The organism is Polyangium fumosum (assembly GCF_005144585.1).
GTDB classification, from domain to species: Bacteria; Myxococcota_A; Polyangia; order Polyangiales; family Polyangiaceae; genus Polyangium; species Polyangium fumosum.
In genome coordinates, this window is sequence record NZ_SSMQ01000042.1 from 57672 (window position 1) to 110492 (window position 52821).

Here is a 52821-nt window from a genome sequence, read left to right on the forward strand (position 1 = left end):
GGAGGGTCGAGCCGCATGAGGACGCCGCGCTGGAGGCGGCCTTTGGCCTGCCCCTCGGTACGATCGCGCTGAACCGCGCGCGGGCAGGGGCGGTGCTCCTGCGCCTCGTCGATGCGGCCCGGCCGGACGAGGCGCGGCTCGGGATCGCGTGCTTCCATCCGAGCTACCCGGGGTCATTCCCGTTCCGCGTGGCCAGGCCGACGCTCGCGCGGCCGCTGCTCGAAGCCGTCCGAGCGCATGCGCCGCCGGAGCAAGACGTCACGCATGTCGTGGTGGAGGACGACGCCGAGACGAAACGGGCGCTCGTCGAGGCAGGCGCGTTGGTGCGGGTCGAGATCCTCAACATGGGAGGCCCGATCCCGGAACGCGTTTGACGGGACGGAAACGACTCCGTCCCTCAGTTCGTGGTTTTGCCGGCGAGCAGGTCCGCGGCCGTCTTGCGGATGCGCGGCTCCGGGTCGCTCGCGGAGAGCTTGCGCAGGATGGGCTCGGCGGCGGCGCGATCGAGCGAGGCCATCGAGAGGGCTGCGGCCTCGCGCACGAGGGCATACGGGTCCTCTTGCGCGATCGTGGTGAGGGTCTCGAACGCGACCCGGCCCGTCGCGCCCGCGCCGAGGCGGCCGAGCGCTTCGGCGGCGCGCACACGGAGCGGCCAGCTCGGCGCTTCACGGCCGAGGCGCGCGACGGCGGAAATGGTGGCCGGGTGTTTGACCCGGCCGAGCGCGGCGAGCGCCGCCCGTCGCACGCTCTCCTCGGGATCGGAGAGCGCGTCGATCACGGCGTCCTGCGCCTCCTTTTCGGGCCTCCGCGCGAGGAGCTCGACCGCGCGCGTGCGGACCTCGAGCGCCGGATGGCGGACGAGCGCGACGAACGCAGGCACGACGGCCGCGGCGATGCGCTCGATCGCGGCCGAGGTCGCGCGCGCCGATTCGGGGTCGAGTTTGTCGTCGGGGCCGAGGAGCGGCGCGAGGGACAGCTCTACGTCGTTCGCAAGGAGCGCGTCCGCGACGACGCGCGCGCGATCGGGCGAGGTCGAGGCTGCGGCCACGGCGGCTCGTTCGAGCGAGGGCGCGAGCGCGACGAGCGCGCGGGCGCGGGCTCCCGCGACGCGCGCCGCGTCCGGGCCGAGGCCTGCGAGGATCTCCTTCATGGAGAGCGGACCATCGGGCACGGGCAGCGCCTCGCCCGTGCGGGAGAAGTTTTTCGTGGCGAGGGCGGTCGCGGCCGCGACGGCGGTGCGGCGCATCGACTCGTCGGTCGCGAACAGGCTCGACGCGAGGGCGTTCTCGGCCGAGGCGCTCTGCGCGGCGTCACCCTTCGGCGCGAGGCGCGCGAGGGCGACGAGGGCCGCTTGCCGGAGGACCGGCTCGTTCGTGTCGGCGAGCGCGACGAGCATGTGGAGGTTGTCGCTCTGCGAGGTGCCGAGCTCCGCGAGCGCGTGCACGGCGGCGGCGCGCGCGGTGGCGCCGGCCTCGGGCGCGCGGGCGAGGGCCACGAGCGCGGTCGTGTATTTCTTGTCGTGCGTGAGCCCGAGGCCGAGGGCCGCGACGCCGCGCACCTCCGGCGAGGTCGAGCCGAGAAGTTTGACCAGCAAAGGTTCGGCCTTCTTGTCGCCCATGCGCGCCACGCCCCAGGCCGCGGCGACGGCGATGGAGTCGCTCGGCAGGAGGGCCGCGCCCGTGTCCTTCGGCGCGAGCATCTGCTCGTACCGCGGCAGGATCGACGGGTCGCGCAGGGCGCCGCAGGCGATCATGGCCCGCACGCGCAGGCTCTTGTCGGCCTGGCCCGTCGCGTAGTTGTAGAGGGCCGGGCCGGCGCTCTTGTTCTCGACGTACGCGAGGACCTCGATCGCGATCTTCTGCTGCGACTCCTTGTCGTCGGCGAGCGCGTCGAGCAGCGGCTTGATCGCACGCGCGCCGATCTTCCCGAGCTCCGCGCGGGCCGCCCGCGCTGCGGGCGACGTGCCGCCCTCGTGGCGCACCTTCTGCACGAGCGGCAGCGTCATCGCGCCGTAAAGCTCGACGAGCAGGCGCCGGTAGATGCCCTTCTGCGGGTTGCCGACGGCGACGGGCAAGAGCTCGCGTTCGAGCGATTCGAGCGAGTTCTTGCCGAGGTTGATCTGCATGCTCATGCGCGCCGCGCGCGAGACGAGCTCCTCGTCGGGCGAGGAGCGCACGACGCGGCGGAAGAGCCTGTCGGCCTCGTCGACCTGGCCACTCGACAGGAGCAGCTCGGCGAGGTCGAAGTAGACCGGGAAGAGCCTGTCGTTCCGCTGGATGGCTTGCCTGTACTCGGCGATCGCGTGCGGAAAATCCTGCCGCCGTCGGTACATGTCGCCGAGCTTCTGGTGGCCGTTCGCGTCCTCGGGCGAGAGCTCGACGGCGCGCGCCGCGTACTTGATGGAATCGTCGTCGCGGTAGAGCTCGGCCGCGTACTGGGCCATGCGCTGGTAGAACTCGCGCGCGCGCTTCGGGTTCACCTCGACGAGCTTTTCGAGGACGCCGATCGCGCCGAGCAGGTTCTGCTCCAGCACGAGGATCCGTTCGAGCGCGAGCAGGCTCTCCTCGTCGCCGGGCGCGAGCTCGGTGACCTTGCGCAACGTGGCCTCGGCGTCCGCGAGGCGATGCAGGCGGCGCTGCACCTCGGCGAGCAGCCGGCCGGCTTCGAGGTCGGGCGGGGTGCCGTTGAAGCGCGCGGTGAGCGGCGCGACGCGGCTCGGCAGCTCGTGCGCGAGCGACCACAGGCTCACGATGTGCGTGCGCGCCTCGCGTGCGAGGAGTTTGTCGTTCTGCGACCCGGCGAGCAGCTCCTCCCAGATCACGCGCGCCTCGGCGTACCGCTGCGCCGCGCTGCCGAGCGTCGCGGCCGTGCGCTCGATCGCGACGGCGAGGTTTTTCTTGTACCGGACGTTGGTCGGTTCGAGCTGGACGGCCTCGCGCAGCGCGTTCAGCGCTTCGAGCGGCATGTCGTGGTCGAGGTAGACCTCGCCGAGGAGGGAGTTCGCCCGCGCGCGGTTCGGCACGACCTGCTTGATGCGCGCCCACGTCTCCAGCGCCTTTTTTTTGTCGCCGGCCTGGTAGTAGCGATCGCCGAGGTCGACGATGTACGTGTGGTCGGCGCCGCCGGAGGCCGCGAGCTTCTGCAGGACCTTGAGGGCCTTGTCCTTCTCCTCGACGCGCTCGTAGAAGTCGGCGACGGCGGCGAGGATCTCGGGCTCGCTGCCGACGCGCGCCTCGAGCTCGGTCAGGAGCTTCAGCGCCTTCGGGCGATCGCCGCGCTGGATGAGCGTCTCGCAGAGCTCGAAGACGAAGTCCGGGTTGCCGGGCGCGGCCTTGATGAGCGCCTCGTATTCCTTGATCGCCGCGTCGAGCTCGCCCGCGGTCTGCAGGAGGTGCACGAGCTTCAGGCGTACGTCGATCGCGCGGCTGTCGATGCCGAGCACCTTGCGGTACGTGGCGATCGCCTTGTCGACGTCGCCGGTCTCTTCGTAGAGGCCGCCCAGCGTGGCGAGGCGCTGCGCGTCCTGCGCCTTTTCGGCTTCGAGGATCGGGATGAGCTCGGCGAGCTTGCCTTCGGCGCGGAAGGCGTCGGTCATGATGACCAGGATCTCGGCGCGCACGCCGGCCGCGCCGCCCGCGACCGTGAGCGCGCGCTTGAGCACGCTGAGCGCCTCCTCGGTCTTCTTCTGCCGCGCGAGGACCTGGCCGAGATCGCGGAGCGCCGGCGCGAGGGCGCGGTTGTCGCCGGCGGCCGCTTTCACGAGCTCGCGGAACTCGACCTCGGCGCGATCGTAGAGCGAGCGCGCGAGCAGCTCCCGGCCGAGCTCGGCCTTCACGAAGAGCGAGCCCTGCGCGGCCTTCACGAGCGCGTCGTGGTGCTTCTTCGCGGCCTCGAAGTCCTTCAGATCGAGGCAAAGCCCGAGGAGCGTGCGTGTCGTCTGCTCGAAGTCCGGGCCGGGCTTGAGCAGGGCGAGGGCTTTTTCGTAGCTCGCGCGGGAGGCGGACTTGTCGCCGCGCTCGGACTGGAGCTGCGCGAGGGCGAGGATGGCCTGCGGATCGTTCGGCTTCTCGGCGATCGCGGCCTCGTACGTCTTGACGGCGTCCTCAGGGCGGCCGTCGAGCTTGTAGATGCCGGCGAGCGCGACCTTCGCGGCCCAGGCGTCGGTGCCCGGCGTGGCGGCACGTTTTTCGAACTCCTCGACGAGCTTCTTGATGTTGCCGTCGCGCTCCCGATAGAGCTGCGAGAGCCGCTGGAGCGGGAACGGCGCGCTCGGCTGCGAGATGACGATCGCCGTGTACCGCGCGATGAGCGCGTCGCTCCCCGGGCCTTTGCCCGTCGCGTCGGCGTCGCCCTGCGGCTGCTTCGGCTGCTTCGGCTGCGCGGGCCGGCTCCCGCCGCCGGGCTGCGGGTTCGGCTTCGGGGGCTTCTTGCGGTTGCGCCCGGACGGGTCGAAGTCTGCGGCCTCGGCGCTGGGCGGCGCGAGGACGGTCGCGGCGAAGGGCAAGCCGAGGAGCAAGCAGCCGGCGAGGACGTGGGAGCGCACGAGCGCAGGGTATCACGCGGAGACGCGTCGAGCCTGCTCGCACCACGCGGCGCGGGCGGGCCCGTCCGCGCGCCCTGGGAAGCCCGGCATCACGGGACATTCTCCGCGGACGCACGTGGTCTCAGGGCTGCGTCGCGGCGGCAAATGCGGCGCGGTAGGCGGGCAGGAGGCGGCGCGCGCCCGCGGGGGTGAGGTGATGGTGGTCGCAGTAGAGGGAGCGGCCGTCGACGCCCGCGATCGGGAGGCCCTCCGTGGTGGAGAGCGCGCCGATGGAGTCGACGAGCGTCGCGCCGGCGGCGACGATCTCCGATTCGAAGGCTTGCATCGGGCTCGGCACGTGAAGCTCCGCCAGCGTGACCTCGCCGCTCGGCGGAGCGAGGCCGACGAGGGCGCGCCGCGCGAGCTCTTGCGGCACGTCGACCGCGTATTTCGGCACCTCGCGCTGGAACCAGACGCGCACGCCGAGCGCCCGGAGATCCTTGATGGTCAAAAGGAGGGCCTTCACGAGCGGGTCGTGGCTCGGCGGATCTTCGCGGAAGTACGAGCTCCAGTAGGCGACCAGGACGACGTCGGTGATGCCGGCGGTCGGGATCAACTCGAAGAGGGACTCGCTGTACGGCAAGGCCCGTTCGTTGAGGCCATACGTTTCACGCACGTAATATCCCCGCACGGGCGCGGTCGAGGCGTGGGTCGCGACGAGCCCTTTCCAGCCGACGTCGCGGCATGCCTCATCGATCGCAGACATGACGGCCATGGCGTGGCTGTCGCCCCAGACGAGGACCGTCGGGTCTTTGTCCTCGTCGCGGACGCCGATCGAAGGCAGGTTCCGCGCGCGCATTCGATCGAGGCCGACGATGTGCAGGTATTTCGGGTCGATCTTGGCGTCGAGCCATCCGAGCGCGGCCGGCGGGACCTGCGAAATCTCTCCATGCGCGGAAATGGAGGCGCCGCCGAGCAGGAGCGCGCCCATGGCGACGGCGGTCCCGACCCCGACCCAGGCGCGGCTCCGGCGCGGCCGAGGTTTGCGGAAGGGTTGCTCGACGAAACGCCACGAAAGCACGGCCAGCACGAACGCGCCGAGGACGACCGCGCTGCGAAAGAGCCACGCGTCGCCGCCCACTTTCCAGGAATGGGCGATCGCGAGCGGAGGCCAGTGCCAGAGGTAAAACGAATACGAGACGAGGCCGAGGAAGACGAACGGGCGTGAGGCGAGCGCGAGGCCGCTCCAGGTGGGCGGCGGTCCGGCCACGCTGCGCAGGTTTGCCAGGAGGAACAGGAGCGCCCCGAGGCACGGCGCGGCGGCGGCCACCCCGGGGAAGGGGGTTTCCCGGGTGAAGAGAAGGGAGCACGCGGCGATCAGCGTGAGGCCGCCGATCGAAAGGAGCTCACGCGCGTGGCCGAGGCGCGCGAGGGGTTTGGCAGGGACGAAGGCGAGGAGCGCGCCGGCGAGCAGTTCGAAGGCGCGCGCGGGGAGGAGGTAGAAGGCCGACGGTGGGTCGATCCGCGTGATGCGGATGCTCGCGGCCAGGCTCAGCGCGGCGGTGATCCCGAGGACGAGCGCGAGGCGCAGGTGCGAGCGCTTCACGAGGCGAAACGCGAGGAGGAGCAGGGGCGGGAACAGGAGGTAAAACTGCTCCTCGACGGCGAGCGACCACGTGTGGAGCAAGGGTTGCTCCTCGGCGCGCGCGGAGAAGTAGCCGAGGTTGTTCCGGTAAAACACGTTCGAGGCGAAGGCCGCGAGGTACATGGCCGAGCGGCCGACGCCTTCGAGCGCGTCCGGCGGGAGGAATGCAATCGACAGGAGGAGCGCGGCGGCGCTGGCCGGCACGAGCGCAGGCAGGATCCGCCGGGCGCGCCGCTCCCAGAAATCGGCGAGGCGGAACGTGTCGTTCCGGAGATCCCGGAGGATCAGCGACGTGATGAGGAAGCCGGAGATGACGAAAAAGACGTCGACGCCGACGTACCCGCCCGCGAGCCCGAGATCGGCGTGGAAGAGGACCACGCTGGTCACGGCGATCGCCCGGAGACCGTCGATCTCGGGCCGGTAGGTGGGAGATTGTTCGGGCTTCAAATCGAATCGCGCGTCACCGCGCGGAGCTCATTCGTATCCGGAGAGGCGCCAGTGCCCCTGCTCGAAGCGGAAGCGCATCGTCCGGCGCTCGCCCGAGCCGAGATCCATGCCGACGCGCACGAAGCCGCGATCGTCGTAATCACGCACGTCCTTCTCGACGACGCGCGAGCACGGGTCCCCGTTGACGCCCTTCTGACGCTTCAAGTCGACGTAAAGGTACGCGAACGTGAGCCCGCGCAGGTGCTCCATCACGTCGCCCTTTTTCACGGCGGACACGAGCTCGCCAAAGGCCTCCTCGTTGACCTTGGGTTTGCCCGGGGTGAGCTCGCCCGTGTCCTCGTTGCGTTGCGGAGGACCATTCTCGATGTAGCGGAGCTCCCAGGTAGGCACGCCGCGGTCGGCGACGAGGCGATCCGAGACCAGCGCGACGGTGGAGATCGGAGGCTCGCCGCCGATGCTGAGCTCGTCCATGAGCTCCTTGCACGAGGTCTGGATCTGCTTGATCGTCGCCTGGACGTCCGACTTCGCCGGCACCTTGAAGGCGCGCTCGAGCACGCCCTTCACCGTGGCGGCGGGGACCGCGCTGTAGAGGTTGTCGTTCGAGCGCATCGTCAGGGTGTTGATGCCAATGACCTCGAGCGAGTCTTTGCGGAAGAGGGGACCGCCGCTGTTGCCCGGATCGATCGCGGCCGTGTGCTGCAGGAACGAGGACTTGTGGCCGCGCACCGTGACCGAAAAATCGGCGTTCGAGATGGTGCCGCTCGTGAGGCGGTACGATTGCTGGTCGCCGACGCGCGGATACCCCGAGGCCTGGACCGACTCGTCGTTCTTCACGCCGACGTCGGCGAGCGTGGCCACCGCAATGGCGCTCGTCGCCAAGCTCTCGGGCACCTTCACCACGGCGACGTCATACTTGTCGTCGGTATAAAGGACCTCGCAATCGCTGAGCGAGGTGTGTTCGTCGAGGACGATCGTGACCTTGGGCGCGCTGTCCACGACGTGCCGGTTCGTGATGAGCACGAGGCCCTTGCCGTCCGGCGATTTGAGGAAAAACCCGCTGCCGGTCGAGGTCCAGCCCACGCCGGCGGTGCCCACGGCGTCCGGGAGGCGCGACTTCTTTACCGTGTCGACGAACGCGGTCTTCACGTCTTCGGGCAGCTCGGCCTTGACACGCACGGTGGCCTTGCGCTGCATCTCCGGGACGTTGACCTTGGCGGCGGGCGCGGCGGGCTCCTTCGTCTCCGGCAAAGGCGTCGAGCCGCCGCAGCCCATCAAGAAAAGAACCAATCCGAACGCGAGCCTGGGAGCCATCGGCACATTCCTCGTGGGGGTGGATGGAAATCGCAAAGCTCGATCAGACACGACTCCGAGGACGTTGGCAAGTCGTGCCAAGAATCAGCGGCGAAACGTGGACAATGCCGCGAGGAGCGCAAACCCGAGCGTGACGAGCGTGATGGCGAGCGCGACGCGGAGCGCCGGATGGCGCTCGCGCGCCGCCGCCACGATACGCCGTTGATCCTCGGGCGGAATGGGCGCGCCCGCCTCGTCGCTCGCTTCGAGCGAGACGGCCGCGGCGAGGTTCGTGTCGAGGTCCCGCTGCGACGCCCGCGTCCGCACGAGGATCAAGAGGACCTCCGCGAGCGCCGCGACCGCGACGAGGAAAACGGCCGCGCGCCGCGCCGAGGAGGCCCGCGCGTGTTCGCGTGCTTCGGCGGCGGCCGATCCGTCGAGGAGGAGTTCGAGGCGAGGCGCGGCGGCGGAGGGGGGTTGTGCCGCGAGGGGCCAGGCAATCGTGGCGACGCCGCGCTCGCCGGGGTCGCCGGAGACGATGACCTGCGCGGGTCCCTCCGGGGGCGTGACGTCGAGGCGGCCGCGGAAGAACCCGACGTCGTCGCGGGTGACGGGGACGACCGCGCCGAGGATGCGGCCTACGTCGGTGACGACGGAGGCGTAGACGCGATCGCGCGGGGCGGGCGAGACGAACGTGAGGCCGGCGTGGAGGTCGGGGTCGAGCCAGATGGCGCCCGGATGCACGGGCAAGAGGCCTTCCCAGCGGCCTTCGTGGCCATCGGGATCCCGGGCGGAGATCACGAGCTCGACGTGGTGCGCGAGCGGCGTGACGGTGAAGGACGCGGCCCCGCGCTCGTCGGTGTCGTTTTTCTCGGGCGTGATCGTCGTGCCGGACCCCGAAAACGAGAGCGTGATGCCCGCGAAGCTCGGGCGATAGGGCGAGGCGTGCTCGGGCAGGCCCACGGCGACGTCGAGCGTCTCCGGGAAAGGCGAGACGAGGTGGCCGCGGCGCGCGTGCACGAAGAAGCGGAAAGAACCGCTCGAAACGCCCGCGATGTCGCGCGCGGGGGCGGCCTTCGGAGGCGGAGGCCGGAGCGGCACGGTCCCCTCGGCGAGGACCGTTTTTCCCTGGAGGACCCGCACATCGAGCGGGCCCGTGAGCGGCGCGTTCGCCTCGATCGAGGCTTCGCCGACGCCGTCCGGGCCGAGTGAAACCGTCTCGGGCGCGAGGTTCGTCCCGGCGTCCGTGACCTCGACGGTCACGCCTTCGAGCGCGGCGACGTCGTCCACGCCGAACAATCGGCGCGCGCCTTCGAGGCGGAGGGCGAGGGTCCGGCCGCCGGCCACGGGCACGCCGCGCACCCGCACGAAGGGCGCGGGGTTCGGCGAACCCGGGCCAAAGAGCACGAGGGCGGTGACGATCACCGAGGCCGCGGGCACGACGTAGGTGGCCAGGCGGCCGAGCATGCCATGCGAGTCTACCTTGCCTGTTTGCGTTCGGGCAGCGCATCCGATAGAGCAAGCGCGAGGGACGATGGGAGAGGCAAAGACGAAGAAGGGCGGAAAGAAGGCGCCTTCGCGGGACGAGGTCGTGCTGAAGCTCCGCTCGGATCCGCGCACGGAGAAGCGGTTCGAGCCGAAGAGCTCGCCGTCGGCGATCCTGTCGGTGCTCGCGTTCTCGGTGGCGGCAGTGCTCGTCGGGGCCGGGACGTACGGGCAATGGCTGCGCGACGAGGCGCTCGGGCCGCACAAAGCCGCGCCGTACCTGCTCGCCGCCGGCGCGGCCGTGCTGCTCGTGACGGCGCTGTTCGGGCCACGGGCGGCGCTGCCGATCCGCGTGGGCGACGCGGGCGTCGGGGTCGAGAAGGGCGGAAACGAGATCGAGCGGATCGCGTGGAACGCGGTGCGCCGGCTCGTGCTCGGCGATCGGACGCTGACGGTGGAGGGGGAGGGGACGTCGATCGTGATCTCCCTCGCGGCGCTGCCCGAGGCGGCCGGCAAGGTGCTGCGCGAGGCGCGCGAGCGGATCCCGGCGAAGATGGAGGACCTCGCGGCGGGGGCGCTGGAAAACGCGAACGAGGGATCGGCCGAGACGCTGCCGCTCGAGCCGGCGCAGGTCGCGGGGCTCAAGTGCAAGGCGAGCGGCAAGCTCATCGCGTTCGAGCGCGACGCACGGCTCTGCGGCCGGTGCGGCGAGGTCTACCACAAGGACGCCGTGCCGAAGCGCTGCGCGACGTGTGACGCGCGGCTCAAGTAGTACGTACAAGACGGGTCTGGCTCGGGTACGCTCCGGGCCATGTCGACTTCGCACCTCGATTCTCCGCGCAAGATCCTCGATCTCGGCGCAGGCGCCTCGGCCTGCGCATGGCTCGGGGGCCCGGGCCTCGTCGCGTTTTTGACGTCGAGGCCAGCCCGCATGGCGGTCACGCCCGTGGCGGCGACGAGCGGAGACGCGATCGATCTGCCTCGCATCACCGCGCAGGAGGTGGCGCTGCTGTCGAAAGACGTGGCGCTCGTGCGCGACAAGGAGGGCACGGTGTGGTCCGTGCCGCTCGCCGATCCGTACCGGGTGCGTGAGATCGTACGCGACATGCGGATGCTGCTCGCGCGTCCCTCCGGAGAAGGCGCGCTCGCGATCAGCGACGAGGGCAAGGTGCTCACGCTCTCGCTCGGTCGTGGTGAGGTGGGCGCGCGGCCGGTCGAGGTTCCGGGGCGCATGCGCGCGGGGGACGTGGGGGACGGCGTGACGTACCTGCTGGCCGAGGGGGAAGGCGGCGGGCAGCTTCGCGTGTATCCGGGCACGGCGCCGGAGCGCGGGCCGAGCGCGCGGGTGACGTTGCCGGCGGAGGCGGCGGAGTTCGATCAGGTGCGCGGAGGCCGCGTGTCCTGCGTGGTGTACAAGCGCGGCAGCGCGGGGCTTTGCGTGGTGATGCGGGATGGGGAGCGCGCGGAGGCGTCACTCGTCACGCTGGACGCGCCGATCGCAGATGTCGCGGTGACGGACACGAGCGTGATCGTGGCGTTCGCGAGCGGGAAGCTCGCGCTGTACGAGGCGGCGTCGCTGGCCGCGCCGAGCGAGGGACCAAAGGCGCCGGTGAGCACGACGGCGGCGGGCGGAAAAGGCCGGCCGCGGGTGCTCTTGGTGACGACGACGAAGGGGGCGACGTCGGTCTGGATCGGGACGACCGAGGGCGAGGTGATGCGCGCCGCGGTCGTCGAGGTGGCCGCGGCGCCGGAGCCGCCGGCCGCGGAGCCCGCGGCGGCGGTCGTCGAGGGGCCGTCGAAGGAGGAGATCGAGGCGCTCCGCAAGGAGGTCGCGTCGCTGCAGGGGGCGCTCTCGGAAAAGGAACGAGAGACCGAGGTGGCGAAGGGCGAGGTCGAAGCGGGAAGGCGTGAGCACGAGGCTGCAAGGGGCGCGCTCGAAGCAGAAAGGCGTGAGCACGAGTCTTTGAGGCGCGTGCTCGAAGTAGAAAGGCGTGAGCACGAGTCTGTGAGGGGCGCGCTCGAAGCAGAAAGGCGTGAGCACGAGTCTGTGAGGGGTGTGCTCGAAGCAGAAAGGCGTGAGCACGAGTCTTTGAGGCGCGTGCTCGAAGCTGAAAGGCGTGAGCACGAGTCTGCGAGGGGCGCGCTCGAAGCTGAAAGACGCGAGCACGAGGCGGTGAAGGGTGCGCTTGAAGCTGCGAAGCAGGAACTCGCGCGCGCCCTCGACGAGCTCCGCGAGGAGCGCGCAAAGTTCGAGCACAGCCTGGGCAAGCGAATCGACGGCGTCCTGCCCGAGCGCGTGCGCGGCGGCCTCGACTTCGTGGTCTCGCTCGTCGAGAACCGGCGCCGCTAGCGTCTGGGGCTTTGCCCCAGGCCCCAGCAGGGGCTGTCCGCCCCTGCACCCGGACCAGCCAGGGGCTGGACCCAAGCTCGATGAACTGCGCGATGCGCAGTTCATCGAACAGGCCCGGTCAAGACCGGCAACGACGTTCCCCACCAAAACAGCCGCGCTGCTGGTTCGGCTGGCCCCCCGGCTTCTTCGTCGGCCTGTTTGAAAAACTGCGCGGAGCGCAGTTTTTCAACCCTGGGTCCAGCCCCTGGCTGGTCCGGGGTCGAGGGGGCGGACAGCCCCCCGCGGGGTCCGGGGCAGAGCCCCGGGCGCGGCGCTGCCTGCCTACAGCCCGAACCGCCCTGCGTTTTCCCGCAAAAACTGGAGGTACACGTCGGCACACTGGTGCGACGGCACTTCGCCGCTGTCGATCGCAGCTTCGAGTGCCTTCTTCAGGTCGCCGATCTTGCGCGAGGGCGGCAGGCCGAAGGCGCGCATCATCTCGTCGCCGATGCCGCTTGGCAGCGGGGGCACGACGGCGTCGAGCTTCTGGATTTGCTCCACGCGGTCGGCGAGATCGCTGATCTGGCGCAGGCCCTTCTTCTTCTTTTCGGGCCGCTTCGTGGTGATGTCTGCGCGCGACAGGTCGAGCAGGTCCTGGAGCTGATCACCCATCTCCTTCGCGAACCGGCGCACGGCGCTATCGGTCCACGAGGCCTCGTACTGGCTTGCCCGCAGGTGGTGCAGGATCAGGAAACGCACCGAGCTCTTCAGCGCGGGCTCGGGGTTGAAGATCGGCAAACGCCGGTCGAGCCGGTCGAACATGCGCGCGCCGACCTCGGCGTGGCCGAAGAAGTGAACTTCCCCCGAAGGCGAGATCGTACGCGTCTTGACCTTGCCGATGTCGTGCAGGAGCGCTGCCCACCGGACTTCGAGCCGGGGGACGGCCTGGCGAACCACTTGCTTCGTGTGTTTCCAGACGTCCTTGTGACGCCACTCGCCGTCGCCGAAGCCGACCATCGCTTTGACCTCGGGCAACATGGCGCTGAGGGCGCCGCATTCGAGGAGCGCGTCGAGCCCGTCTTCGGCGTCGCGCGACATGATGATGCGGTCGATGGAACGGCGGACGTCGGGGAGGTAGAGCGACGAGGCGGCGCGGAAGTCTTCGCTGTCCGCGACGGGATGCGTGGGGGCGGCGCCTGGCTCGGCAGGCGGCGGGGGCGTGCCTCGCTCGGCGCGCTCGACGGCCCAGGCGAGTGCCGTCATGGCCCGCTCGGGATCGGGGGTCTTGGGGGCCTTCGTCTCTTCCTGCACGCTTCCGATCTCGCTTGAAAACAGGGGAGGGGGAGGGCGTAGCGCGGCGCGCCTTGCCTGTCGAGCGCGAGCGCGCGCGTCAGCGGCCTGGGCGGAGCACCGTCGTCACGCGGAAGGAGCCGCCGATCTGCGTGGTCGCGTTCGGCTCGCTCGGGCGCGCGATGCCCACGAGCATGCCTGGGTGCAAGCCGAGCGGCAGCTCGCCGACGTCACGCACGAGCAAGCGCAGAAGCGCGATCACCATCGGGTGATGGCCGACGAGCAGCGCGTCTGCGTCTGCTGCGGCGAGCTCGCGCAGGAGCGCGACGGGCGGCGACTCGTCCGGTTCGAGCTCTGGGAACGTCTCGATCGGGATCGCCGCGACACCGAGCGCGCCGGCCATGAGCTCTGCGGTGTGATGCGCGCGCACGTAGGTGCTTGCCACGATGCGGCCGAGCGTCGGACCTTGCTGGGTCCGCAGCGTCTTGCCGATTTCCTCGACGCCGAGGATGCCTTCGGGGGTGAGGGGACGATCGCGGTCTCGTCCCGACGGCGAGCTGTCGGCCGCGAGGCCGTGGCGCATCACGTAGAGGTTCATGGTGACGAGAGGGAGCCTGCCACGAGGGAGGCCCCCTCGGGGATGGTTCAGTTGGTCTTCGCGGGGGCGCGGCGACCTTCGGCGGGGGCGGCGTCGCCCTTCTTGCCGGCCGGGGCGGCTTCGGGCGCCTTGCCGGAGCGCTGGATGCCGTGCTTGGCGAGCACGAGCGCCTCGATGCGGTCGAGCACGTCGGGGTGCTGCTCCAGGTAGGTGCGGGCGTTTTCGCGGCCCTGGCCGATGCGCTCGCCCTGGAAGGAGAACCAGGCGCCGCTCTTCTCGACGATGTTTGCTTCCGTCGCGAGGTCGATGACGTCGCCGGCGTGGCTGATGCCCTGGCCGTAAAGGATGTCGAACTCCACCTCGCGGAAGGGCGGCGCCATCTTGTTCTTCACGATCTTCACGCGGGTGCGGTTGCCGACCACGGCGGGCTCCTTGCCGGTCGCCGCGGCCTCCTTGATCTTGCCGATGGCGCGGATGTCCATGCGCACCGAGGAGTAGAATTTGAGGGCGTTGCCGCCGCTCGTCGTCTCGGGGTTGCCGAACATCACGCCGATCTTCAGGCGGATCTGGTTGATGAAGATGAGCAGGCAGTTCGAGCGGGCCACGGTGCCGGTGAGCTTGCGCAGCGCCTGGCTCATGAGGCGGGCCTGGAGGCCGACGTGGCTGTCGCCCATGTCGCCTTCGATCTCGGCCTTGGGCACGAGGGCGGCGACGGAGTCGATGACGATGATGTCGACGGAGTTCGAGCGGACGAGCATGTCCGCGATCTCGAGGGCCTGCTCGCCGTAGTCGGGCTGCGAGATGAGCAGCTCGTCCGTCTTCACGCCGAGCTTCTTCGCGTAGTTCACGTCGAGGGCGTGTTCGGCGTCGATGAAGGCGGCGACACCGCCGGTGCGCTGGATCTGCGCGATCGCGTGCAGGGTCAGCGTGGTCTTGCCGGAGGACTCCGGGCCGTAGATCTCGATGATGCGGCCGCGGGGGTAGCCGCCGATCCCGAGGGCGATGTCGAGCGAGAGCGAGCCGCTGGAGACGGCGGCGACGTCGTCGTGCAGGCTCTGCCCCTCCTTGAGGCGCATGATCGCGCCCTTGCCGTATTCCTTCTCGACGCTCGCGATGGCGAGCTCCAGCGCGGCGAGCTTCTGCTTGGGGTTTTTCTCGTCACTCATGGCGACCTCGGGGGGCAGGGGGGCAAAGAGGGTACTGGGTCGCGGGTTTTGCGCCACGAACCGTTCGTCTCGGCTGCGTATACTGTCCGGCTGTTCAGGAGGCAAGGCTGAACGGTCGCGGGTAGGACACGAAATGTCCTGTCTGGCGTGTCTCTTTTTTGGCCGCCCAAGACAGCGGCCAAGCCCCAGGGTAGGCCCGAACGAAGCGTAGCGGCGTGAGGGACGTAGGGAGCCGGCCCAACGAGGCCGGATCCCTCCTCAAAAGAGGCCGATCGAGAAGTGGAAGGCGCCGATGTCCTCCCACTGACGGCGGTTCAGGTTGAAGCCGTAGTCGAGCGCGAGCGGGCCGATGGGGGTCGTGATGCGCAGGCCCGCGCCGAGGGCGTACCGGAGCGTGAAGTCGATGGCCGTCGGCTCCTTCCAGAGGTTGCCCGTGTCGAGGAAGAAGCCGGCCTGGAAGAGGTCGGTCACGGGCACGCGGAGCTCGAGGCGCGGGTTGATCGAGAGGTCTCCGCCGCGGATCGGGACGTTCGCGAGGACGGCCGAGCGCGTGGTCTGGCCCTTCGCGACGAGCCCACGCGCGACGTCCTCGGGCACGAGCGCGTCGGCGAGGAAGGCGCGGATCGTGTCGACGCCGCCGAGGAAGAAGAGGCGGTCGGGGTAGGTGGAGCTGCCGTCCTTGAGCTGGAGGTTGTAGCCGGCCGCGAGGCTCATCGCGATGCTCGGGCCCTTCGAGCCGAGCTCGAAGTAGCCGGCGACGCGGCCGGACATGCGCAGGAAGTGGCTGTTGATCGTGGCCTCGTCCTCGTCGGTGGGCAGCGCGTTGACGTGCTCGACGCCGAGCGCGACGAGCGCGCCCTTCGTCGCGGCGAAGGCGCTGTTGCGGCCGTCCCACGCGAAGTTGATGCGCTCGGCGACGGCGAAGGTGCTGCCGAAGGGGACGCGGAGCAGCGGGATGATCGGCGAGTCGAGGGCGGTCTCGTTGAAGACGTCGACCTCGTTCACCTCCGCGGACGCGCCGAGGCGCATCGTGACCGTGCGGCTCGGCCGGTAGGCGAGCGTGGGCACGAGCGCCTGGCGGGTGATGCCGAAGCCGCGCTGGTTGTCGCGCACGTCGATGCCGTCGATCGAGAGGCTCACGAGCGGGCCGAGGCCGATCTCGGGGAACGCGATCGACGCGGTGTTCCGGCGTTCGAGCTGCTGGCCGACGCTGAGCTTCTTCTCGTAGTCGGCGCGCACGCCGGGATCGAGGACGATGAAGTCGAAGAGGTACGAGAGCTGCACGCGCAAGGTGAGCGCGATGGCGAGGCCCGCGATGTTCTTGTGACCGTACTCGACGGCGAAGCGCAGGCCCTCGCCCGTGGAGAAGCCGACGCGTGGATCGAGGTACTGCGGGACCTGCTCGGTCACCGTGACGAGCACGCGCTTCTGCTTCTGCGGGACCTCCGGATCTTCGAGGCCCACCGAGACGCTGGAGAATGCGCCGAGCGAGCCGATGCGCTCCTCGCTGCGCCGCGCGTCGCGCTCCACGAAGGGTTTGCCCTCCTGGAGCGTGACACGGCGCAGGATGAGCGCCTCGCTCGTGCGCAGCGCGCCGCGCACGACGAAGCCGCCGACGATGACCTGATCCCGCTCGGTGATCGCGAAGCGAGCGCGCGCCCGCGTGCGGTCGGGCGAGGGCTCGATCGCCGCCTTCACCTCGGCGAACGCATACCCGCGATCGCGGTAGGCCTCGACGAGCCGGAGGCGCGCCGCTTCGAGCTCGATCGTGGAGAGCGGCTTGCCGAGCTCGAGGCGGCTCGTCTCGAAGAGCGCCTGCTCGGAGAGCGTGCGGCTGCCCTCGAAGGCGACGTCGTGCAGCAAGGTCTGCGGGCCGAGGTGCATCGGGATGCGCAGCGCGATCTCGCGCGAGCACTCGACGTGCTTCAGGGGATCGGGGCGGCACGCGAGCGTCTGCGGGGGCTCCGGCTCCGGCAGCGGGAGGCCGAGGGCGTCCTTCGCGCAGACAGCCTCGTTCGGCTCGCGCGGCTCGGGCATGCAGCGTCCCGCGGGCGAACGCGTGCTGCATGTCGCGCGCTCGATCTGCACGGGTCCGACGATGGCGTTGAGGTAGCCCTTGCTGTACGCGAGATCCTTCAGGTGCTTGAGCGCGCGCTCGTACGTCTCGGGCGCGTACGTCTCGGCCGGGTTCAGATCGAGCGGCCTCGCCACGGCGCGCGGCCCGCGCCCGCCGAAGAGGGCCGAGACCGCGTTCGGGTCCTTCAGCGAAAAACCTTTGTCGCCGGGCAGATCCTCCACGAGGAAGCTGTCGATCTCGCCGCGCACCTGCTCGGCGTTCCAGGTCTTCGGCAGGCACGGGAAGATGCGCTGCACGACCCGCACCTGCTCGCCCTCGTCGATCCGCAGCACGAGGTGATGCACCGGATCGTTCGGGCCGCCGCGCTCCTCGGCGACGACGCGCGCGTCGAGGAAGCCGCGCTGCACGTAGAAGCGGGTGAGCCGCTCGATGAGTTCTTGCGTCTTCTGTTCGAGGCCCTTCTTTGGTGCGACCGCGGCGGAGAGCTCGACCTCGTCGACGGAGCGGTTGCCCTCGAAGACCGGGACGATCCGCGGCCCCGGCGTGACGTACACGAAGAGCTCGCTGCTCGACGCCGAGAGCCGCACCGCGTGCTTGACGTCGGCGCGGTAAAAGCCGCTCTCGCGCAGCGCCTCGGCGAGCTCCCGATCGGCCTCTTCGAGCAGCGGCTCGTCGATGCGCGCGCCGACCCCGAACCGATAACGCTCTTCCCGGCCGCCGAGCTCGCGCTCCATGCCGGGCGTGATCACGAAGGAGCGGCGCGACACGGTGCGCGGCGCGCCCGCGTCGATGTCGATGCGCAAGACGACGCGGCCCGGATCGTCCGTGTCCGAGACGTCGGACGTGACGTTCGCCTGGGGGTAGCCGTGATCCGCGTAGTACCGGCGGATCCGCTGGCCCATCTCCGTCAACATCGGCGCCGTGATCTCGCCGCCTTCGCGCACGCGCCCCGCGTCGAGCGTCGCGGCGCGATCCAGCGTCGCGCCCGAGAGGCGGATCGAGGCCACGATGCGCCGCGGCAAGACGTGCGCGCGCAGGACCACGCCGTCTCCCTCGGCGATCGCCTCGACCGTCACGCGGGCGAACTGCCCCGACTCCGTGAGCTCGCGCATCACGGTTCGCGCGGCCGAGGGCTGAAACGGCTCGCCTGTGCGGATCTTCGTGACGCGCGGCGAGGTGCTCCAGCGGGAGCCCACGGTCACGACGTCGACGCGCTTGATCGGTTTGCCCGTGAGCGCGCTCGTGTCGGGCGGCGGCCCGAGCTGCGGCGCGGCGAGCGCGGCTTGCGGCTCCTCGCCGGCGAGCGCGGCGCTCTCGCCGGGGCTCGTCCCCGGGTTTTTCGCGTCATCGGCCCCCGCCGTCGCCGCGCCGAGCAGGCAGACGAGCGAGCATGCCGCGGCCAGGCAGCGGGCTCGTTGGGACCGGGAAAAACGCGGGATGGGCACGGGCCGAGGTGGATGGGGGCACAGAGGGGCTCGCGGCCCTTTGGAGACGCCCGTCCCGATGCTACCGTCCGCCCGAGTTGCTCGCCAAAAGGTACGGCATGGCTGATCCGACGATCCTGATAGGGGCGGTCGCATACGACCCAAAGGTCGTGACCATCTGGGAGGGCATGCGTGAGCACTTCCAGGAGCACGGCGTGTCCCTCGATTTCGCGCTTTTCTCCAGCTACGAGCGGCAAATCGAGGCCCTGCTCCATGGGCACGTCGACATCGCCTGGAACTCCGGCATCTCCCATGTGCGTGTGAAGCGACGCACCGAAGGCAAGGCCATCGGCATCGCCATGCGCGACCGGGACCGCGATGTGTGCGCGAAGATCCTCATCCGGCGGGAGGTCGTCGTTCGCAAGCTCACGGACCTCCACGGCAAGGTGCTGGCCGTGGGGACGCGCGACTCGGCGCAGTCGCGGATCTTGCCGCTCTACTACTTGAAACAAGCGGGCGTGGATCTGAACCAGGTGAAGATCCTCGCGTTCGACTCCGACGTCGGCAAGCACGGCGACACGGGCGCGAGCGAGCTCGCGGTGCTCGCGGCCGTGCACGAAGGCCGTGCGCACGCGGGCGCGGTCGGGAGCCTCGTCTTCCAGGCCGAGCAGGCGACGGGGCACGTCGATCCGCGCATCGTCGACGTGCTCTGGACGACGCCGACCTTCGACCTGCGCATGTTCGACGCGATGCCCACGCTCGCCGCGGACAAGGCCGAGACGTTCAAGCGCGTGCTCTCGGAGATGGCGTACGCGAACCCCAAGCACCGCAAGCTCCTCGACATGGAGGGGCTGCGCCGCTGGGTTCCGGGTCGCGAGCAGAGCTACGCGCCGGTGCGCGCCGCGCTCGACGATCTGCCCGGCTTCGGCTGAGCTCGCGCGATCATTCGAACTCGAGCCGCCAGCGCAAGTCGGCGCCGAGGTTGCCGAGCGGCGAGCTCGAGACGTCGTTCGTGTTGTCGTACGCGCCCTGCACGATGACGCGTTTGCCGAGGCGCCACTCGATGCTCGAACGGACCTCGCGGTTCTCGGTGATGCCCGTCGTCACGGTGGCGCGCACGTCCTCCGTGATGCGCTTGCCGAGCGTGACCGTCGGCTCCGTGCGGCCCGTGCGCGACGAGTACGACGTGCCGAACCGGAACTCGTCGATGAGCGGCACGATCGTCTTCACGGCCTTGTCCGCGCCGGTGAGCGCGGCGAGCGCTTCGAGGCCCACGGTCTCGCCGAGCGACGAGGCGAGGCCACGATCCATCTCGGCCCGCGTGAGGCCGAGCGTCAGCAAGAGGACGATGTCCTCCTGGCCGAGCGGCGGATCACTCGTGAGGTCGAGCTTCACGTTCTCCTGATTGCCGTGGGCGTAGAGGTTGATGCGCCACTGCTGCCCGAGCGTCGCAGTCGCCGCCGCGCTCGTGCTCGTGTCGGCGGGCGCCGCGCCCGGGGCGCTCGTCGCCGCGTAGCGCCGGTACTCGGTCTGCGCGCGGAGATCGATCCGCGGCGAAAGGCGCAGCGGGTCGTCGAAACGAACCGATCCCTCGCGCACCGTGAACTCGCTGTTCCGCAGCCGGAGCTTCGAGTCCGGCAGGATGCGCAGGTTGCCGCGCGCGCCGTAGCGCTGGTTCGTCCCGGAGAGCGCGAGCCCGGGCGGCGTGACTTCGAGCAGCATGTCGACGAGCCCGTTCGAGAAGCGCATCGGCCGCGGCGAGACCACGTTCACGTCGAAGCGAAGCGCGTCGTTCTTCGGGTCGTACGTCTCGACCGCCGTGCGCTTCGGCCCGCCCGCGAGCTGGTTCAGGTCGAGGCTCAGCGCGATCGGCCGCGAGTACGTGAACGACGTGAGCGACACCGTGCCCTTCACCTCGGGCAGGTTCCGCTCCGCGCGCTCCTCGTCGCTCGTGAAGGGCCGGAACGTCGCGGAGAGGTCGGCGTCCGCGGTCAAGTTGATCCCCTCGCCGAGCGGCATCTTCACGCCGCGCGCGAGGATCGACGCCTCGGCCGTGCCGAGCTCGAAGCCGCGGATCGGCATGCGCCCCGTCAAGCTCACCTCGCCGCCGCCGACCTTGGCCGCGCCGCGCAGGATGCGCACCTCGCTGTTCGTGACCGCGACGTCCACCTCGATGTCGTCGAGCGACACGGGCATCCCTCGCAGCGCGAGCTCGCCGCCGCGCAGCCGCGCCGAACCGCCGTACCGCAGCGCGTTCGTCGTGCCTTGCACGCGCAGGTTCGCTTCGAGCGACCCGCGCGCCCGCGAGACCTGCTGCATGTCCGCGGAGAGGCGCCCGAGATCGAGCGGCCCGACGCGCAAGCCCACATCGAACTCGGGCGTGGTCACGAGGCGCTGCACGCGGCCGCCGAGCGCGATCGGCGCCGACAAACCCGAGCCACTCTGCACGACGAGCTCGAGGTCGGGCAGCACGAGCGTGTTGTTCTGCACGACGATCGGCCCGGGCGTCCCCTGCAGCGACACGCGACGCCCGCCGCGATCGAGGTCGAGCCCCGTCAGCGTGACGATCACGTCGCTCTTCGCGAGATCGTCGAGCGGCAGCCGGCGGATCTCGAGCGCCGCGTCGAGGCTGCCATGCGGCGGCGTGGCGCTGAACGCGACGCCCGGGATCAGGTTCGCGAGCGTGCCGAGATCGAGCCCACGCGTCGTGAGCTTGCCCGTCACGACCTTGTGCTTCTGCCGCGTGATGCGCACGTCCGAGAGCGCGAGCTGCCCGCCCGCGAGCATCCCGTCGACGCGGAACGTGCCCGCGGACGTGTCCCTGTCGTACTCGGCGCGATCGAAGGGCCCCGAGCGTGGATTGCCGCAGCGCGTCCAGCCGACCGTCTTCACCTGCGTGCCTTCGGAGCCCATGAGCACGCGGAGCTGCGACGACGGCAGCGACGAGGGCCCGATCCGGATCGGCGAGATCTGCACGTCGGCCTGCGCTTCGAGCTGGCTCACCGTGCCCGAGATGTTCGCGATCGCCGAGATCGAGCCGTCGAGCGGCTTGCCCATGCGGCCGAGCGCGTCGAGGTGATCGATCGGGATCCCCGTGGCGATCGCTTGCCCGGACACACGCCCGCCCGGACGAACCGACACCGTCGCGAGCAGCGAGCCCGTGCCCTTGCGCAGGCTCGCCGCGTGCACGTCGAGGTTCATCCCCGCCGCGCCCGCCTCGCGATCTTCCCAGTCGAGATCGACGTCGACGTCACCGTCGGAATATTTCTCGCCGAAGAGCGCCACCTCCTCGAGGTGCATCTTCGTCTTCACGCGCAAGCGGCCCGCGCCGCAGCGATCTTCGGGCCCGCCGACGACGAAATGCACCCGCGCCGTCCCGCTCGCGTTGCCGTCGATCTCGGCGAAGCGCGGATCGTCGTCGAGGTGCACGATCCGGTAGAAGTCGTGGAGCCAGAGGTGCGGCGCGCTCTGCGTGTCGAGCTCCGCGTCCACCACGACGTTCGGCCCCGCGTCGAAGTCGACGTGCACCTCAGGCGCGCGGATCTTGCTCTCGCCCTTGCGCACATGCACGTCGGCGAGGCGCAGATCGAAGGGCTCGAAGAACACGCGCGCGCTCTCCACGTCGCCGAACGAGAACGCCGCGAACTCGAAGCCCTTGATCGCCACGTCGGCCTCGACCTTCGGCCGCGTGAACGGCCCGCGCGCGACCGCGGCAACGTCCGCGATCCCCGCGATCGGGATGTTCCGCAGGGGCGAGAGCTCCGACAGGTCGACGTGGGATCCTTTCGCGATCTCGATGTCGAGGTAGCTCCGGAAGAAGAGCTTCACCGTCGTGTGCAGCTCCGACTTCGGCGTCTCGATCGCGACGTCGTCGAGCACGATCCCCGTCGGCCGCACCCGGAAGAAGCCGCGCAGCGTCCCCTCGGCCACGCCCATCATGTGCCCACGCGCGGGATCCGTCGTCGGTTTGTCGAAGACCTCGAAGTCCCGCGTCGTGATCTCCATCGGACCGTCGAGCGAGAGCGGCGAGAGCGTGCCGGTGAACCGCTCGAAGCGGCCTCGTTCGAGGTGCCAGGCCACGTGTGCCTGCGGGTGCACGCCGAGATCCCGGAGGAGGCCGGGGAACTGGAGATCGCGGACCTCGATCGGGCCCGCCGTGAGCGGCGCGCCGGGCGCGAACGGCTCGATCTTCACGTCGGCGATCTTCGCGGTGCCGTCGGCCCACGTGAGCTCGATCTTCGACACGCGTACGACGTCCTCGGCGATCGACAGCTCGCCCTCGAACGTCGTCGCGAAGACCTTGCCCGAGAGGCCCGGTCGATCCGCCTCGATGCGCCCCGCCACGCGCGGCAGCGTGGACTTGCCGTCGTGCTCGACCTCCACGTCGAGGTCCACGGCGCCCGTGAGCCACGGCGTGTCCACGAAGCGATGCGCGAGCGGCACCGGAAGCCGCGTCCGCACGCGGCCACGAAACGCCGGCACGGCGAGCGGCGCCCCGCCCTTGGGCAGCTCCACGCGCAGCGCGCCGAGCTCGAGCTCCACCGAGCGCCAGTCCTCCCGCGCGAGCTCGCACCCCGGGCTCGTCTCCGCGTCCGGATCGAGATCCGCCGCCCCGAGGAGCCGGAGCCGCCGCACGAGCAGCCCCTCCGCGTCGACACGCACCCGCGTGTCGAGCCGGCAGATCACGTCCTCGTCGACCATGTCCTCGTCCGGTCGACCGGGCATGGGGTGCGTCCGGACGATCGTCGATTTCCCTGCGCGGAGCGCGATCTCGAAGGCCCCATCGTCCTCCGCGGACACGTCGACGTCGACCTCGCTGGTCACGACGTGCACGCCCTCGACGAGCGCGTCGATGCGCGCGTCCGTCACGGCGAGCGAGGAGAACGGGGCCCGCGCCTTCGCGGCCGAGGGCTGCGAGGCCGGCAGTTTGTACACGAGGTTCTTCAGCGCGCCGCCCTCGACCACGGCGCGGATCCGCGGCCCGAGCACCTCGACCTCGCCCACGTCGAGCTCCCCGTCGAGCAGGGAGAACACCCGCGGACGAACGCTGATCCGCTCCACCGCGAGCACGGGCGCGCCGCCGTCGGTCGCGTCGACGACCACGTCTTCGAGGTCGATCGCCATCGGCCACGCTTGCACGGCGACCCGGTAGCGGGCGACGACGCCGAGCTCCCGCTGCACGAGCGCAGCCGTCTCGCGCGCGGCCCACGCGCGCACGGTGCCTGTGCGCACGAGCGCCCCGAGGACGAGCGGGATCGCTCCGACGAGGGCAAACAGCACGCAGAGCGCGACGGCGAAAGCGCGGCCGACGTCGCGACGCCCGCGTTTTCGCGTGCGTTTGTTCGTCGGCGCGCTCCCGGACACCATGGCGCCGAGCTTACCTCAGGCCGGTCCCCCGTGCCGGGATCACCGCCCCGCATGCACCTTCGGCGCTTTACGCGGCCCGAGAATCCTGGAAACATCCTTCTGTCTTGCGTGCGAGGTCCCGGTGCGGGTGCGCCTGTGCTTCGTGTTGTTCGGAGGACCGATGCGATCGACGATCCCCGCCACGCTGGTGGCGCTTGGCTGCTTGGCAATTCATGCATTTGGCTGCGCGGGCGGCGAAACCCCGGGACAAGGCGGCTCCGGGGGGCTGGGTGGCGGCGGAACCGGCGCCACGGGCGGAACCGGCGGCACCGGCGGCGAAGGGGGCCAGGGGGGCGCGGGCGGCGCGACGTGCATGCCGACCGCAGAGCTGTGCGACGGCCTGGACAACGACTGCGATCAGGACGTCGACGAGGATTGCCCCTGCGTCGAAGGACAAACGCAGTCCTGCTACTCGGGCGCCAACGGCACGCAGGGCGTCGGCTCCTGCACCGCGGGTCAGCAGACGTGTGACGTGAATGGCAAGTGGAGCAAGTGCAAGGGCGAGGTCGTGCCGAAGACGCAGGAGAGCTGCAACGGCATCGACGACGACTGCAACGGGACGGTCGACGACATGGCGCCGACGGTCTGCGGCTTCGGCGCCTGCCAGGTCACGGTCGTCGCTTGCGAGAACGGCCAGCTCAACGAGTGCGTCCCGCTCCAGCCCACGCTCGAGAAGTGCGACGGCCTGGACAACGACTGCGATCAGATCGTCGACGACTCGTTCCCCGAGAAGGGGAAGGCCTGCGTGTCGGAGCTGATCGGCGCCTGCTCCAAGGGCAAGTACGCCTGCACGAACGGCGCACTGGAGTGCGTCCCCGACGTCATGCCCGTCCCCGAGACCTGCAACGGCATCGACGACGACTGCGACGGCACGGTGGACGAGGACATCCCCGGCACGGGCGGCGAGTGCGGCACGGGCCTGCTCGGCGTCTGTGCGAACGGCGCGATCCAGTGCAAAAACAGCACGATCGACTGCTTCCCGATCATCCCGCAAGCGCCCGAGAAGTGCAACGGCGTCGACGACGACTGCGACGGCGTGGTCGACGAGAACAACCCCGAGGGCGGCGTCTCCTGCCAGACGGGTCAGTCCGGCGCCTGCGGGACCGGCACGCTGAAATGCGCGAGCGGATCCCTCCTCTGCGAGCCGAACTCGTCGGCGACCCTCGAGGTGTGCAACGGCATCGACGAGAACTGCAACGGCACGGTCGACGAGGGCAACCCGGGCAGCGGCGCGGCCTGCGGCTGCGGCGGCACGACGACCTGCGCGGAGGGCCAACTCCGCTGCACGGGCGGCCCGCCGGTCTTCCTTTACGAAGACTTCGGCGACGCCCCCGACTGGACCCTCGGCCCCGAGTGGGAGGTCAAGGCGGCCGTCGCCAACGGCACCTGCAAGAACACGAGCGGCACCCACAGCGATCCGGCGACCGACACCTCGTCCTCGTCCGACAACAAGGTCGCGGGTGTGGTCGTCGGCGGCTGCTCGACGAGCTCGCAGAGCGCGACGACGCACGGCTACTACTACCTGACGAGCCCGATCTTCGACACCTCGGCGGCGCCCGGCGTCTATCTCCAGTTCCAGCGCTGGCTGAACAGCGACGTGACGCCGTACATGAACAACGTCATCGAGGTGTACAACGGCACCGCCTGGGTCCAGGTCTGGCAAAGCGGCGCCGTGCTTTCGACGGCCTCTGCCTGGACGAAGGTGTCCTACGACATCACCCCGCACAAGAACGCCACCATGCGTATTCGCTGGGGCTTCAACGTCGCCTCGGCCGGGGTCGACCCGATGGGCTCGTGGAACATCGACGACGTCATCGTCTCCACCACAATCTGCCCCTAGCCGAGGGGCGATAAGCTTGCTGCGCGCCTCGAATCGTCGGTCGGGCTCCTCGGAATACATGTGTATTCCTGCGTCGCCCTCCCTAGCTTCGAGGCGCTCGCGGCGCTTCTCGGCCCTCGGCTGCGTTTCGATTTCCTAGGTTTATTTTACCCCATAGGTCGCCACGATCGGCGCGTGGTCCGTTGCGTCGTCCACGTCGTCGCCGTGGCGAATGGTCACGGACGCCTGATCGAGCATCCCTGCGAGCAGAGGGTGCGACATTTGGTGGTCCACGAGCTCCAGCGCGCCCTGGTAATCGTAGGTCCAGCGGACGTTCGCCGGCACGAAGTCGGGCGCATTCGTGTACGTCCCGTCCCCCTCGCCGATCATCGCGAGGTAAGGCGGCGAGCCCGGCACGTCATTAAAGTCGCCGAGCACCAGCACCCCGCGTGACGGGTCCTCCTTCACGAGCGCGTTCGCGATCGCGCGCGTGCGTTGCGCCTCCGCGAGGCGCTTGTTCGGATTGTCGTCCTCCTTCGCCTTGAAATGCACGCCGAGGAGCACGAGCTTTCGCCCGTTGTAGGTGAGGTGGTATTCGGGGCAATCGCGCGAGAATCGATACGTCGGCCCCACCGTGCCATTCAGCGGGAATTGCTCGTCCTTGTGCGAGACGACCTTGTCGAGCGGCAGCTTCGAGAGAATTCCGATGTCCACGCCGCGCGGGTCGTTTCCGTCCACGATCCCGATGCTCGTGTATTTTCCACCAAGCTCGCTCTGCACGAGGTCCGCGAGGGAAGCCTCGTTCTCGACCTCCTGCAGCACCACGACGTCCGCGTCGATCGCCGAAAGCACCACGCCGATGGCCTTTCGATGGTTCACGTATTGCGCCGTCGACCGCACCACCTCGTCCGCCGCCGCGCTGTCGTTCTTGTCGTTCAGATAATTGCGAACGTTCCAGTTGGCCACGCGCAGCGGCAGCGGGTCCTTCGGCGCCCCGCCGCCGGCGCCGCCGTTCCCGCCGCTCCCGCCCGTCCCGCCGCTCCCGCCGGCATCGCCGCCCGCGCCCTCCCGGACGCGGCCTTCCTGCCCGCACCCTCCGCTCGAAAGCACGAGCAGCGCGGTCGCGAGCGCGCTGCCCACCGTGAGCCTCCCCGCGCGGGCGAGGCAAGTCCATCCACCGAAACGAGAGCCTTGAGATCGAGAAGAAGCATGCAACATGCGCTCAGTGTCCCGTCGCCATTCCGGCGCGGCAAGCCCCGCGTCGTTCTCCGCTTCACGATGCGGCGCATGGTCAGGTTCGTAACCATGCATGAGCACGCCGCTTCGGCGCATGACGACGGGGCGCGCGGACCCCCGGCCTTTACAGCGCTTCGTGATCCATGCGAGGATCAATCGACCAGGCATTCGCTTGGAATATTCTTTTCAGGAGCGGGCCATGCGGAACCTCATGCGCGAAGGGCTGTTCGCGGGCGCAATTTTCCTCGTCGTCGGCGTCGCTGCATTCGGGTGCAGCGACGGCGGATCCTCGTCCTCCAACGGCGCGGGCGGCAGCGGCGGGGCGGGCGGGCGCGGCGGGGCGGGCGGCGAGGGCGGCGAGGGCGGAACCGCCGTTTGCAACGAGGGGGAGACCCAGCCTTGTTATACCGGCCCCGCGGGCACCCAGGGCCAAGGGGAATGCAAAGGCGGCACCGCGACGTGCGCCGGTGGCCAGTGGTCCGCGTGCGCCGGCGAGGTCTTGCCGAGCGCCACGGAGACGTGCGACGGCAAGGACGACGATTGCAACGGCCAGGTCGACGACGCCATCGCGCAGGTCACCTGCGGCCTCGGCGCCTGCTCCGTCACCGTCGACGGCTGCAAAGACGGCGCCGTCCCCGATTGCACCCCGCTCCCGCCGCCCTCGGGAACGGAGACGTGCGACGGCAGCGACGACAATTGCGACGGCCAGATCGACGAGGGCTGCACCTGCGTCGACGGACAAACGCAATCGTGTTATTCGGGCGGCGCCGCCACGAAGGGCGTCGGCGCATGCAAGGACGGCACGCAGACCTGCGCCGGCGGCACCTGGGGCCCCTGCGAAGGGGAGACCCTCCCCGTCGTCGAGGCCTGCGACGCGCTCGACAACGATTGTGATGGGATGTCCGACGAGGATCTCGGGCAGACCACCTGCGGCGCCGGCGCCTGCGCGAACACCGTCGAGAGCTGCGTGAACGGCATGCCCCAGGCTTGCAATCCCGGGATGCCGAGCCCCGAGACGTGCAACGGCGTCGACGACGATTGCAATCTCCTCATCGATGACGGCCTCGGCACGCTCACCTGCGGCATGGGCGCGTGCCAGAAGACCGTGCAGGCTTGCGTCGCGGGACAACCGCAAATGTGCGTGCCCAGCATGGGCACGGCCGAGACGTGCAACGGCGTCGACGACAACTGCAATGGTCAGACGGACGAGGGCAACCCCGGCGGCGGCGGCGCGTGCCCCACGGGCCTCCAGGGCGTCTGCGCGGCGGGCGTGCTCAACTGCCAGAACGGCTCGCTCACGTGCGCGGCGACGACCATGGCCGGCGCCGAGACGTGCGACGGCAAAGACAACGACTGCGACGGCCAGACGGACGAGGGCAACCCGGGCGGGGGCGTTGTGTGCTCGACCGGAAAACCCGGCATCTGCGGGCCGGGGACGACGGCCTGCACGAACGGCGCGCCGGTCTGCAACCAGAATGCCCAGCCCGTGGCCGAGGTTTGCAATGGCGTCGACGACGATTGCGACAGCCAGACGGACGAGGGCAACCCGGGTGGCGGCGCGGCGTGCACCACCGGCCTTCAGGGGGTTTGCGCCGCGGGCACGCAGACGTGCACGAGCGGGGCACTCTCGTGCAAGCAGAACGTCATGCCTTCCACCGAGATTTGCGACGGCAAGGACAACGATTGTGATGGGCTGATCGACGAGACGGTCCCGAACATCGTTTCGATTTTTTCCGAGACCTTCGTGAACAACACCGCCGGGTGGGGGCTCGGGACCGAGTGGCAGATCGGCGCGGCCAAGGTGTCCAGCGGGCACGGGTATGGCTTCCCGGATCCCGCCGCGGATCATACCCTGACCGCGGACAACGGCGTCGCGGGCGTCGTCATCGGCGGCAATGCGAGCACGGTGGTTCACGCGGCCTACTACCTCACGAGCCCCGTCATCAACACGAGCGGCACGGGATTCGTGACCATGGACCTCTGGCGGTGGCTGAACAGCGACTACGACCCCTACATGATCAACACGATCGAGGTCTCCGCGAACAATGGCTCGACCTGGACCGTGATCTGGCAGTCGGGCGCCATGCCGGGCATCCAGGAGCAGGCGTGGAACAACTACAACTATGATCTGACCGCCTACAAGTCCGCGACCATGCGCGTCCGTTTCGGCGTCAGCGTCAATCAGCTCGACGCGTATGTCGTGTCGTCCTGGAATCTGGACGACATCGTCATTCGCCGCTGCCAGTAGCTCCCACAAAAAAACGCCCCCGATCCTCCTGGATCCGGGGGCGGTTTTTCTTTGGCACTCGAACGAAACGTCAGCCCACGTCGCTCATGCGCCGGTAGCGGATCCGGTGCGGCTCGTTCGCGTCGGCGCCCTTCCGGCGCTTCAGATCCGCCTCGTAGTCCTCGTAGTTCCCCTCGAACCACACGACCTTGCTGTCGCCCTCGAAGGCGAGGATGTGCGTCGCGATGCGGTCGAGGAACCAGCGATCGTGGCTGATGATCACCGCGCAGCCCGCGAACTCGAGCAGCGCCTCCTCCAGCGACCGCAGCGTGTCGACGTCGAGGTCGTTCGTCGGCTCGTCGAGCAGGAGCACGTTGCCCCCGCGGCGGAGCAGCTTCGCCAGGTGCACGCGGTTGCGCTCGCCGCCCGAGAGATCACCGACCTTCTTCTGCTGATCGGCGCCCTGGAAGTTGAACGACGCCACGTACGCGCGCGAGTTCACCTCACGCTTGCCCACGAGCAACGTCGGCTCGCCGCCCGAGATCTCCTGCCAGACGCTCTTGTTCGGATCGAGCGCGTCGCGCGACTGATCCACGTACGCGAGCTCCACGCTCTCGCCGATCCGGAGCGCGCCCTTGTCGGCCTTCTCGAGGCCCATCATCATCTTGAACAGCGTTGTCTTGCCCGCGCCGTTCGGCCCGATCACGCCGACGATCCCGCCGCGCGGCAGCGAGAACGAGAGGTCGTCGATGAGCAGCTTGTCGCCGAACGCCTTCGTCAGGTGATCGGCCTCCACGACCACGTTGCCGAGGCGCGCGCCGGCCGGGATGTGGATCTGGCTCGGCGAGTACTCCTTCGCCTTCAGATCCTCGGCGAGCAACGTCTCGTAGGCCGCGAGGCGCGCCTTGCTCTTGGCCTGCCGCGCGCGCGGGTTCATCCGCACCCACTCGAGCTCGCGCTCGAGCGTCTTCTGCCGCGACGACTCCTGCTTTTGTTCGAGCTCGAGGCGCTTCTTCTTCTGTTCGAGCCAGCCCGAGTAGTTGCCCTCGTACGGGTAGCCCATGCCGCGATCGAGCTCGAGGATCCAGCCCGCCACGTTGTCGAGGAAGTACCGATCGTGGGTCACGGCGACGACGGTGCCCGTGTACTCCGCGAGGAACCGCTCGAGCCACGCCACGCTCTCGGCGTCGAGGTGGTTCGTCGGCTCGTCGAGCAGCAAAAGATCTGGCTTTTCGAGGAGCAACCGGCAGAGCGCCACGCGGCGACGCTCGCCGCCCGAGAGGAGCGCGACCTCGGCGTCCGGCGGCGGCAGGCGCAGCGCGTCCATCGCGCGTTCGAGCACGCGATCGAGCTCCCAGCCGCCCGACGCGTCGATCTTGTCCTGCAAAACCCCGTACTCTTCGAGCAGCTCCTCCATGTTGTCCGGCGACTCGCCGAGCAGCACGCCGATCTCCTCGAAGCGCTTCATCAGCTTGCGCGTGTCCGCGACGGCGGCCTCGACGTTCTCGATCACCGTGCGGCCCGCGTCGAGCCGCGGCTCCTGCTGAAGGAAGCCCACGCGCGTGCCGTCGGCAGGCTTTGCCTCGCCGAGGAACTCCTTGTCGGTGCCCGCCATGATCCGGAGCAGCGTGCTCTTGCCTGCGCCGTTGTGCCCGAGGACCCCGATCTTCGCGCCGGGGAAGAAGGAGAGCCACAGGCCCTTCAGCACCTCCTTGTTCGGGGGGTGCACCTTCCGGACGTCCTGCATCGTGAAAATGAACTGATGCGCCACGTTTCTTTTACCGCTCTCGCGAGTTGATGATGAATGGGAAGGGGAGGGGGAGGCGGCGAAGGATACCGAAAGCCGACGATTCGTCACGCCCGACGTACGGGTTCTCCCGCAACTTCAGGCCTTCCCGAGGACCTTCCGGACGAGCGACAGGTCCTTCTTGCCAAGCTCGCCCGTCACCACGAGCACCGAAAGATACAGCGCGCCGGTCACGAGGCCTTGGGCGAGCACGGCCGGTTTGCCGAGCCAAGGCAGCCGCATCCCCACGGCCACCGTCACCGCCGCGGCCACGAGCACCCGCACGAGCGAGAGCGGCGCGACGAACGCGCCCGCCTCGCGCCGCAGCGCGAGCGCCGCCACGACGGCCACGAGGCCGAGCGCGACCGACGTCGAGATCGCCGTGGCGAGGAGCATCGGCGGGCCAAACGGCAGGCGCGGCGTCACCCCCACGCACCCGAGCGCCACGAGGCAGACCGCGAGCGCATTGAACGCCGCGCTCATCCGCTCGCGCCCGAGGCCCGTCAGCGCCGCCGAGCTGATCCCGAGGATCGCGAACGACCCCATCCCGAGCGCGAGCACACGGAGCACCGGCCCGCCGTGCTCCCAGATCGCACTCGATTTGTAGGCAAATCGCAGCACGTGTGGCGCGAGCGCCGCGATCGTCCCCGAGACCGCGCCCGTCACCACGAGCGCGATGCGCACGCCAGCGCGCGTGTACTCGGCGACGAGCGGCTCGCTCTTTTCGGCCCGGGCCTTCGCGAGCATCGGGAAGAGCACGAAGCTCACCGACATGAGGAGCTGGTAGGGCAGGAACGAAAAGAGCTGCACGCCGCGGTAGATCCCGAGCAGATCGTCGGACGCGGTCGCCGCGAGCCCGAGCCGGCTCGCCTCGCGCCCGACGAAGCGGCTGAGCAGGAGGAAGTCGGTCTGGAGCAGGAGGTTCAGCGCGATCTGGCCGAGCGCGAGCGGGCCGAGGAAGCCGAGGTAGTCGCGCGCGCTCGGCCCCGCGGCGCCGAGGCGGCCCACCCCCGAGCGGGTGATCGCGATCGGCACGATGAGCGCGGCGGCGGAGACGAACCCGATCGTCGCGCCGAGCGTCCCGCTCCCGCCGAGCCGGAGGAGCGCGAAGGCCCCGACGCCCATGCCGATCGTGCGCAGCAGCCCGTAGCCCACGTCGAGCCCGGCCTGATCGAGGAAACGCCTGCGTCCGTTCAGCGACCCCACGAGCGGCGCGTAGATGCCGTAGAGCAGCACGACGGCCGCGACGAGGCGCAGCGGCGTCGCGACGTGCGGGGCGCCGACCGCCGCCGCGATCGTCCCCGCGGCGAGCGCGAAGCCGAGCGAGAGCACGACCGCGAGCACCACGTGGACACGCAGCGTGCGCGCAAAAACGGCCCCCTCCTCGCCCGCGGAGGCCGTCGAGACCGCGCGGGACACGCCCTGGAGCGCGGTCGAGACGACGACGTTGTTCAAGACGCCAACGATCGCGAGGACGCGGGAGATCTGCCCGTAGCCGGCCTGGCCGAGCAGCCGTTCGAGGAGGAGCTGCTGAACGAAGCCGAAGAGGATGAACGAGACCTTCGCGAAGGCGATGGCGAGCCCGCCGCGCCCGGCGGTGCGCGCGGCGCTGGGCGTCGGGAGCGCGGGGGCCGCTCCGCTCGCGGCAGGCGCGGGGGCGTTCGTCGCGGGGGCGGGCGCGGCTTCTTGCACGGCGGCTTCTTCGCAGAACGCGCGCGGGAGGGCAACCGCTCGTTGCCGGGCCGGGAGGTGATCTTCGCGTGGGCTCGAAAAAAGTTCTTGACGGACGAAGCTCCGCGGGTATCCTCGCGGTCCGTTTCGACGCCATTCCAGCTTAGCTCAGTCGGTAGAGCAGGCGGCTGTTAACCGCCGGGTCGCTGGTTCGAGTCCAGCAGCTGGAGCCATTTCTTCCTCCTCGCGAACATTGCGAGAGGCGTCAGTAAACAGCGGCCCCTGAGAGCGAGCTCCGGGGCCGTTGCCTTTTCTCCCCTGATTCCCCGAGGGTTTGCGCCTCGGCGAGCGTCGCGTGCGCCAGGATGGCGATCGCACGGAGAGCGCCGCGTGCGTGAAGACGAGCGCGGCGAGCGCGTGCGGGACGGCTTTCGCGCTCTCATCTCGGTCCCGTGGGGAGAGAGAAGCCGAGACGCGGTTAACAGCCGACGCTCCGTTTCCGGGACAGTGCCCCGGCGATCAACTGTCCCGCGCAGGGTGGGACTGTTGACCAACGCGGCGCTGTCCCATGCGAGCGCGGAACGGGCGCCCCCACGTTGGCGCGTGGCGCGCCGAGCGCAGTGGTCCGGGGCGTGGGCGCGTTCGGGGGCTGCGGCGCGCACGTGGGAGCCTTGTGCGCGACGGGCACCGCAACCGAACTCTGTCCAAACGGGATCGCCATCGCGGGCGGCAGGCGCCGAAAGAGCCACCAGCGGGCCGCGCCGAATCCGGAGTCTTCGTTCGCCTGCGGCGCACTTCGCCTCCGAAGCAGGGCTTTGGGCGGGCGCTCACCGGTCCCGGGGGACCGGTTCGTCCTTCACCAGAACGCCGTGCAGCCTATCATGCCGCCACCGGTACAGCGTCCCGGCGCAGACGCCCACGTCAGACGGTCCGGACGGTGCCGCCGTCGATGATGAACTCGGCGCCGTGGATCGCGGCGGCGCGATCCGAAGCCAAGTAGGCAATGAGATCGGCAACCTCTTCGGGCTCGGCTGCACGCCCGATCGGGATACCGCCCAGAGCATCAAGGACTCCTTGCCGCGCCTCCTCGACCGTGCCGCCATTGGCGGCCTGCAGACGCTTCAGCATGTCGACGGACGACTCGGTCATGATCCAGCCGGGGGAGACGGCGTTGACCCGCACGCCCTTCGGCCCCAGCTCTTTGGAGATCGACTTGCTGTAGGTCCTGAGCGCGGCCTTTGCGGCGGCGTAGGCAGTGGTCGATTCGGGGAGCGGCAGGATGGATTGGATAGAGGTGATATGCACAATCGCGCCGGCACCCCGTTCCATCATCTGCGGAGCCAAGAGGCGATCAAGGCGGACCGTGGCCATGAGGTTCAGGCTCAGTTCGGCGAGCCAGTGATCGTCCGTCAGCGCGAGAAAGCCGCCGCCCGGCGAGGCCGAGCCACCGATCACGTGGGCGAGGATGTCGACGCCGCCCATACGCTCGAGCGCCGCCTTGGCCAGGGTCTCGCCGCCTTCGGCCGTCGTCAGATCCGCGCGGACGAACTCGACGCCGTCGATGGGCTCCAGGGTTCCGCGGGCTGCGGTGATAACCCGGGCGCCCCCGGCCAGGAAGCGGTCGACGGTGGCGCGGCCCAGACCCTTGCTGCCGCCGCTGACGAGCACACGTTTTCCAGCGAACTCCGAGGGATTAGCTTTGATGTTCATATCGTGATCCCCAGTGCTTTGATAGCGTCGTTTTCGAGCGTGAAGCGATAGGTGAAGCGGATCGGGCTGCCCTTGAAGTCGCCATGGGCAAGACCTTCGACCACGACCTGACCGTCCTCGTGGCGAACGGCATCCGGCGTGAAGATCGCCTTGACGGCGATCACCTCGTCTTCAAACAAGGTTCGCAGCTCGGCGTGGCCCTCGTGACGTTTTCCGTTGTCCAAAAGGACCGCATCGGTGGCAAAAGGCTTCAGCATGCCGTCCACATCGAGTTGTGCGTTTGCCTCGACATAGGCGGCTATGGGTTTGGGGAGTGCGGGCGTCATGAGTGTTCTCCTCTGCGTTGTTCGCTTCGGAGACACTAGTCTCGCCCAACTAAAAAGAGAACGCGCGGAATCGTGCATGCTATATGTAGCCAGGCTAAACAATGCGTGACGACCTATCCGGGCTTCGGGCCCTCCTCTGCGTGGCCGAAAAGCGGAGCTTCCGGGCGGCGGCCGCCGAGCTGGGGGTGACGCCATCTGCCGTTAGTCAGATCGTTCGCGCCCTCGAAGAGCGCGTCGGTGTGCGCCTGCTTCAACGGACCACACGCAACGTCGGTTTGACCGAGGCCGGTGAGCACTTCATCGGGCAGCTCAGGCCTGCATTCGACGGCATCGACGCCGCGTTCGAGTCGCTCATGGCCATGAACGGACGCCCATCGGGTCTGTTGCGCCTGACGATGCTCCGAACCGGCTACAACGACGTCATCAAGCCGAAGCTCGCGGCCTTTCTCGCCGCGTACCCCGACATCCGAATCGACATCTGTCTCCAGGAGGCGCTGTCGAACATCGTAGTCGAAGGCTTCGACGCGGGGATTCGCCTCGGCCACAGCCTCGATCGCGAGATGATCGCTGTTCGCGTCAGCCCGGACCAGCGCCTCGTGGTCGTCGGCTCAGGGGACTACTTCGCGCGCCGAGGCAAGCCCACGCATCCGCGCGAGCTTCACGGGCACGAGTGCATTGGTCTGCGCATGTCGACGGGCGCAGTCGCCCGGTGGAAGTTCGTCGAGGGCGACAAGGAGTTCGACCTGGTCGTCGACGGCCGCGTCGTGACCAACGAGGGGTCGGTATTGGTAGACGCCGCCGTCGAGGGCGTCGGACTCGCCTACGTCTTCGAAGACATGGTGAGCGGGCTCGTGTCCGAGAAGCGACTCGTGCGGGTGCTCGATGGGTATTGCCCGCACATCCCGGGCTATTTTCTCTACTACCCGAGCCGGCTGAACCTCGCCCCCAAGCTCAAGGTGCTGATCGACTTTCTAAAGATAGGTAGAAGGCGCGGCAAAAAGTACGCGTGACGGGGACCGTCGCGGCAAGGCGCGACCCGCATCGGCGCCACGCCCGATCCGGGACTCGCGAGACGGTATCCCCTGCATGAACCCCGTCGTGGCGGGACGCCTCCGCGGCGCGCATGCTCGCGGGCGTGGAGGTCCACTCAGCCCGTCGTAGCCTGCTGTTCCGCGGACGTCGCGGCGGGGACGGTGACGTGGCCGATCGACTCGACGAGCGGCGTGACGTCGCGGAGCCGCCGCGCCCGGCGCTTGGGCACCACGATGTCGACGAGCGGGATCTCGCGGACGTTCTCGTGGCTCTGACTCCTCATGCGCGTCGTGAACCTCGAGCCGTTCTTCTTGTCCTTCATCTGCATGTCTCTGTGCTTCCGCATCATCGTTGCTGTCCTGAGCACCGCTTCGTCGCGCGCTCCACCCCACGCGTGGTGGCCGGCTCGACGCTGCTCGTGAGGAACGCGGCGAACCCTGGCAGGCACGCCTTGGCGCGCGCGATCTGCTTGGCGACCGGCAGACTCGTGAGACGCCGTAGACCACGCTCGGTCACCTGCCGCGCAGGCGTTCCCGGCGGCAGCGCCCGAACGAACGCGATCACCTCCGGCGCCAAGCTCAGGAGGTTGAGCAGCTGCGTGACCCGCGCCCGGGTCAGTTCGAAGCGTTCCGCGAGCTCGGTCCGAGAACGAACGTCCCCGGTGTCAAGAAGATTCTGGAACTCCGCCGCCAGGGCCACATGACCGACCACCGGGGGAGGAGACAAGCTACTGAAGCTGCCTGCCCTCGAGTTCGCTGGCTTCCCAACCTCGGCCGTGAACACGGTCCGAAAGTTCGCGCCAGAGACTGCGCTGGGGAGCCAATCAAGCAGGTTCGCGGAAGCGCGAACCACGTTCCTACCGGCCTCGGAGAGCCATCTCCGGGGCCGTTGTGTTTCTCCCCCCCGTTTTCGCGTCGCGAGCGCCGAGGGCGTGAAGGCGCCGCTGACGACGTTCAAGCCAGCGTGGCCAGGCGGCTCGCCATGTACCGCGCGGGCGACGTCCCGAGAGCTTTGCGAAACATGGTCACGAAGCTGCTCGCGCTCTCGTAGCCGAGGTCCAGCGCCACGCTTTGCACGGTCGCGCCGCGGGAGAGCTTCTGGAGGGCGAGGATGATGTGGAGCTGCTGGCGCCAGCGGCCGAAGCTCAAGCCTGTCTCCTCGACCAAGAGACGGTTCAAGGTGCGCTCGCCGACGCCGATTCGCTTCGCCCACGTCTTCGTCGTCGCGCCGTTCGCCGGATCGGCGGTCATCGCATCCACCAAACGACGGAGCCGCGGATCGGTCGGCATCGGCAGGCGGTGCTTCTCGATCGAAACCGTCGCGAGCTCGTCGAGGAGCACGCTCACCAGGCGCGCGTCCGGTCCTTCGAGGTCGTAGAGCGCGGGGCGCGTCGCCAGGCGAAGCAAGAGCTCGCGGAAGAGCGGCGTCACCGACACCGCGCAGCAATCCTGCGGGAGATTCGGCGCCGCGCCGGGCTCGAGGAAGACGCTGTAACCCTCGAGCGGCGCGCGCGCGCGGATCCGATGCGTCACGGACCCGGGGATCCACAGCGCCGATTGCGGCGGCACGATCCAGAGGGCGCTCGACGCTTCGCAGATGAGCTCCCCGCGCACCAGGTACATGAGCTGCGATTCGCGGTGCGCGTGAGGCTCGCTCTCGAGCCCGCCGCTCGCCATGCTGAGCCCCATCGCGTTCGCCGGCCGCGCGATCGCGGTCTTCACACGCCCAGGGGCCTCGAGCGCGAAACGGCTCGCGAGCGACGCGAGCGAAGACGCCGCGGGCTCGTTCGTCACCTGGACGTCTCCGTGAACCGTCCAGCCCGCCGGAGGCGCGCCCCGTGCCGCTGTCGCATTCTGCCGCTTCGCTGCCATGGCCGTTTTGCAAAACAATTTGTCATGATTTCGCAATGCGGTCAACGGCGCCAGATGCTTGGATGCTCCCCCATGGCTGCGCCTTCCACCGCGCCTTCGGGCATCAGGCAATGCCTGGGAGGAGGGCGAGCGAATGCTCCGAGAATGTGTGTCCTTGACCCGAGGCCCATCATGAAAACCGAACCCTTGACCGTCCTGCCCGACGCGCGGGTGCGCGCCGTGCTGCGGCGTCTCCACGACGAGGCCGACCGGCAGGTGCCGAGTGTCCTCCTCCACTTCCTGCCGAAGCTGCCGCGGATGCTCCTCGGCCGCCGCGTCGACGCCCCGGGCACGGAGCGCGACTTCGCCGACAAATACATCGCAATCGAGCGCGACCAGGGAGCCTTCTGCTACCTGACGGCGCGGGCGCTCCACGCCAGGACGATCGTCGAGTTCGGCACGTCCTTCGGCGTCTCGACATTGTGGCTGGCGGCGGCGGTACGCGACAACGGCGGCGGCCGCGTCATCGGCACCGAGCTCGTGCCGGAGAAGGCGCGGCGCGCGCAGGCGAACCTGGAGGAGGCAGGGCTCGCGTCCTTCGCCGAGATTCGCGTGGGGGACGCAATGGACACGCTGCAGGCGGACCTCGGCGAGGTGGACTTCATGCTGAACGATGGGTTTCCCCTGCGCGCCCTCGACGTGCTGAAGCTCGTCGCCCCGGCCCTGCGTCCGGGCGCCGTGGTGGTGACCGACAACGTCGGCGTCTTCAAGGCCGACTACCGCGACTACGTCGCCTACGTGCGCGATCCGCGCCACGGCTTCGCGTCGATGACGATCCCCTTCCGCGCGGGCACCGAGTACTCGGTTCGGCAACCGGCGCGCCCAGGGTGATCGGGAACGAGCGGCAGCCCCGACGCGCGTTGCGGCGTTTATCGAACGCCCCGGCGACGTATCGCTTGCGTTGGTGCGTGAGGAGCGGCATCCTCTGTCTCGATGACGATGCGCTTCGCGGTCTTCTTGCTCGGCTGAGCGTGGCCCCCAGGCCCGCATGACTCGCCGTGTGCGCTTGCCCCCCCCATCGGAGCAAGTGCGCGCCACGTCTTGGCCCATTTGCAGGAGAATCGTCATGCCCGATCGTCAGGCTGCGCTTTCGGAAGCGCAAATTGATCAATTCGTCCACGAAGGCTACGTCCGTATCGACGACGCCTTCCCCCGCGACATCGCCGATGCGTGTCGCGCCGTCTTGTGGCTCGCAGCGGGCTGTGCGCCCGACGCGCCGTCCACCTGGACCCGACCCGTTGTTCGTCTCGGCGAGCTCGCCGCGCCGCCCTTTCGAGCGGCTGCGAACACCTCGAAGCTCCTCAGCGCCTTCGATTCGCTCGTCGGCGTCGATCGCTGGTTGCCCCGCGTAAGCCTTGGAACGTTCCCCCTTCGCTTCCCGTCGCCCGAGGATCCGGGGGATTGCGGATGGCATATCGATCCCAGCTTCGGCTGGGAGAATGAGCCGAACTTTCTCGAATGGCGCGCCAACGTCTCATCGAGAGGGCGAGCGCTCTTGATGCTCTTTCTTTTCTCCGATGTCGGCGACGACGACGCGCCCACGCGCCTTCGCGTCGGCTCGCACGTCGAAATCGCGCGCCGCCTCGCGCCGCACGGAGAGCGTGGCCTCACGCTGGGCGAGCTGGCGAGCACGGAGTTCCGCGAATCCGCGCACCTGCCCGAGGCGCTCGCCACGGGCCGCGCGGGGACCGTTTACCTCTGCCACCCCTTCCTGGTGCACGCGGCGCAGCCGCATCGTGGCCGCGTTCCACGTTTCCTCGCCCAGCCCGCCTTGCTGCCGCGTGGGCCTTTCGACCCCCGCCGTACGGACGGCCAGGCCTCCGCGGTGGAGCGGGCCATCCGCCTCGCCCTCGACTGAATTCGCCCGCGGGTAGCTCTACTCTCCGGCGACGGCTCGCTCGGCCCCCCTCTTTGCGAGAATTTCGAGCACTTTGGTGGGGCCGAGGCGGAGCCGATCATACCCCTCGGGGTAGGTCGGGTAGTTCCGGTAGATGTCGCTGTCCTCGAATTTACGCTCCTCGTAGAGCGAGACGTGGCGCGCGGCGCGGCGATAGACGGCGAAGAACACGCGAAGGGAGCGCGCGAGGCCAGGGTCGGGCTCGCGGAGCCCCAGCGCGTCGCGGAACCCGGTATCCGCCGTGAGGAAAACGACCGCGGGTTCGAGGATCGGCACGAGTGCCGGCGGCAAGAGGCCCTGCACGGCGATGAGCAGACCCCGCGCGACAGCCTCGTTCTCGCTCGTGTAGCGTTGCGCGCGGCGCTCGTAGTCCTGCCGCCATGCGAAAAACGCCGCGCGGCTCTGCGGGATGTCGCGGATGTGCATGAGCTCGCCGAGCCGCCGGTAGAGGAAGTAAAACGCGTCCTTCTCCTTCTCCGTCATGGGCCGATGGCCCCATTTGTCGATGAAGAGGATGGGATCGAAGACGAAGGTGCTCAGCGTGTAGAGGAAATCGTCGTTCGAGATCCGGTAGAGCCCGTGGATGCGGTTCAGGTGCTCGACCATCTCGCGGCTCGCGCGTGATTCGAGGCCGGGCCGGTGGATCTCGCTGAGAATGGCCTTCGTGTCGTCGAGCCGCTTCGGCCCCTCGCGCTCGTACTGCCCGGTCGCATGGAGCAGCTTGCTGATGGTCGGGATCGTGAAGGTCCTGAGCTGCGCGATCTCCATCGCGAGGAGGATCTCGAACGGGAAGACATGGTTCGAGAGCGCGAAGATGATGGCCTCGTAATCGCGCTCGGGATCGAGCCGGGCGATCTCGTCGTCCCAGCGGCGTGTGCGCAGAAAGATGGGCAGCTTCATCGGATGACCTTTCTGGGTTCGAGCATGGCGACGACGGACGCGACGACGACCTCGCGCCGGTGCTCGACGGAGCCGGGCAGCCCGAGATCGACTTCTTGCACCGCGTAACTCGTCACGAGGCTGGCGAGGACGCAGGCCGCGTCGCTCGAATCCGTGGGCAAAACGAGCAGACCCTCGGCCGACCGCTGGCCGAGGTAGCGCTCCACGGCGCCCGTCAAATACCCGCGGACGTTCTCGTCCCAGATATGCCGGAGCTCGGGGGATTCGAGCGCGCTCGCATTCATGATGCGCGCCCCCGCCCGATACCTCGTCGCCAGGTCGAAGAGCCCGCCGACGACCCCGGCGAGCTCCGTGCGCGCTTCGGCGGTCGTGCTGGGAGCGGGCCCGCGGAGCGCGTGCTCGAGGGCTGCCACGCGGCGGCTCGTTTCGAAGAAGGCGCGCAGGAAGGACTCGATCTGGCCGGGCTCGGGGTTCGGCACCGGGAGTTTTTGAGGGGGCTCGTAAGGATCCGGCGAGGCGGCGGCGCGCCGCAACACCTGCTCGAACAACGCGTCCTTGCCGCGGAAGTAACGGTAGAGCGCCGGTTCGCTGACCCCGACGGCCGCGGCGACCTCCGAGAGCCGCGTACGCCGATAACCGCGCGTCGCGAACAGCGCCTCGGCTTCGTCGAGGATGCGGGTGAACGTCGCTTCGGACTCGGCAGAGAGCGGCACGGCCCTGATCCTTAGTTAGTCATTCACTAACTGCAAGAAAAATGCGGCGGACGCGCCCGAACAAAATGAAGTTGCAAGTCATCATCAAGAAGCGCAGGATGAGGGTGTGGAGTTGAAGACCATCGAAGCGCTGGAGCAGGTCGTTGGCAGCAGACCCCTTCCGGTCTTGATGAAGGCCATCGACATGCTCGACGTGCATTGCGTGCGTCTCCTCGCGCGCTCGCCGTTCGCCGTGCTGGGCTTCGCGGACGCCGACGGCCGCGCGCGCGCGTGGCCGGTGGGAGGCCCCCCAGGCTTTGCGCGCTCCATCGAAGGAACGCACCTGCGCTTTACGTTGCCCGAGCCCGCGGCCATCGATGTTCGCACCGGGTGCTCGCTCCTCTTCTTCATTCCGGGGCTGGGCGAGACGCTGCGCGTGAATGGCCGGCCCTCCCTCGACGGCGCGGAGCTGACGGTCACCGTCGAGGAGGCCTTCATGCACTGCGCGAAGTCGATTCTGCGGTCCTCGTTGTGGGAAAAGCCGGTGGAAACCTCGCTCCCGCGGCTCGCCGCTCCCTCGGGGCCGCTGGCCGACGCCGAGGTGCTGGCGTTCCTCTCCCACACACCCTTCGTGACGCTGACCTCGTGGGATGCGCAGGGCGCCGGCGACGCAAGCCCCAAAGGAGATCCGCCGGGGTTCCTCAAAGTCGACGCACGAGGCCGGCTCGCCGTGGCGGACCGACCGGGCAACCGGCGCACCGACACGTTCCACAATCTGCTCGAACAGCCACGCGTCGCGCTGCTCGCGCTCCGGCCCGGCGACGATCGTGTGGTGGAGCTCTCGGGCCGCGCCTCGCTCACCACCGACCCGACCTTGCTCTCGTCGATGGTGGTCGAGAACAAACCGCCGAAGCTTTCGATGCTGCTCGACGTCGAATTCGCGCGCCTCGTCCCCAGCGCGGCCGTGCGCGACGCACAGCTCTGGAACACGTCACGCCACGTACCCCGCAGCGAGCTGCCGAAGATGGCCGAGGTCTGCATCGACCACCTGAAGCTAAACAAGCAGAAGGGCCTCGCGGCCTCCGCCGTGCGCGCGCTCGCCTCGAAGACCGTGATCGGCTGGGCGCTCGAGCAGGACTACGAAAAGAACCGCTACTGACGAAGGGCCCCTGCGCCTCGGGCGGGACGGGCGCGTGCGCTTGGCTTGACAGACACGTGCATATGCACTTAGATGAGGGGCCATGGCGTCCTCGACGGGTGGCCGGCCCACGGAAGCACCACTCGCCTCCAGCGAGACCCTCTGCAACTGCCTCGCCGTGCGCCAGGCGGCTCGCCAGATCACGCAGCTCTACGACGAGGAGCTCGCGGGGACGGGGCTTCGCGCCACCCAGTACGCCGTCCTCTCCCGCCTCTCGCGTATCGCCCCGGCGACGGTGCAGGACCTCGCCGAGGCGCTCGTGATGGATCGGACCACGCTCGCCCATAACCTGAAGCCCCTCGAACGAGAGGGCCTCGTCGTGATGGGCGTCGCCGCGCATGACCGTCGGGTCCGGGAGCTCCGGCTCACGCCGGCGGGAACGGCGAAGCTCCAGGAGGCGCGCGTCGCGTGGGCGCGCGCGCAAGCCCGATTCGAACACGCTTTCGGCGCGGAAGACGCCGCCGAGCTTCGTCGGCAGCTCGCACGGGCCGTCGAAGCCGTTCGCACCTGAAGGTGTCCCCAAGGAGGACCTCGATGAATCGCCGTCTCAAAAAAGTGCATATGCACCTATCGACATGGGTGATGGTCACGCTGGGCCTCGTCGGCGCCGGGTGCGTGGCCTCTCCGCCCCCCGAAACGCCGGCCCGGCCGTCGTCGAGCCCGCAGCCGACGACAGCCGCTCCTTTCACCTCGGCGGGCGTGATCGCGGCGAGCGACGGCACGGCCGTCTTCCACGACGTGCATTTCGCCGACGGCCGCGTGCTCGACGAGGTCCGCATCCATTACGCGACGGCCGGCACGCCGCGCCGCGACGACCGCGGGCGTATCGTCAACGCCGTCTTGATGCTCCACTGGACGGGCTCGAGCGGCGACGTCCTGCAGGGGCGTGCCTTCGCGGACGCGCTCTATGCGCCGGGCAAACCGCTCGATCTCGCGCGTCATTACCTCGTCTTCATCGACGCGCTCGGGCACGGACGATCGAGCAAGCCGAGCGACGGGATGCGCGCGCGGTTCCCCTCGTACGGATACGAGGACATCGTCAGCTTGCAGCACCGCACCGTCACCGAGGCGCTCGGCCTCGACCATCTCCACGCCATCGTGGGGCTGTCCATGGGCGGGATGAACGCGTGGCAATGGGCCGTGCGCTACCCCGATTTCATGGACGCGATCGTCCCGATCGTCGCCCTCCCGGCGCCCATCTCGGGGCGCAACCTGATCTGGCGACGCTTCGTGGCCCTGCACATTCGAAAGGACCCCACGTGGGCCGACGGCAACTACACGAGCCCGCCGCGCGGGTGGACCGAGGCATTCCCCGTCTTCCGCATGATGCTCGACGGCGTCCCCCACCTCCACGAGACCGTGCCCGACCGCGACGCCGCCGACACGTTCGTCCGCGATGCGTCCGCGCAGGCCGCTCGTATGGACGCAAACGACATCCTTTACGCGCTCGAAGCCTCGCGCGACTACGACCCGAGCCCGGCGCTGGAGCGCATTCGCACCCGCGTCTTCGCGCTCAACTTCGCCGACGACGAGTTCAATCCCGTCTCGCTCGGCATCCTCGAATCGAGCATGCGGCGTGTTCCTCGCGGGAAATACGTCATCCAGCCCGGCACGACCGCATCGTTCGGCCACTTCACGCAAGCGCACCCCGAGGTATGGGCCCCAAGGCTGGGCGCGTTCCTCGCCGAGCTCGAAGGAGCCACCCCGTGACGACCTCCTCCTCGAAACCTCGACCCATCGAGACGTTGCTCGTCGTCGGGATCGCGAGCGTCCTTTCGTCGCTCGATCTCTTCGTCGTCAACATCGCCTTCTCGTCGATCAAGGAGAGCTTCCCCGACACGACGAACCAGGCGCTCTCCTGGGTCCTCTCCGCATACTCGATCCTCTTCGCCGCGATGATGATCCCCTCGGGTCGACTCGCCGATCGGTATGGGCGCAAGCGTGTTTTTCGCCTCGGCCTCGTCGTGTTCGGCATCGCGAGCGCGGCGTGCGCGCTCGCCCCGAGCGTCGCGATGCTGGTTTTCGCGCGCGCCATCAAGGGCGTCGGCGCGGCGATGATGGTTCCCACGAGCCTCGGCCTCGTCCTCGCGGCCTATCCGCGCGACAAACACACGCAAATGGTCGGCGTGTGGGCGGCCACCGGCGCGGTCGCGGCCGCGCTCGGCCCGGTCGTCGGCGGTGCGCTCGTCCATCTCGATTGGCGCCTGATTTTCCTCATCAACGTGCCGTTCGTCGCCGTGGCGACCTGGCGGAGCAAAGGGCTCGTCGACACCGATTATGGGGGAGGGAAGACGCCGGATCTTTGGGGCTCTTCCTTGCTCGCGCTCGGCATCGGCGCGATCGTCGCGGCCATTTCCTATGCCCCGGAGTGGGGCCTCGCCAGCCCGCGGTTCGTCGTGACGACCTCCGTCGGCGTCGTCCTCCTCGCGTGGTTCGTATGGCGCTGCCGGACATCCGCGTCCCCCGCGCTCGATTTGCGACTCTTTCGCATCCCGACATTCGCGGTCGCCACGATCGGCATGGGCTGCTTTTACATCGGCTTTGCGATGATGCTCCTCGGAGGCACGTTGTTCCTCACTTCGGTCTGGCGCTGGGACACGCTCGTTGCCGGCGCGGGATTCGCGTGGGGACCCGCGACGGCGGCCGTCACCGCGCTCGTGGCGGGCCGGCGAAACGTGTCGCCGAGGTATGCGACGATCCTGGGGGGCTGCCTCTTCGTCCTCGCGTCGTTTTGGTGGTACGCAATGCTTGACGAGGCGCCTGCATGGCCGACGCACTTCCTGCCCGCGTCGCTCCTCTTTGGTGCGGCCGCGGGGATCGCGCAGACGGGCTTCCTCGCGGGAGGAACGGCATCCCTCCCGGCGTCCGAATACGCGACGGGCACCGCCATTCTCAACACGGCGCGCCAGCTCGGCGGGGCTGTCGGCGTCGCGCTCTTCGTGGCGCTCACCGGGACGGCGACCCTGGCCTCTCAGTATGCTCCCGCGTGGCTCTCGATCGCGGGCTTTGGCCTCGTCACCTGCCTGTCGTCCTTCGCGCTCCGAGCGCCCCGCACGGCCTGATCAAGCCGAAATCCGCCCTGCGAGCGCGCGAGCGGGGGCGCGTCGCGTTCGAAGACCGTGGAGGGGATGCCGCCTTCGCCTTGACGGCCGAAGGCGGCACTGATTTCGTTGGAGTAGAAAGCGATGGCCGGCTTCCGCGCGGAGGAGAAGGCGCTCTTCGTGCGCCTTTTGCAGCGCGTGGTCGGCAACCTGGAGACGTGACTCGATACAGCGCGTTCGCGCCTCGTCAGAGGCTCTTCCCGTCGAACTCCTTCACCTTGAACGCGCTGAGGTCCACGTCGTCGATCGTGCGCACGTTGATCGCGTACATCTCGGTGCCGTCGGGCATCGCGCCGCGCGCGAACGAGCGCACCCCGCAGGACGGGCAGAACTGGTGGTGGATGTGTTTCTTGCCGAACTGATAATCCGTGACGACGTCCCCGCCCGAGAGGACCGTGACCGCCGCGGCCGGCACGAAGGCCAGGAACGAGCCCGTCTTCATGCAAATGGAGCAATTGCACGACACCACATCCTGGATGCCGGCCTTCACCTCGTAACGAACCTTCCCGCAGTGACACCCGCCCGTGTACGTCTTCGTCTCGGTCATGTGTTCGACCTCCCTCGTGCGTCGTCCTGACGCGCGCCGCAGTTTGTCCGAGCGCGCGCCCCGGGTCCACGGGGAAGTGCATCGTCCGACCGGACACGCAAGAAAGCGGCGTCGTGCTAGGCTCGGCCCATGCTCGACAGGCTCCGCGTCGAGAGAGAACCACCGCGATGATGGCAGCGACAAGTGAACCCGTGGCGCCCGACGCGTGGGCGCCGCTACGCCGCGAGGTATTTCGATCCTTGTGGTTCGGCGCACTCGCCTCGAATGTCGGGCTCTGGGTCCAGAATGCGGCGGGGAGCTGGGACATGACGTCGTTTGGGACGGCGCCCGTGTACGTGGCGCTGCTCCAGACGGCTTCGAGTTTGCCCGTCTTCCTGATCGGTTTGCCTGCGGCGGCGTTCGGCGACATCTTCGATCGCCGGAGGCTCCTCGCGTCGTTCGCCGCGTGGATGGTGCTCGTTTCGACCCTGCTCGCGGCGCTCTCGTTTGCCGGGCTCCTCGGTCCGACGAGCCTCCTCGCGCTCACGTTTGCCCTCGGCCTCGGCTCCGCGCTCTCGGCGCCGCTCTGGCAGGCCATTCTCCCGTCGCTCGTCGACAAGGCCGAGCTCGCTTCGGCCGTCACCTTGAGCGGCGTCGCCGTCAACGTCGCGCGTGCGCTCGGCCCCGCCATCGGCGGTATCGGCCTCGCCCTCGCGGGCAGCGGGCCCGTGTATACGTTCAACGCGCTCGCGTTCTTCGTCGTCGTCCTTCAGGTGCTCCGCTGGAAACCGCCCGCCACGAAGGCGACCTTGCCGCCCGAGCGTATCGTGGGCGCGATCGTGGCAGGCCTTCGTTTTGCGCGCCGGGCACCTGCGCTCCGTGCCGTCCTCTTTCGTGCAGCGGCCTTCATCGTGGCCGGCAGCGCATTGTGGGCGCTGCTCCCCGTCGTCGCGCGACGCGAGCTCCACATGACCCCCCTGCGGTTTGGCATCCTGCTCGGTTGTATTGGCACGGGCGCGCTCGCCGGCGCCGCCGTCATGCCACGCGCGCGTCAAAAACTCGGATCCGATGGCCTCGTCGCCATTGCAACGGTCGTCTATGCCGGCTCGATGAGCCTCCTCGCACACGTCCGGATCGAGGCCTTGCTTTATGCAGCCATGCTCGCCACGGGCGTCGCGTGGATCAGCATCATGTCGAGCTTCAACGTCGCCGCGAGCTCGGCGGCGCCGGGCTGGGTGCAATCGCGCGCGCTCGGCCTTTACCTCCTGGTGTTTCAGGGCGGACTCGGGCTCGGCAGCTTCGGGTGGGGCACGCTCGCCGGGCGTATCGGCAGCGCCGCGACGCTCTCGGTGGCCGCCGCCTGCGTCCTCCTCGGCCTGCTCTCGGCGCTCCGCTGGAAACTCGGCGCCGCGCGGAAGGACGATGTCGCGAGCTTCGACGCATGGCCCGAGCCCGTGATCGAAGCCCCGATCGACATCGACGCCGGCCCCGTGCTCGTCGAGCGCCGGTATGTCGTCCGGCCGGAACACCGCGTCGAATTCCTCTCGCTCGCCGCGGATCTCGAATCCCTCCGGCGCCGCGACGGGGCCATCGATTGGGCGCTTTATGAAGACCTCGGCAGCAAGGACCGGCTCGTCGAGACGTTTCTCGTCGCCTCGTGGGCCGAGCATCTCCGCCAGCACCGCCGCGCCGTCGCGGCCGACAAGGCGCTCCTCGATCGTATGCGCGCCCTCTCCGAGGACGCCGGCGTCGTGCACCTCGTCGACGCGCGTTCGGCGGCCGCGGCCCGCGCGCGTGGCCTCGAAATCGCGGATCGCGCGCACCGGGAAGAACCGTGACAAACCCCCCTTGAACCCCGCGCCGGGCCCGTGATACAAGCCGCCGCCATGAAGCTCGGGTACGTCATTCTCTACGTGCAAGATGTCGAGGCGGCCGTCGTGTTCTACGAGCGGGCCTTCGGGCTCACGCGGCGGTTCGTCCACGAATCGAACCAATATGCGGAGATGGAGACGGGCTCCACCGCGCTCGCCTTCGTGAGCGAATCCCTCGCCGGCTCCCACGGTTTTTCGTTTCGCGCGAGCCGGCCGACCGAGCTTGCGGCCGCGGTCGAGATCGCGCTCACCACGCCCGACGTCCCCGCGGCCTTCGAGGTCGCCGTCGCCGCGGGCGCCGCGGCGGTGAGCGCGCCCAAGACCAAGCCTTGGGGACAAACCGTTGCTTATGTGCGGGATCTCGACGGGTTCCTCGTCGAGCTTTGCACCCCGATGGGCTGACCGGCGGCGCGGCTCAGGCGCCTTCGGGGGCCAGGCGGAACAGATAGGCGTCGTACCCGGCGAGGAACTTGCGCAGTTTGTCCGGGTAATTCGCAGGCACCGCGCCCTTCACGCTCGGCCGCTCCGCGAGCGCGGCCTTCCAGGCCCGCACGCGGGGCGCCTTCTCGAACACGCGCGTGTCCCGGATCGCGTCGATCACCTCGAAGTATCGGAACGCCGAGGCGATGACGGCGTCGACCATGCTGAACGTGCGCCCGCGGAAATACGGCCCGTCCGAGAGCGCGCCTTCGAGGATCTCCACCTTCGACACGATCGCCTTGCGCTTGGCCTCGAACACCTCGGCATCCTTCGTCGTTTCGAGGGCCCAGATGTCTCCGAGCAGGCCCGATGCGAGGTCGAACCAGGCGCGGTCACGGGCTCGCTCGATCGGGTCCTCCGGGTGCAATTTCGGTCCCGGCTGCGTCTCCTCCAGGTACTCGCAGATCGCGAGGCTCTCGAAGAGCACGGCGTCCTTGCCGCTCTCGTCCCGCACGCGGAGCAAGGGCACCTTGCCGAGCGGTGAGATCGCGAGGAACCAGTCGGGTTTGTTCGAGAGATCGATGTCGATCCGCTCGAAGGCGACCCCTTTTTCAGCGAGCACGATGGCGGCGCGCTGGACGTAAGGGCAAAGCTCGTGGCTGATGAGGGTGAGTTGCGACATGGCGTGCTCCTTCGTTTGGTGCCGTGCGCGTTAGCCGTGCGCGAGAGCTTTGGCCAGCCGCGGCGCGGGCGCAAGCTTCTCGACGAGCCACGAATCGAGCGCGTACTTGCCGCCGCCGAAGACCATCACGGGCACGCTCAACGCGAGCGCGAGCAGGTGATACTCGAAGCCCTCTCCTTGCTGCGCGCCGAACCAGTTCATGAAGAACCCGTGCTGGGCGTGCGAGGTCACGATCGCGCCGAGCATGATCGAGGTGATCCCGAACGCGGCCACGCGCGAGAACGCGCCGAACGCGAGCAGCACCGCGCCGGCCGATTCGCCCAGGATGACGAGGAGGGCGAGCGGCGCGGGCAGGTGCATGGTGTTCGTGAAAAACCCCATCGTACCCGAGAAGCCATATCCGCCGAACCAGCCGAAGAGCTTCTGCGCGCCGTGCGGGAACACGACGAGCGCGAGGACGAGGCGCTGCACGAAGAGGGCGAGGTTCTGCTCTTGGGTCTCGAGAAGTCGCTTCATGACGATCTCCTTTGCCCCTCTTGTGTAACGCGCGGTCGCCCCCTCGATTAGGCGAGGCCGGGCGCAAGCACTGTTCTCCTCCGGGCAACAATCCTGCGCCGCGTCGGGCGCCCTCCTGCTATCGTGCCGGGATGTCGTTCGACCTCGAGTCCCTCGCCTCCATGGCCCTCTTCGCGCGCGTCGTGCAGGCGCGCTCCTTCACGGCCGCCGCCGCGCAGTCCGGCATCGCGAAGTCTGCCGTGAGTCGGCGGATCGCGGGGCTCGAACAACGCCTCGGCGTCGAGCTCCTGCGCCGATCCACGCGCAAGCTCGCGCTTACGGACGAGGGCCTGCGCTTCTACGAGCATTGCAAGAGGATCCTCGAAGCCGCGAGCGCCGCCGAGGACGCCGTCTCCGCCGCGAGCGAGGTGATCCGCGGCCGCATCCGTATCAGCGCACCCGTGACGTTCGCGCGGATGTACCTCGTCCAGGCGCTCGCCGCGTTCCTCCGCGAGAACCCCGAGGTCGAGATCGACCTCGTGCTGGACGATCGATTCGTCGACGTCATCGAGGGCGGCTTCGACCTGATCCTCCGCATTGGCCGGCTCAAGGACGCGAGCTTCGTGGCTCGGCGCATCGCCACGGACCGGATCGTCGTCGTCGCCGCGCCTTCGTACCTCGAACGTCTAGGCACACCCGAGACACCCGAGGACCTCGTGAACCACAACTGCCTGCGTTATGCGCTCGTCCCGGCGAGCGGCGAATGGCGGTTCCGCGACGAGGCCATTCCCGTGCACGGGAACCTCACCGTGAACGACGGCGCCACCCTCGTGCAGGCGGCGATCGCCGGCCTCGGCCTCGTGGTCATTCCGATGTTCATGGTCGCGTCCGACGTCGCCGCGGGCCGGCTCGTCCTCGTGCTCGAGGCCCATCGCCGGGGGGAGATCGGCATTCACGCGGTCACGGCCCAGGGCAAAGGATTGCCCCGACGTACCCGCGCGTTGCTGGATTTTTTGAGCAAATGGTTCGACGACCGGTGCTGGGAGGCCCTCCGCGAGAGGGCCTCCCCCACGGTTTGACGGGGCTCAGCCGCCGGGGCTGAACATGATGGGATACACGACCGTCACGATGCCGCCTTCCGGCTGCGGGAAGGACAGACCATAGAAGGCGCGGACCACGCACGACACCACGCCGCCGTCCGGCATGTCCGAACCGCCATTGCCCACGTTCGACACGGCGCCGTCACGGCCAATGACGAACCGAACGCCCACGCGGCCCTGGAGGTTCGGGTTGTTCCGCAGGCCATTTTCGTAGCAAAGACGGAATCGGCCGAAGTTCTGGCGCACGATGCGCTGAATGACCTCGGGCGGGAGCCGGCCGCTCACGCTCGTGGCGCCCATGCGCACCTGCGGGGGCTTCGTGCGGTGCGAGCCAGAGAGCTTGCCGTGACCCGAGCCGAAGCCCTGGCCCGTGCCCGTGCCCGCGCCGTGCCCGATCGTGCCGATCGAGCCGAGGCCAATGCCCTCGCCGCGGCCACCGCCGCCCTCGCCGATACCGGACAACCCGAGGCCGCCCGCGCCGAACGAGTCGCCGATGTTGTCGCCCCACATGTTGCCGCGCGCCGACATCGCGTCATTGCCGAGCGAATCGTCGCGGCCCCACGGAGCCGTCGGCGCATTCGGATCGCCGCCGGCGCCCGCATTGAGCAGGCCGATCATGCCGAACTCGGCCGCGTCACGCAGCGCTGCCTGCCGCGCGATGTGCGGATCGGCGTTGTCCGCCGGGCCCTGCACGCCATACCGATTGCCCGACGCCTTCGTGGTCGGGTTCCCCATGGAACCCTCCTCGCCCTTCGCCTTCGTGCCCGTGCCGCCTTCCTTGTTGTCGGCGCTGTTCTCCGCCGTCATCTCGGTCGGCTTCTCTTCCTGCTCCTTCTCCGCCGCGGCATTGAGGAACTGCTGGATCATGAACTTTTGATCGTCCGAGACCCCGTCATCGTCGGTCGCGCCCATCGGCGGCATGAAAAACGCCATCGCGGCGAGCAGGCCCACGTGCACGGCCGTCGACAGGCCGTGATAGAGATAATTCTGCGTGTCGAATTGCACGTGGCCCGCGACGACGCGGCCCGCGTTGACCGTAGACACCTGGAAAATCAGCCCGTCCACCTCGATCCGCGCCTTCGAGCCGGGCGGAAGCGTCATCTGGAACGCGCCCGAGAGCTCCGCGCACGGCTGCGTCTTTCCGCTGTCGATCGCCTGCTGCACCGTCATCTTCGGCTGACCGGCGATTTCGATCGTGCCCTTCGCCCGCGGCAGGAGCACCACCGAGACTGCCCCGCCGCGATCCGCGAGCACCACGGGCGCGCGCGTCGTGCCGAGTTTTTCCTGCGGGACGAAGTAATCACACTTGAAGTTCTTCGTCTCCTCCTCGCCCACGTAATACGAGCGCGGCGGCGTCAGGTGCGCGACATTCAGGACCGTTTGATCCCAAAGCACCATCACCTCGACCGACGCGGACGGCGTCTCGACCTCGTCCGACGGGACGTCCGGGCCGCTCTTGACGAGCTGGTACGTGTACGAACCCTCGGGCGCGTCGTGCGGGACCTCGTCGTGTGCGGGCGGCTTCGGCTGCGCGAACGGGTTCTGCATGCCAAACGGATCGCCGCCGCCGAACGGGCTCGCCGCCGCCGCCGCGCCAAACGGGTTCGCCCCGCCAAACGCCGCGGGAGCCGCGGGGGCGCCGAACGGGTTCGCCGAGGGCGACGCGAACGGGTTTGCCCCGGGCTTCGCCGCGCCGGCGGCGACGGCCACGGGCTCGGCCTTTTCCAGCAGGATCTTCGTGCCGCCGATCTGGAGCTGATCGCCCGCCTTGACCTTCACCTTGTTGACGCGCGCGCCATTGACGAGCGTCCCCGGCTCATTGCCGAGATCGATCAGGGTGATGTCCTCGGGCGACGCGACCTCGATGACCGCGTGCATACGCGAGGCGAGTTCATCGTCCACCCGCAGGTGGCTCTTCGGATCCTTTCCGACCTTGACGATGTCTTGCGTCACCGTCTCGCGACGGACGAGCGCGTCATTCTGATACAGCGCGAACGTGAGCGCGACCTTTTGCTTGCCTTCCATGGTGAGCCAGCCTTTCCTGCCGTGCCGTCCCGCCGAGGCGGGCAAATGCCCCCGCGAGAGGCTCGGGGGGTTTTCTTTTCGTGCTCGGAGCCTATTTTCTTCGTGAGGGAGCCGATGAACGGGGCCGAGCCCCACATTCGACCGGCGCTTCCTCCCTGCTCGCCTCGAACGACAGCCGTTCGGACCCAAGGTTCCCGAACGTGCACGATCGATCCGCAGGGGCGTCCCAGGGGCGGCCCCGCGCGGACGGATCCCGCTCCCGCCCACGGCTGAGCATGGGTCTCATCTCGGGGCCGCCTCGCTGGGGCGTTGCCCCAGGCCCCACCCGGGGCTATCCGCCCCGGGACCCGGACCAGCGAGGCGCTGGACCCAGGGTCGATGAACTGCGCATCGCGCAGTTCATCGAACGGGCCGAGTCAAGACCACGAGCGACCCCGCCAGCCAAGACGGCAGCGCTGACGGTTCAGCCGGCAACGTGGTCTCAACGGCCTGTGGGAAGAACTGCGCATCGCGCAGTT

General features: G+C 69.0%; 39 protein-coding genes and 1 tRNA gene (1 of these 40 cut by a window edge). 17 read left to right on the forward strand and 23 right to left on the reverse strand.

Annotated elements, in window-relative coordinates:
* Positions 1–374, forward strand: partial view of a GNAT family N-acetyltransferase gene (locus tag E8A74_RS32370; RefSeq protein WP_170229546.1) — the end only. 454 nt of this gene lie to the left of the window's left edge; the window shows 374 of its 828 coding nt (coding positions 455–828); its start codon lies beyond the left edge, outside the window; the stop codon is at positions 372–374.
* A gap of 23 nt (positions 375–397) precedes the next feature.
* On the opposite strand, the gene E8A74_RS32375 is transcribed toward E8A74_RS32370, so the two are convergent.
* From E8A74_RS32375 to E8A74_RS32390, 4 genes are all read right to left on the reverse strand, one after another.
* The gene (locus E8A74_RS32375) at positions 398–4543 is read right to left on the reverse strand and encodes a HEAT repeat domain-containing protein (protein WP_136932983.1); all 4146 of its coding nucleotides are present in this window, start codon (positions 4541–4543) and stop codon (positions 398–400) included.
* A gap of 121 nt (positions 4544–4664) precedes the next feature.
* Positions 4665–6614: an acyltransferase family protein gene (locus E8A74_RS32380; RefSeq protein WP_136932984.1), complete on the reverse strand. Its 1950-nt coding sequence runs from the start codon at positions 6612–6614 to the stop codon at positions 4665–4667.
* A gap of 27 nt (positions 6615–6641) precedes the next feature.
* Positions 6642–7925: a S1C family serine protease gene (locus E8A74_RS32385; RefSeq protein WP_136932985.1), complete on the reverse strand. Its 1284-nt coding sequence runs from the start codon at positions 7923–7925 to the stop codon at positions 6642–6644.
* An 84-nt stretch (positions 7926–8009) separates the two neighbouring features.
* Positions 8010–9371 (reverse strand): hypothetical protein, encoded by a 1362-nt coding sequence (locus E8A74_RS32390; RefSeq protein ID WP_136932986.1) that lies wholly within the window; start codon positions 9369–9371, stop codon positions 8010–8012.
* A gap of 67 nt (positions 9372–9438) precedes the next feature.
* On the opposite strand from E8A74_RS32390, the gene E8A74_RS32395 reads away from it, so the two are divergent.
* Both E8A74_RS32395 and E8A74_RS32400 read left to right on the forward strand, forming a co-directional pair.
* Entirely contained in the window at positions 9439–10161 is a 723-nt protein-coding gene (locus tag E8A74_RS32395) for a hypothetical protein (protein WP_136932987.1), read from the forward strand.
* Between the two features lie 39 nt (positions 10162–10200).
* Entirely contained in the window at positions 10201–11739 is a 1539-nt protein-coding gene (locus E8A74_RS32400; RefSeq protein WP_136932988.1) for a hypothetical protein, read from the forward strand.
* 321 nt (positions 11740–12060) lie between these two features.
* Here E8A74_RS32400 and E8A74_RS32405 read toward each other — a convergent pair whose 3' ends face one another.
* The 4 genes from E8A74_RS32405 to E8A74_RS32420 all read right to left on the reverse strand — a co-directional run bounded on the left by E8A74_RS32405 (position 12061) and on the right by E8A74_RS32420 (position 18294).
* The gene (locus tag E8A74_RS32405) at positions 12061–13029 is read right to left on the reverse strand and encodes an HD domain-containing protein (protein WP_232379848.1); all 969 of its coding nucleotides are present in this window, start codon (positions 13027–13029) and stop codon (positions 12061–12063) included.
* 79 nt (positions 13030–13108) lie between these two features.
* Entirely contained in the window at positions 13109–13606 is a 498-nt protein-coding gene (locus E8A74_RS32410) for a SixA phosphatase family protein (RefSeq protein WP_136932989.1), read from the reverse strand.
* Positions 13607–13653: 47 nt separating this feature from the next.
* Positions 13654–14772, reverse strand: coding sequence for a recombinase RecA (gene recA / locus E8A74_RS32415; RefSeq protein ID WP_136933019.1), 1119 nt, complete (start codon positions 14770–14772; stop codon positions 13654–13656).
* A 258-nt stretch (positions 14773–15030) separates the two neighbouring features.
* Positions 15031–18294: a POTRA domain-containing protein gene (locus tag E8A74_RS32420; protein ID WP_136932990.1), complete on the reverse strand. Its 3264-nt coding sequence runs from the start codon at positions 18292–18294 to the stop codon at positions 15031–15033.
* Positions 18295–18392: 98 nt separating this feature from the next.
* On the opposite strand from E8A74_RS32420, the gene E8A74_RS32425 reads away from it, so the two are divergent.
* On the forward strand, positions 18393–19205 hold the full coding sequence (locus tag E8A74_RS32425; protein WP_136932991.1) for a phosphate/phosphite/phosphonate ABC transporter substrate-binding protein: 813 nt from the start codon (positions 18393–18395) through the stop codon (positions 19203–19205).
* Positions 19206–19215: 10 nt separating this feature from the next.
* Here the strand turns inward: E8A74_RS32425 and E8A74_RS32430 are convergent, their stop codons facing one another.
* Positions 19216–23640, reverse strand: a complete 4425-nt coding sequence (locus E8A74_RS32430) for a translocation/assembly module TamB domain-containing protein (RefSeq protein WP_136932992.1) — start codon at positions 23638–23640, stop codon at positions 19216–19218.
* A 160-nt stretch (positions 23641–23800) separates the two neighbouring features.
* Between E8A74_RS32430 and E8A74_RS32435 the strand changes: the two genes are divergently transcribed.
* Positions 23801–25519 (forward strand): MopE-related protein, encoded by a 1719-nt coding sequence (locus E8A74_RS32435; RefSeq protein WP_170229547.1) that lies wholly within the window; start codon positions 23801–23803, stop codon positions 25517–25519.
* 141 nt (positions 25520–25660) lie between these two features.
* Here the strand turns inward: E8A74_RS32435 and E8A74_RS32440 are convergent, their stop codons facing one another.
* Entirely contained in the window at positions 25661–26638 is a 978-nt protein-coding gene (locus E8A74_RS32440; RefSeq protein WP_170229548.1) for an endonuclease/exonuclease/phosphatase family protein, read from the reverse strand.
* A 295-nt stretch (positions 26639–26933) separates the two neighbouring features.
* On the opposite strand from E8A74_RS32440, the gene E8A74_RS32445 reads away from it, so the two are divergent.
* Positions 26934–28982, forward strand: coding sequence for a MopE-related protein (locus E8A74_RS32445; protein WP_136932995.1), 2049 nt, complete (start codon positions 26934–26936; stop codon positions 28980–28982).
* Positions 28983–29052: 70 nt separating this feature from the next.
* Here E8A74_RS32445 and ettA read toward each other — a convergent pair whose 3' ends face one another.
* Together ettA and E8A74_RS32455 are read right to left on the reverse strand one after the other, a co-directional pair.
* Entirely contained in the window at positions 29053–30732 is a 1680-nt protein-coding gene (ettA, locus tag E8A74_RS32450) for an energy-dependent translational throttle protein EttA (protein WP_136932996.1), read from the reverse strand.
* Between the two features lie 114 nt (positions 30733–30846).
* Positions 30847–32439: a lipopolysaccharide biosynthesis protein gene (locus E8A74_RS32455; RefSeq protein ID WP_232379849.1), complete on the reverse strand. Its 1593-nt coding sequence runs from the start codon at positions 32437–32439 to the stop codon at positions 30847–30849.
* Between the two features lie 136 nt (positions 32440–32575).
* Between E8A74_RS32455 and E8A74_RS32460 the strand changes: the two genes are divergently transcribed.
* Positions 32576–32651 (forward strand) — tRNA-Asn (locus E8A74_RS32460).
* A gap of 688 nt (positions 32652–33339) precedes the next feature.
* Here the strand turns inward: E8A74_RS32460 and E8A74_RS32465 are convergent.
* On the reverse strand, positions 33340–34128 hold the full coding sequence (locus E8A74_RS32465; protein WP_136932998.1) for an SDR family oxidoreductase: 789 nt from the start codon (positions 34126–34128) through the stop codon (positions 33340–33342).
* Positions 34125–34454, reverse strand: coding sequence for a nuclear transport factor 2 family protein (locus E8A74_RS32470; protein WP_136932999.1), 330 nt, complete (start codon positions 34452–34454; stop codon positions 34125–34127). Before E8A74_RS32470 ends, E8A74_RS32465 begins: the two co-directional genes overlap by 4 nt.
* 101 nt (positions 34455–34555) lie before the next feature.
* Between E8A74_RS32470 and E8A74_RS32475 the strand changes: the two genes are divergently transcribed.
* The gene (locus E8A74_RS32475; RefSeq protein WP_136933000.1) at positions 34556–35464 is read left to right on the forward strand and encodes a LysR family transcriptional regulator; all 909 of its coding nucleotides are present in this window, start codon (positions 34556–34558) and stop codon (positions 35462–35464) included.
* Positions 35465–35601: 137 nt separating this feature from the next.
* On the opposite strand, the gene E8A74_RS32480 is transcribed toward E8A74_RS32475, so the two are convergent.
* From E8A74_RS32480 to E8A74_RS32490, 3 genes are all read right to left on the reverse strand, one after another.
* A complete protein-coding gene (locus tag E8A74_RS32480; protein ID WP_136933001.1) occupies positions 35602–35835 on the reverse strand; it encodes a hypothetical protein in 234 nt (77 codons plus the stop codon).
* Positions 35832–36197, reverse strand: coding sequence for a hypothetical protein (locus E8A74_RS32485; RefSeq protein WP_136933002.1), 366 nt, complete (start codon positions 36195–36197; stop codon positions 35832–35834). Before E8A74_RS32485 ends, E8A74_RS32480 begins: the two co-directional genes overlap by 4 nt.
* A 242-nt stretch (positions 36198–36439) precedes the next feature.
* Complete coding sequence (locus E8A74_RS32490) at positions 36440–37279, reverse strand: AraC family transcriptional regulator (protein WP_136933020.1); 840 nt, start codon at positions 37277–37279, stop codon at positions 36440–36442.
* A gap of 249 nt (positions 37280–37528) precedes the next feature.
* Between E8A74_RS32490 and E8A74_RS32495 the strand changes: the two genes are divergently transcribed.
* Positions 37529–38227 carry an O-methyltransferase gene (locus E8A74_RS32495; protein WP_136933003.1) on the forward strand — a complete coding sequence of 233 codons (699 nt, stop codon included), beginning with the start codon at positions 37529–37531 and terminating at the stop codon, positions 38225–38227.
* A gap of 235 nt (positions 38228–38462) precedes the next feature.
* A complete protein-coding gene (locus tag E8A74_RS32500) occupies positions 38463–39254 on the forward strand; it encodes a phytanoyl-CoA dioxygenase family protein (RefSeq protein ID WP_136933004.1) in 792 nt (263 codons plus the stop codon).
* Positions 39255–39272: 18 nt separating this feature from the next.
* Here the strand turns inward: E8A74_RS32500 and E8A74_RS32505 are convergent, their stop codons facing one another.
* Positions 39273–40193, reverse strand: a complete 921-nt coding sequence (locus tag E8A74_RS32505; protein ID WP_136933005.1) for an oxygenase MpaB family protein — start codon at positions 40191–40193, stop codon at positions 39273–39275.
* Positions 40190–40906 (reverse strand): TetR/AcrR family transcriptional regulator, encoded by a 717-nt coding sequence (locus E8A74_RS32510; protein WP_136933006.1) that lies wholly within the window; start codon positions 40904–40906, stop codon positions 40190–40192. The genes E8A74_RS32505 and E8A74_RS32510 overlap by 4 nt, the downstream gene beginning before the upstream one ends.
* A gap of 106 nt (positions 40907–41012) precedes the next feature.
* Between E8A74_RS32510 and E8A74_RS32515 the strand changes: the two genes are divergently transcribed.
* The 4 genes from E8A74_RS32515 to E8A74_RS32530 all read left to right on the forward strand — a co-directional run bounded on the left by E8A74_RS32515 (position 41013) and on the right by E8A74_RS32530 (position 45145).
* On the forward strand, positions 41013–42044 hold the full coding sequence (locus tag E8A74_RS32515) for a pyridoxamine 5'-phosphate oxidase family protein (protein WP_232379851.1): 1032 nt from the start codon (positions 41013–41015) through the stop codon (positions 42042–42044).
* Between the two features lie 82 nt (positions 42045–42126).
* Positions 42127–42594 carry a MarR family winged helix-turn-helix transcriptional regulator gene (locus E8A74_RS32520; protein WP_136933007.1) on the forward strand — a complete coding sequence of 156 codons (468 nt, stop codon included), beginning with the start codon at positions 42127–42129 and terminating at the stop codon, positions 42592–42594.
* Positions 42595–42617: 23 nt separating this feature from the next.
* Entirely contained in the window at positions 42618–43793 is a 1176-nt protein-coding gene (locus E8A74_RS32525) for an alpha/beta fold hydrolase (RefSeq protein ID WP_232379852.1), read from the forward strand.
* The gene (locus tag E8A74_RS32530) at positions 43790–45145 is read left to right on the forward strand and encodes an MFS transporter (protein WP_211365491.1); all 1356 of its coding nucleotides are present in this window, start codon (positions 43790–43792) and stop codon (positions 45143–45145) included. The genes E8A74_RS32525 and E8A74_RS32530 overlap by 4 nt, the downstream gene beginning before the upstream one ends.
* A gap of 226 nt (positions 45146–45371) precedes the next feature.
* On the opposite strand, the gene E8A74_RS32535 is transcribed toward E8A74_RS32530, so the two are convergent.
* A complete protein-coding gene (locus E8A74_RS32535) occupies positions 45372–45731 on the reverse strand; it encodes a GFA family protein (protein WP_136933008.1) in 360 nt (119 codons plus the stop codon).
* Between the two features lie 167 nt (positions 45732–45898).
* Between E8A74_RS32535 and E8A74_RS32540 the strand changes: the two genes are divergently transcribed.
* Positions 45899–47548 (forward strand): MFS transporter, encoded by a 1650-nt coding sequence (locus E8A74_RS32540; RefSeq protein WP_136933009.1) that lies wholly within the window; start codon positions 45899–45901, stop codon positions 47546–47548.
* 48 nt (positions 47549–47596) lie between these two features.
* Positions 47597–47983 (forward strand): VOC family protein, encoded by a 387-nt coding sequence (locus tag E8A74_RS32545; RefSeq protein WP_136933010.1) that lies wholly within the window; start codon positions 47597–47599, stop codon positions 47981–47983.
* Between the two features lie 13 nt (positions 47984–47996).
* On the opposite strand, the gene E8A74_RS32550 is transcribed toward E8A74_RS32545, so the two are convergent.
* A complete protein-coding gene (locus E8A74_RS32550) occupies positions 47997–48683 on the reverse strand; it encodes a glutathione S-transferase family protein (protein ID WP_136933011.1) in 687 nt (228 codons plus the stop codon).
* Positions 48684–48713: 30 nt separating this feature from the next.
* On the reverse strand, positions 48714–49199 hold the full coding sequence (locus E8A74_RS32555; protein ID WP_136933012.1) for a DoxX family protein: 486 nt from the start codon (positions 49197–49199) through the stop codon (positions 48714–48716).
* Between the two features lie 131 nt (positions 49200–49330).
* Here E8A74_RS32555 and E8A74_RS32560 point away from each other — a divergent pair, with 131 nt between their 5' ends.
* A complete protein-coding gene (locus tag E8A74_RS32560) occupies positions 49331–50257 on the forward strand; it encodes a LysR family transcriptional regulator (protein ID WP_136933013.1) in 927 nt (308 codons plus the stop codon).
* Between the two features lie 6 nt (positions 50258–50263).
* Here the strand turns inward: E8A74_RS32560 and E8A74_RS32565 are convergent, their stop codons facing one another.
* Positions 50264–52303, reverse strand: a complete 2040-nt coding sequence (locus E8A74_RS32565) for an AgmX/PglI C-terminal domain-containing protein (protein ID WP_136933014.1) — start codon at positions 52301–52303, stop codon at positions 50264–50266.
* Between the last annotated feature and the right edge of the window lie 518 nt (positions 52304–52821).

Coding starts and splice junctions, on each gene's coding strand:
- E8A74_RS32425 (WP_136932991.1), top strand. CDS start 18,393: ATGGCTGATCCGACGATCCTGATAGGGGCGGTCGCATACGACCCAAAG.
- E8A74_RS32560 (WP_136933013.1), top strand. CDS start 49,331: ATGTCGTTCGACCTCGAGTCCCTCGCCTCCATGGCCCTCTTCGCGCGC.
- E8A74_RS32505 (WP_136933005.1), bottom strand. CDS start 40,193: ATGAAGCTGCCCATCTTTCTGCGCACACGCCGCTGGGACGACGAGATC.
- E8A74_RS32480 (WP_136933001.1), bottom strand. CDS start 35,835: ATGATGCGGAAGCACAGAGACATGCAGATGAAGGACAAGAAGAACGGC.
- E8A74_RS32475 (WP_136933000.1), top strand. CDS start 34,556: ATGCGTGACGACCTATCCGGGCTTCGGGCCCTCCTCTGCGTGGCCGAA.
- E8A74_RS32495 (WP_136933003.1), top strand. CDS start 37,529: ATGAAAACCGAACCCTTGACCGTCCTGCCCGACGCGCGGGTGCGCGCC.
- E8A74_RS32435 (WP_170229547.1), top strand. CDS start 23,801: ATGCGATCGACGATCCCCGCCACGCTGGTGGCGCTTGGCTGCTTGGCA.
- E8A74_RS32555 (WP_136933012.1), bottom strand. CDS start 49,199: ATGAAGCGACTTCTCGAGACCCAAGAGCAGAACCTCGCCCTCTTCGTG.
- E8A74_RS32545 (WP_136933010.1), top strand. CDS start 47,597: ATGAAGCTCGGGTACGTCATTCTCTACGTGCAAGATGTCGAGGCGGCC.
- E8A74_RS32470 (WP_136932999.1), bottom strand. CDS start 34,454: ATGACGCCCGCACTCCCCAAACCCATAGCCGCCTATGTCGAGGCAAAC.
- E8A74_RS32500 (WP_136933004.1), top strand. CDS start 38,463: ATGCCCGATCGTCAGGCTGCGCTTTCGGAAGCGCAAATTGATCAATTC.
- E8A74_RS32445 (WP_136932995.1), top strand. CDS start 26,934: ATGCGGAACCTCATGCGCGAAGGGCTGTTCGCGGGCGCAATTTTCCTC.
- E8A74_RS32465 (WP_136932998.1), bottom strand. CDS start 34,128: ATGAACATCAAAGCTAATCCCTCGGAGTTCGCTGGAAAACGTGTGCTC.
- recA (WP_136933019.1), bottom strand. CDS start 14,772: ATGAGTGACGAGAAAAACCCCAAGCAGAAGCTCGCCGCGCTGGAGCTC.
- E8A74_RS32390 (WP_136932986.1), bottom strand. CDS start 9,371: ATGCTCGGCCGCCTGGCCACCTACGTCGTGCCCGCGGCCTCGGTGATC.
- E8A74_RS32550 (WP_136933011.1), bottom strand. CDS start 48,683: ATGTCGCAACTCACCCTCATCAGCCACGAGCTTTGCCCTTACGTCCAG.
- E8A74_RS32430 (WP_136932992.1), bottom strand. CDS start 23,640: ATGGTGTCCGGGAGCGCGCCGACGAACAAACGCACGCGAAAACGCGGG.
- E8A74_RS32535 (WP_136933008.1), bottom strand. CDS start 45,731: ATGACCGAGACGAAGACGTACACGGGCGGGTGTCACTGCGGGAAGGTT.
- E8A74_RS32395 (WP_136932987.1), top strand. CDS start 9,439: ATGGGAGAGGCAAAGACGAAGAAGGGCGGAAAGAAGGCGCCTTCGCGG.
- E8A74_RS32410 (WP_136932989.1), bottom strand. CDS start 13,606: ATGAACCTCTACGTGATGCGCCACGGCCTCGCGGCCGACAGCTCGCCG.
- E8A74_RS32540 (WP_136933009.1), top strand. CDS start 45,899: ATGATGGCAGCGACAAGTGAACCCGTGGCGCCCGACGCGTGGGCGCCG.
- E8A74_RS32565 (WP_136933014.1), bottom strand. CDS start 52,303: ATGGAAGGCAAGCAAAAGGTCGCGCTCACGTTCGCGCTGTATCAGAAT.
- E8A74_RS32400 (WP_136932988.1), top strand. CDS start 10,201: ATGTCGACTTCGCACCTCGATTCTCCGCGCAAGATCCTCGATCTCGGC.
- E8A74_RS32385 (WP_136932985.1), bottom strand. CDS start 7,925: ATGGCTCCCAGGCTCGCGTTCGGATTGGTTCTTTTCTTGATGGGCTGC.
- E8A74_RS32525 (WP_232379852.1), top strand. CDS start 42,618: ATGAATCGCCGTCTCAAAAAAGTGCATATGCACCTATCGACATGGGTG.
- E8A74_RS32520 (WP_136933007.1), top strand. CDS start 42,127: ATGGCGTCCTCGACGGGTGGCCGGCCCACGGAAGCACCACTCGCCTCC.